56 protein-coding genes and 1 pseudogene (2 of these 57 only partly in view) are annotated in these 55211 nt (G+C 62.6%); 22 read left to right on the top strand and 35 right to left on the bottom strand.

Annotated features, from left to right (window positions below; translation table 11 throughout):
- Positions 1-175, bottom strand: partial view of an antibiotic biosynthesis monooxygenase family protein gene (locus ROSMUC_RS03365; protein ID WP_037269507.1) — the 5' portion only. It extends 146 nt beyond the left edge of the window; 175 of the gene's 321 nt are visible here — the first part of the coding sequence; the start codon lies at positions 173-175; its stop codon lies off the left edge, out of view.
- A gap of 111 nt (positions 176-286) precedes the next feature.
- On the opposite strand from ROSMUC_RS03365, the gene ROSMUC_RS03360 reads away from it, so the two are divergent.
- A complete protein-coding gene (locus ROSMUC_RS03360; RefSeq protein WP_037269504.1) occupies positions 287-946 on the top strand; it encodes a hypothetical protein in 660 nt (219 codons plus the stop codon).
- A 27-nt stretch (positions 947-973) separates the two neighbouring features.
- Here the strand turns inward: ROSMUC_RS03360 and ROSMUC_RS03355 are convergent, their stop codons facing one another.
- The 4 genes from ROSMUC_RS03355 to fabD all read right to left on the bottom strand — a co-directional run bounded on the left by ROSMUC_RS03355 (position 974) and on the right by fabD (position 5680).
- Positions 974-3262, bottom strand: coding sequence for a glycosyl hydrolase family 28-related protein (locus ROSMUC_RS03355; RefSeq protein ID WP_037269502.1), 2289 nt, complete (start codon positions 3260-3262; stop codon positions 974-976).
- 236 nt (positions 3263-3498) lie between these two features.
- A complete protein-coding gene (locus tag ROSMUC_RS03350) occupies positions 3499-3732 on the bottom strand; it encodes an acyl carrier protein (RefSeq protein ID WP_008282321.1) in 234 nt (77 codons plus the stop codon).
- Between the two features lie 230 nt (positions 3733-3962).
- Positions 3963-4700 carry a 3-oxoacyl-[acyl-carrier-protein] reductase gene (gene fabG, locus ROSMUC_RS03345; protein ID WP_037269500.1) on the bottom strand — a complete coding sequence of 246 codons (738 nt, stop codon included), beginning with the start codon at positions 4698-4700 and terminating at the stop codon, positions 3963-3965.
- A gap of 32 nt (positions 4701-4732) precedes the next feature.
- Positions 4733-5680 (bottom strand): ACP S-malonyltransferase, encoded by a 948-nt coding sequence (gene fabD, locus ROSMUC_RS03340; protein ID WP_037269498.1) that lies wholly within the window; start codon positions 5678-5680, stop codon positions 4733-4735.
- 195 nt (positions 5681-5875) lie between these two features.
- Here fabD and ROSMUC_RS03335 point away from each other — a divergent pair, with 195 nt between their 5' ends.
- A complete protein-coding gene (locus ROSMUC_RS03335) occupies positions 5876-7087 on the top strand; it encodes a cytochrome b/b6 domain-containing protein (RefSeq protein ID WP_037269903.1) in 1212 nt (403 codons plus the stop codon).
- On the opposite strand, the gene ROSMUC_RS03330 is transcribed toward ROSMUC_RS03335, so the two are convergent.
- From ROSMUC_RS03330 to ROSMUC_RS03310, 5 genes are all read right to left on the bottom strand, one after another.
- Entirely contained in the window at positions 7084-7278 is a 195-nt protein-coding gene (locus tag ROSMUC_RS03330) for a Trm112 family protein (protein WP_245875101.1), read from the bottom strand. The two genes, ROSMUC_RS03335 and ROSMUC_RS03330, sit on opposite strands and share 4 nt — an antisense overlap.
- Complete coding sequence (locus ROSMUC_RS03325) at positions 7275-7922, bottom strand: LON peptidase substrate-binding domain-containing protein (RefSeq protein WP_037269496.1); 648 nt, start codon at positions 7920-7922, stop codon at positions 7275-7277. Before ROSMUC_RS03325 ends, ROSMUC_RS03330 begins: the two co-directional genes overlap by 4 nt.
- Before the next feature lie 26 nt (positions 7923-7948).
- On the bottom strand, positions 7949-8866 hold the full coding sequence (locus tag ROSMUC_RS03320) for a thioredoxin family protein (protein ID WP_037269493.1): 918 nt from the start codon (positions 8864-8866) through the stop codon (positions 7949-7951).
- A 52-nt stretch (positions 8867-8918) separates the two neighbouring features.
- Entirely contained in the window at positions 8919-9707 is a 789-nt protein-coding gene (locus ROSMUC_RS03315) for an exodeoxyribonuclease III (protein ID WP_037269490.1), read from the bottom strand.
- 225 nt (positions 9708-9932) lie between these two features.
- Complete coding sequence (locus ROSMUC_RS03310; RefSeq protein ID WP_037269487.1) at positions 9933-10619, bottom strand: response regulator transcription factor; 687 nt, start codon at positions 10617-10619, stop codon at positions 9933-9935.
- Positions 10620-10776: 157 nt separating this feature from the next.
- Here ROSMUC_RS03310 and ribA point away from each other — a divergent pair, with 157 nt between their 5' ends.
- Positions 10777-11865 carry a GTP cyclohydrolase II gene (gene ribA, locus ROSMUC_RS03305; protein ID WP_037269485.1) on the top strand — a complete coding sequence of 363 codons (1089 nt, stop codon included), beginning with the start codon at positions 10777-10779 and terminating at the stop codon, positions 11863-11865.
- Positions 11866-11879: 14 nt separating this feature from the next.
- Here ribA and ROSMUC_RS03300 read toward each other — a convergent pair whose 3' ends face one another.
- Positions 11880-13487: a peptide chain release factor 3 gene (locus ROSMUC_RS03300; protein WP_037269482.1), complete on the bottom strand. Its 1608-nt coding sequence runs from the start codon at positions 13485-13487 to the stop codon at positions 11880-11882.
- Positions 13488-13985: 498 nt separating this feature from the next.
- On the opposite strand from ROSMUC_RS03300, the gene ROSMUC_RS03295 reads away from it, so the two are divergent.
- The 3 genes from ROSMUC_RS03295 (at position 13986) to ROSMUC_RS03285 (ending at position 17382) form a co-directional block, all read left to right on the top strand.
- Positions 13986-15785 (top strand): hypothetical protein, encoded by a 1800-nt coding sequence (locus tag ROSMUC_RS03295; protein WP_037269479.1) that lies wholly within the window; start codon positions 13986-13988, stop codon positions 15783-15785.
- Positions 15786-15872: 87 nt separating this feature from the next.
- Positions 15873-17180 carry an adenylosuccinate lyase gene (gene purB, locus ROSMUC_RS03290; RefSeq protein ID WP_037269477.1) on the top strand — a complete coding sequence of 436 codons (1308 nt, stop codon included), beginning with the start codon at positions 15873-15875 and terminating at the stop codon, positions 17178-17180.
- 34 nt (positions 17181-17214) lie between these two features.
- Positions 17215-17382, top strand: a complete 168-nt coding sequence (locus tag ROSMUC_RS03285; protein WP_146005662.1) for an adenylosuccinate lyase — start codon at positions 17215-17217, stop codon at positions 17380-17382.
- Between the two features lie 73 nt (positions 17383-17455).
- Here ROSMUC_RS03285 and ROSMUC_RS03280 read toward each other — a convergent pair whose 3' ends face one another.
- The 21 genes from ROSMUC_RS03280 to ROSMUC_RS03185 all read right to left on the bottom strand — a co-directional run bounded on the left by ROSMUC_RS03280 (position 17456) and on the right by ROSMUC_RS03185 (position 37466).
- Positions 17456-21463 (bottom strand): baseplate multidomain protein megatron, encoded by a 4008-nt coding sequence (locus ROSMUC_RS03280; protein ID WP_037269474.1) that lies wholly within the window; start codon positions 21461-21463, stop codon positions 17456-17458.
- 3 nt (positions 21464-21466) lie between these two features.
- On the bottom strand, positions 21467-21910 hold the full coding sequence (locus ROSMUC_RS03275) for an NlpC/P60 family protein (RefSeq protein WP_037269470.1): 444 nt from the start codon (positions 21908-21910) through the stop codon (positions 21467-21469).
- Positions 21907-22782, bottom strand: a complete 876-nt coding sequence (locus ROSMUC_RS03270; RefSeq protein WP_037269467.1) for a DUF2163 domain-containing protein — start codon at positions 22780-22782, stop codon at positions 21907-21909. The genes ROSMUC_RS03275 and ROSMUC_RS03270 overlap by 4 nt, the downstream gene beginning before the upstream one ends.
- Positions 22779-23411 carry a DUF2460 domain-containing protein gene (locus ROSMUC_RS03265; protein ID WP_037269900.1) on the bottom strand — a complete coding sequence of 211 codons (633 nt, stop codon included), beginning with the start codon at positions 23409-23411 and terminating at the stop codon, positions 22779-22781. The genes ROSMUC_RS03270 and ROSMUC_RS03265 overlap by 4 nt, the downstream gene beginning before the upstream one ends.
- 13 nt (positions 23412-23424) lie before the next feature.
- Positions 23425-24084 carry a phage tail tape measure protein gene (locus tag ROSMUC_RS03260; RefSeq protein ID WP_037269464.1) on the bottom strand — a complete coding sequence of 220 codons (660 nt, stop codon included), beginning with the start codon at positions 24082-24084 and terminating at the stop codon, positions 23425-23427.
- Positions 24077-24283, bottom strand: coding sequence for a rcc01693 family protein (locus ROSMUC_RS03255; RefSeq protein WP_037269461.1), 207 nt, complete (start codon positions 24281-24283; stop codon positions 24077-24079). Before ROSMUC_RS03255 ends, ROSMUC_RS03260 begins: the two co-directional genes overlap by 8 nt.
- On the bottom strand, positions 24280-24603 hold the full coding sequence (locus ROSMUC_RS03250) for a gene transfer agent family protein (RefSeq protein WP_037269458.1): 324 nt from the start codon (positions 24601-24603) through the stop codon (positions 24280-24282). The genes ROSMUC_RS03255 and ROSMUC_RS03250 overlap by 4 nt, the downstream gene beginning before the upstream one ends.
- A 5-nt stretch (positions 24604-24608) precedes the next feature.
- Positions 24609-25022, bottom strand: a complete 414-nt coding sequence (locus ROSMUC_RS03245; RefSeq protein ID WP_037269455.1) for a phage major tail protein, TP901-1 family — start codon at positions 25020-25022, stop codon at positions 24609-24611.
- Between the two features lie 24 nt (positions 25023-25046).
- Positions 25047-25460 (bottom strand): DUF3168 domain-containing protein, encoded by a 414-nt coding sequence (locus tag ROSMUC_RS03240; RefSeq protein WP_037269452.1) that lies wholly within the window; start codon positions 25458-25460, stop codon positions 25047-25049.
- Positions 25457-25795: a head-tail adaptor protein gene (locus ROSMUC_RS03235; protein ID WP_037269449.1), complete on the bottom strand. Its 339-nt coding sequence runs from the start codon at positions 25793-25795 to the stop codon at positions 25457-25459. The genes ROSMUC_RS03240 and ROSMUC_RS03235 overlap by 4 nt, the downstream gene beginning before the upstream one ends.
- Positions 25795-26394, bottom strand: coding sequence for a head-tail connector protein (locus tag ROSMUC_RS03230; RefSeq protein WP_037269446.1), 600 nt, complete (start codon positions 26392-26394; stop codon positions 25795-25797). The genes ROSMUC_RS03235 and ROSMUC_RS03230 overlap by 1 nt, the downstream gene beginning before the upstream one ends.
- 150 nt (positions 26395-26544) lie before the next feature.
- Entirely contained in the window at positions 26545-27726 is a 1182-nt protein-coding gene (locus ROSMUC_RS03225) for a phage major capsid protein (protein ID WP_037269443.1), read from the bottom strand.
- A 32-nt stretch (positions 27727-27758) separates the two neighbouring features.
- On the bottom strand, positions 27759-28316 hold the full coding sequence (locus ROSMUC_RS03220) for an HK97 family phage prohead protease (protein WP_037269440.1): 558 nt from the start codon (positions 28314-28316) through the stop codon (positions 27759-27761).
- Positions 28317-28339: 23 nt separating this feature from the next.
- Positions 28340-28585 (bottom strand): GTA head formation protein, RCAP_rcc01685 family, encoded by a 246-nt coding sequence (locus tag ROSMUC_RS03215; protein WP_037269438.1) that lies wholly within the window; start codon positions 28583-28585, stop codon positions 28340-28342.
- Positions 28578-29768, bottom strand: coding sequence for a phage portal protein (locus tag ROSMUC_RS03210; protein WP_037269898.1), 1191 nt, complete (start codon positions 29766-29768; stop codon positions 28578-28580). The genes ROSMUC_RS03215 and ROSMUC_RS03210 overlap by 8 nt, the downstream gene beginning before the upstream one ends.
- Before the next feature lie 105 nt (positions 29769-29873).
- Positions 29874-30974 carry an MHYT domain-containing protein gene (locus ROSMUC_RS03205; protein ID WP_037269435.1) on the bottom strand — a complete coding sequence of 367 codons (1101 nt, stop codon included), beginning with the start codon at positions 30972-30974 and terminating at the stop codon, positions 29874-29876.
- 114 nt (positions 30975-31088) lie between these two features.
- The gene (locus tag ROSMUC_RS03200; RefSeq protein WP_037269433.1) at positions 31089-33068 is read right to left on the bottom strand and encodes an oxidoreductase; all 1980 of its coding nucleotides are present in this window, start codon (positions 33066-33068) and stop codon (positions 31089-31091) included.
- Positions 33065-33787 carry an NAD(P)-binding domain-containing protein gene (locus ROSMUC_RS03195; protein ID WP_037269430.1) on the bottom strand — a complete coding sequence of 241 codons (723 nt, stop codon included), beginning with the start codon at positions 33785-33787 and terminating at the stop codon, positions 33065-33067. The genes ROSMUC_RS03200 and ROSMUC_RS03195 overlap by 4 nt, the downstream gene beginning before the upstream one ends.
- Before the next feature lies 1 nt (position 33788).
- Entirely contained in the window at positions 33789-35834 is a 2046-nt protein-coding gene (locus ROSMUC_RS03190) for an NADH:flavin oxidoreductase (protein ID WP_037269428.1), read from the bottom strand.
- Positions 35835-35860: 26 nt separating this feature from the next.
- The gene (locus ROSMUC_RS21540) at positions 35861-36235 is read right to left on the bottom strand and encodes a trimethylamine methyltransferase family protein (RefSeq protein ID WP_281256570.1); all 375 of its coding nucleotides are present in this window, start codon (positions 36233-36235) and stop codon (positions 35861-35863) included.
- Entirely contained in the window at positions 36225-37466 is a 1242-nt protein-coding gene (locus ROSMUC_RS03185; protein WP_281256569.1) for a trimethylamine methyltransferase family protein, read from the bottom strand. Before ROSMUC_RS03185 ends, ROSMUC_RS21540 begins: the two co-directional genes overlap by 11 nt.
- Before the next feature lie 129 nt (positions 37467-37595).
- Between ROSMUC_RS03185 and ROSMUC_RS03180 the strand changes: the two genes are divergently transcribed.
- The 6 genes from ROSMUC_RS03180 to ROSMUC_RS03155 all read left to right on the top strand — a co-directional run bounded on the left by ROSMUC_RS03180 (position 37596) and on the right by ROSMUC_RS03155 (position 43404).
- Entirely contained in the window at positions 37596-38243 is a 648-nt protein-coding gene (locus ROSMUC_RS03180) for a TetR/AcrR family transcriptional regulator (RefSeq protein WP_037269425.1), read from the top strand.
- A gap of 121 nt (positions 38244-38364) precedes the next feature.
- Complete coding sequence (locus ROSMUC_RS03175) at positions 38365-39498, top strand: ABC transporter substrate-binding protein (RefSeq protein ID WP_037269423.1); 1134 nt, start codon at positions 38365-38367, stop codon at positions 39496-39498.
- 115 nt (positions 39499-39613) lie between these two features.
- Positions 39614-40489 (top strand): uroporphyrinogen-III C-methyltransferase, encoded by an 876-nt coding sequence (gene cobA / locus ROSMUC_RS03170; RefSeq protein ID WP_037269420.1) that lies wholly within the window; start codon positions 39614-39616, stop codon positions 40487-40489.
- Entirely contained in the window at positions 40477-41742 is a 1266-nt protein-coding gene (locus ROSMUC_RS03165) for a cobyrinic acid a,c-diamide synthase CobB (protein ID WP_037269416.1), read from the top strand. Before cobA ends, ROSMUC_RS03165 begins: the two co-directional genes overlap by 13 nt.
- Before the next feature lie 43 nt (positions 41743-41785).
- Positions 41786-43003, top strand: a complete 1218-nt coding sequence (locus tag ROSMUC_RS03160) for an MFS transporter (protein ID WP_037269414.1) — start codon at positions 41786-41788, stop codon at positions 43001-43003.
- A gap of 14 nt (positions 43004-43017) precedes the next feature.
- Positions 43018-43404: a hypothetical protein gene (locus tag ROSMUC_RS03155; protein ID WP_037269411.1), complete on the top strand. Its 387-nt coding sequence runs from the start codon at positions 43018-43020 to the stop codon at positions 43402-43404.
- 12 nt (positions 43405-43416) lie between these two features.
- On the opposite strand, the pseudogene ROSMUC_RS03150 reads toward ROSMUC_RS03155, so the two are convergent.
- A pseudogene (locus ROSMUC_RS03150) lies at positions 43417-44290 on the bottom strand (NAD(P)-dependent oxidoreductase).
- A 98-nt stretch (positions 44291-44388) separates the two neighbouring features.
- Here ROSMUC_RS03150 and ROSMUC_RS21255 point away from each other — a divergent pair.
- The 8 genes from ROSMUC_RS21255 (at position 44389) to grxD (ending at position 51785) form a co-directional block, all read left to right on the top strand.
- Positions 44389-45969 carry a penicillin acylase family protein gene (locus tag ROSMUC_RS21255; protein ID WP_245875100.1) on the top strand — a complete coding sequence of 527 codons (1581 nt, stop codon included), beginning with the start codon at positions 44389-44391 and terminating at the stop codon, positions 45967-45969.
- On the top strand, positions 45960-46868 hold the full coding sequence (locus tag ROSMUC_RS20960; RefSeq protein WP_425442755.1) for a penicillin acylase family protein: 909 nt from the start codon (positions 45960-45962) through the stop codon (positions 46866-46868). Before ROSMUC_RS21255 ends, ROSMUC_RS20960 begins: the two co-directional genes overlap by 10 nt.
- Positions 46869-47028: 160 nt before the next feature.
- A complete protein-coding gene (locus ROSMUC_RS03140; protein WP_245875098.1) occupies positions 47029-47565 on the top strand; it encodes a phosphoribosylglycinamide synthetase in 537 nt (178 codons plus the stop codon).
- A gap of 178 nt (positions 47566-47743) precedes the next feature.
- Positions 47744-49909 (top strand): phosphoribosylformylglycinamidine synthase subunit PurL, encoded by a 2166-nt coding sequence (purL, locus tag ROSMUC_RS03135; RefSeq protein ID WP_037269407.1) that lies wholly within the window; start codon positions 47744-47746, stop codon positions 49907-49909.
- Between the two features lie 347 nt (positions 49910-50256).
- The gene (locus ROSMUC_RS03130; RefSeq protein WP_037269404.1) at positions 50257-50790 is read left to right on the top strand and encodes a type III secretion system chaperone family protein; all 534 of its coding nucleotides are present in this window, start codon (positions 50257-50259) and stop codon (positions 50788-50790) included.
- Positions 50791-50940: 150 nt separating this feature from the next.
- A complete protein-coding gene (locus ROSMUC_RS03125; protein WP_037269401.1) occupies positions 50941-51177 on the top strand; it encodes a BolA/IbaG family iron-sulfur metabolism protein in 237 nt (78 codons plus the stop codon).
- A 5-nt stretch (positions 51178-51182) separates the two neighbouring features.
- Positions 51183-51401, top strand: coding sequence for a hypothetical protein (locus ROSMUC_RS03120; RefSeq protein WP_037269398.1), 219 nt, complete (start codon positions 51183-51185; stop codon positions 51399-51401).
- A gap of 21 nt (positions 51402-51422) precedes the next feature.
- Positions 51423-51785, top strand: a complete 363-nt coding sequence (gene grxD / locus ROSMUC_RS03115; protein ID WP_037269394.1) for a Grx4 family monothiol glutaredoxin — start codon at positions 51423-51425, stop codon at positions 51783-51785.
- 39 nt (positions 51786-51824) lie between these two features.
- Here the strand turns inward: grxD and speB are convergent, their stop codons facing one another.
- Together speB and ROSMUC_RS03105 are read right to left on the bottom strand one after the other, a co-directional pair.
- The gene (gene speB / locus ROSMUC_RS03110; RefSeq protein ID WP_037269391.1) at positions 51825-52790 is read right to left on the bottom strand and encodes an agmatinase; all 966 of its coding nucleotides are present in this window, start codon (positions 52788-52790) and stop codon (positions 51825-51827) included.
- 12 nt (positions 52791-52802) lie between these two features.
- Positions 52803-53966 carry a M20 aminoacylase family protein gene (locus ROSMUC_RS03105; RefSeq protein WP_037269388.1) on the bottom strand — a complete coding sequence of 388 codons (1164 nt, stop codon included), beginning with the start codon at positions 53964-53966 and terminating at the stop codon, positions 52803-52805.
- Between the two features lie 62 nt (positions 53967-54028).
- Between ROSMUC_RS03105 and mazG the strand changes: the two genes are divergently transcribed.
- Positions 54029-54844, top strand: a complete 816-nt coding sequence (mazG, locus tag ROSMUC_RS03100) for a nucleoside triphosphate pyrophosphohydrolase (RefSeq protein ID WP_037269386.1) — start codon at positions 54029-54031, stop codon at positions 54842-54844.
- Between the two features lie 74 nt (positions 54845-54918).
- Positions 54919-55211, top strand: the 5' portion of a protein-coding gene (locus ROSMUC_RS03095; RefSeq protein WP_037269383.1) for a DUF2237 family protein. The gene runs 88 nt beyond the window's last position; the window shows 293 of its 381 coding nt (coding positions 1-293); the start codon lies at positions 54919-54921; the stop codon falls past the right edge of the window.

The following is a 55211-nucleotide window of genomic DNA, read 5'->3' as shown; positions in this document are numbered from 1 at the left end:
TACGGGTCTGGGCATCGTTGACATGCAGACCCGCGGCAATGAATCCCGGCTGATGCGAGATGAAGTCGCGATAGGCGGCGGTCAGCAGATCCATCAGATCCTGACAGGTGCCCGGCGTCACCTCGAAGGTGGTGAGCACGGTCTGGTGATCGGTGTCGGTGGTGATGTGGGGCATGGGAAACCTCCTTTTCAGCCAAGCCTAGCATGCGCCCCTCCTCCGGTAAATTCCCAGCCCGTCTTAACCTGCGCTTTACCCTTTTTAACGAGGGTTAACGCGGAGGTAACGATGCGGTTGATCCTGCTTCTTGCTGTCTTGATACTGCCTTTGCTGAACGGCACGGCAAAGGCAGGCGCGTGGCCGCGGGCCAAAGGGCAAACCTTTCTCGCAACAACGGGACAGGTCGATGCGCCAGACGAAACCGGCCTCAGACGGCAGAGTTTTACTCTCTACGCCGAATATGGTGCAACGGAGCGTTTGACCTTGGGCCTCGATCTGGGGGGCGATGCACTGCGGATGACCAAGACGATCGCCTTTGCCCGCTGGCCCATCGGGCGACCCGCACAGCAGATCAAGATCGCGGTTGAATTGGGCTTGGGTCAAGTGTCCGAGGTCAACGCGCTGCGCCCCGGCCTGTCGCTCGGACGGGGCCTGACGCTCTGGAGGCGGCAGGGTTGGGCTGCGTTCGACGGGCGGGTGGTTGTCTTTGGCGGAGGTCAGGTGACGCTCGAAAGCGACATCACCCTTGGTCTCGACATCACCGCGCGAGGCAAGGTGATGGCACAGGTGCAAACCGGCCGACCCGCCGCGGGGCGTGCCTATACCCGGTTTGCACCATCCTATGTGTATGCAACCAAACCTGGCGCGCATCTGGAAGTCGGGTTGATCCTGCCGCTATCGGGTGGCGGCGAGCGCGGTATCAAACTGGGTCTCTGGCGGTCTTTCTGACGCATCCCCGGAGGCCCGCTACACCGATCAGAGCGGATCGTCTATCCGAACCCGCAGCACCACCGACCCCAAAACCGGACTGGGCCAGCGCAAATTGATCCGATCCCGGTTTGGGCCTTGTTGCGCCTCGAAGTAAGGGGACGCATGGATCACCGCATTCGCCGAATTACGCAGAGGACCGACGGGCACGACCGCCTCGACCGTCTGCGCCCAAGCTCCAAACGGCAAGCGCGGTGCCGGGGTGACCACCCAAGTGACGCTTGCACTGTCCTCGGTGTGTTGCATCACCAGCGGATTTGCGACGGGAATGTCGATGTTGTGAAAGCTGTTGTTGGCAAAGGTGACATTGCGCACCCGGTCATAGTTCAAATCAGCGAAACTGGTATCGACCGTCTCGACCCGCGTAATGGTACCGATCGCGCGGAACGTATTGCCGGTGACAGTCAGGCCGTCGATGAAATGCCCCGCCCCGTGCGGCTTGAGCACGATATAGGTGAACCATGGTGCCATATTACCCGCAAGAAAGACATTGTCGGTGATGCTCAGCGCACTGAACGAAAACTCGCTTGCAAACTCGGGTTCTGCATCATGCTCGTTCACCCATTCGATAAAGCAATTGTCGATATAATTCCCGCTGATGCTACCGCGATTATTGATCCGGGTCAGCACAAAGCCCGCAACGCGCGCCCCTCCCTGAGAGCTATCCCCCTGAAACACATGATTGCCGGAAATCAACGAACTGCTTCCCGCAAGCACGGCGAAATGTCGAAAGAGCACGCTGCGATTGTCGCGAATCTTGAGGTCATTGGCATTGGCATTGAACGCGATGCTGCGCCGCTCGGTCGATAGAAGCGGCCCTTCGTCCGAAATGAACTGACAGCGGTCGATCATCATACCCTGATCCCCCTCGCCGTGGCTGGTGATGGCGCGATCCTTGGGACGGGTAAAAAAACAGTCACGGAAATGATTGGCCGAGCCCTGTGGCGGCAAGAGAACCCCGCTGCAATCGCCAGTGCATTGAAAATCGACCTCGGAAAAGACCATGCGCGAGACATCGCCAAAGCCACTGAAATCCAGCAGATATTTGAACCGCCGGAACGTAAAGACCTGAGTGCCAGCCGCATCAAATAGCGGCTGGCTTATATCAAGCCGCTGAGCCGCCTCATTTTTTGCGGTTACATAAACCTCTCGCCCCACACCATTGCCGTCGATCAGCGCACCCACGGGAATATTTGCCACGTTGACCACATTGGTCAGACGTCGGGGGTCCCCGATGTCATAGCTGGCTTGTGACGTCACAACCTCGGTCGTCCAGGCGGGGCCGCCCCGAATCGTGAATTGCCCATTCTGGATCACGTGGCGCTGGTTATATGTAGTGCGGTTGGCAACCGCTGCCGCCATGTCAACGGGCGCGCGCAGGACCACCTTGCGTCCGGCCAGATCAAGCGTCACATGATCGGGATTGTTCAAAAGCGCCTGATAGGCCTTCTTAAAGGCAAGCTCGCTGTCGCCGAAGGCATCGATATAGGCGGGCAGATCGTAATTCTTGGTCAGGGTCAAGATGGCCGCGTCCGGCATCACGAGCGTGCCCTCAAACCGGATGCGGTTTTGGAGCGTCGTGCTCTGCCCAAGGAAATAATCGCCTGCGGGAACAATAATCTCGCGGCCCTCGGCAGCGGTATCGGCGGCCTCAAAAGCGGCATGATCATCCGTCACCCCATCGCCAATCGCCCCGTAGTCGCGCACATCAACCGTGCTTATGACATCCCGCAGGAAAAAGCGGCTGACATCCTCAATGATGATGTCATCAATGCGCACAACGCCCCCGCTTGGCCCGGTCAGATCAAGCCCGAAATGGCCGAAAATAGCCCCGCGCCCCCACGGCATGTCCACACCCGTGCGGCTGCCCGTGCCAACGATGGCCGTCACCTCGGCCACCGCTCCATAGGTGGTCAGCGCGACCGCTGGTCCGGTCACGGTAACTCCGGGCAGGGCAGCGCCCCCTGCCCCGCCCGCAAATGCCGCGATACGCACGCTGGGCAAGTTGCCCGCAATCGCCTTGATCCGCGCCCGGATTTGCAGATAGCAGCCAGGCAGGATCGGCGTTTCGCCCATGTAGCGCAGACGTTGGACGCTTTCCGTCTTTTGCAACTCCAGCGCGCCACCGAAATCCTGATCAGCAGGGACGAACGCCGCGTCGGCGGCGTTGGCATATGTGTCAGACCCCGGTTGCCCGTCACCACGCGACCATTGGTCCAGACCGTTTGCGAAGGGTTGCGGCATGAAAACGATGCCGTCGGTGATTGCCTTGTTCATGGTTATCCCTTTCCTGTTGCCGCGCCGCATGCGTGCTGCTCTTGGCCATAGAGACCGTCCAGAGCGATGGGAAAGGGATGTATCAACGGACCGTTAACGGCATGTCATGGCACCGTCACGGTGCCTGTAAACGGCCACAGGCCAATCTGTCTCACGCGATTGTGAAACGTATCAAGGGGCAAACGCAAAGAGCCCTACCGATTGGCAGGGCTCTTGATTGGCGCATGAGCGCGAAATCAGGACGCTTCGGTGATGAACTTGACCGCGTCGCCAAAGGTCTGGATCGTATCCGCCGCGTCATCGGGGATCTCGATGCCGAACTCTTCTTCGAATGCCATGACCAGCTCGACCGTGTCGAGGCTGTCCGCGCCGAGATCGTCAATGAAAGAGGCTTTGTCGACGACCTTGTCCTCTTCGACGCCCAGATGCTCCACAACGATCTTCTTAACGCGGTCTGCGATATCGCTCATGTCTTGTTCCTCGTTTTGTCTTGGGCTGTTTTGCCCGTTGTCTGCCCCCGCCCAGCCCGGGAGGTGGCGATGATTTTGCCCCAGTGGGCCGTTCTCGACTACCTGAATACACAGGCCACCGGGAGAATCCGCATATCCCTCCGGCTGATCTCGGTGGCCTATAGCATATGCGCGGGCAATGGCAAATGCTTTCACTCAGGCCAGAGGAGCAGGAGGGACAAAGCCTTGGCTCAGTACATCGACATGCCACCATTCACATGCAGCGTGGCCCCGGTGACATAGCCTGCCTCGGGGCTTGCGAGATAAAGAACCGCGGCGGCAATCTCCTCGGGTGTTCCCATGCGAGCCATAGGGATCTGGACATTGAGCGCGGCCTTCTGCTCGTCATTGAGCTTTTCGGTCATCGGCGTGGCGATAAAGCCCGGCGCCACGACATTGACAGTGATACCCCGGCTGGCGACCTCTGCAGCTATCGATTTGGTCATGCCCACGAGCCCCGCCTTGGCGGCGGCGTAATTGGCCTGGCCAGGATTGCCACTTGATCCCACGATCGAACCGATATTGATGATCCGCCCCCACCGTGCCTTCATCATCGGGCGCACGGCCCCTCGGCAGAGACGCATCGCTGAGGTCAGATTGACATCGAGCACATCATGCCAGTCCTTGTCGGACATCCGCATGAAAAGCTGGTCACGGGTGATGCCTGCATTGTTCACCAGAATATCGAGCCCGCCCATAGCGGCGGCGGCGTCCTTGGTCAGCGCCTCGACCGCCTCGGCATCTCCAAGGTTGCAGGGCAGGACATGCGCCCGACCGCCCAACTCCGCAGCCAAAGACTCCAGCGGCTCGATCCGCGTCCCGCTCAACCCGACGGTTGCGCCCGCACCATGCAACGCGCGGGCTATCGCCGCGCCTATGCCACCTGACGCGCCGGTGACAAGCGCGGTTTTCCCTGTCAGATCAAACATGTTCAGTCCTTCCTTGGTAAACGTTACGCAAATCAGTTCGCGGTCAGGCTGGCCATTGCCGCTGCGACCTCGTCAGACGTGCCAATGGTCCGGCAGGTGAGGTCACGCGCGATGCGGCGCACCATGCCCGAGAGCGCCTTGCCCGCGCCGATTTCCCAAATTTCGGTGACGCCTTGTGCTTCCATATATTGCACTGACTCGCGCCATCGGACAGAGCCCGTAACCTGCTCAACCAAAAGCGCGCGGATCTCCGCCGGGTCCGTCACAGCTTGCGCGCGCACATTGGCCACGAGAGGTACTGCCGGCGCATGGATTGCGACCTCGGAGAGGGCCTGTGCCATCACATCGGCGGCAGGAGCCATCAGGGCACAGTGAAAGGGCGCGCTTACAGGCAGGAGCATCGCGCGTTTCGCTCCGCGTGCCTTGGCCAACTCCACCGCACGCTCTACCGCGCTTTTGTGCCCAGAGATCACCACCTGCGCAGGATCATTATCATTGGCCGCCTGGCACACTTCGCCCTCTGCAGCCTCTTGCGCGATAGTGCGTGCGGTTTCGAAATCGAGCCCCAACAACGCGGCCATCGCGCCGACGCCCACCGGCACGGCCTGTTGCATCGCCTGTCCCCGAATACGCAAAAGCCGCGCGGTATCGGCCACGCTGATCGCCCCTGCAGCCGCAAGAGCCGAGTATTCGCCCAACGAATGCCCCGCCACATGGCTTGCGGCCTTTGAAAGGTCCACGCCTTCGGCCTCCAGCGCGCGTAGCGCAGCAAGCGAGGTGGCCATCAGCGCCGGTTGTGCATTTTCGGTCAGAGTAAGAGTCTCTTGCGCACCGTCCCATATCAACGTGGACAGCTTTTGCCCAAGCGCTTCATCCACCTCATCGAACACCGCGCGCGCCGCCGGATAGCTAGCGGCCAAATCCGCGCCCATGCCGATCACCTGCGCGCCCTGCCCCGGAAAAACGAATGCTCGGCTCATGGCCTGCCCCTCCCTTGAAAAAGTGCCTCCCGATACATCGGCACGCAGGCTAAGGCAACGTATTTGCCCAATGTTACCAAAGGTTGCCCGGTCTTTCAGCAGGCACGCAAAGACGCAGAGGCCCTGTGCATGGGCGATGATTGCGCCCGTGCCGTATGCCGCTAGAGTAGCGCTGCAACCATGAGGACATTCGCGATGCCACGCACCAATTCCGCCACCAGCTACGGCAGTGTCGCCAAGAGCTTTCATTGGCTCACCGCGCTCTTGATCCTGTCGAATCTGCCATTGGGCTGGTATGCGACAGAGGTCGCAGAGGCGGTGGCGACATCCCCGACGGAGCCGTTAATCGCACGGGCTACTTTCCTGTTTTCGCTTCACAAAACTCTTGGAGTGGCAATTTTCTTCGTGGCGCTCGCACGTATCCTCTGGGCTCTGTCGCAGCCCAAGCCCGGATTGCTCAACGGGGATCGCGGGATTGAGGCCTGGGCCGCAGAAACCGCGCATTGGTTGCTATATGGCTCCTTGGTGCTGGTCCCGCTCTCTGGCTGGGTGCATCACGCTGCAACCTCTGGTTTTGCGCCGATCTGGTGGCCCTTGGGGCAGAGCCTGCCGCTGGTGCCCAAATCGGAAACGCTCTCTGAACTGGCGTCGACTCTGCACTTTGTCTTTGTGCTGGTATTGGTCGCAACGATTGCCGCGCATGTGGGCGGCGCTCTCAAGCATCACCTGCTGGATGGAGATGCCACGCTGCGACGGATGTTGCCGGGGCGCATCGACGCGATTCCCACCGCGCGTCAACCCAATCACGTCCTGCCCATTCTGGCCGCCGCGGTGGTCTGGCTCGCAACGCTGGGGGGCGCTGCGGCGCTTGGCTGGTTCGGCAGCGCCGAGGATGGGCCCACCACACTAGCGGCGGTCGAGAGCGATTGGCAGGTCGAAAGCGGCCAATTGCAGGTGACGGTGCAGCAATTGGGCTCTGCCGTGACCGGCAGCTTTGGCGAGTGGACCGCCGAGATCGCCTATTCGGAAACACCGGATGAGAATGGCAAACACGGCGATGTCACCGTGACGATCAGCATCGCCTCGCTCTCTCTTGGGTCTGTCACACAACAGGCGATGGGCGCGGATTTCTTCAACGCCGCGGAATTCCCAACCGCCGTGTTTGCCGCCGATCTGATGGGCACCGAAAACGGCCCGGTGGCACGCGGCACGCTGACCATCCGCGATCAATCCGTACCGGTCGAGATGCCCTTTGAATTGACCATCACGGGCGATAGCGCCACGGCGAACGGCGCGCTTGCTCTGGACCGACGCAACTTCAATATCGGTAACGGGGTAAAAGACGAGAAGTCGCTGGGTTTCGGGGTTGATGTCAACTTCGACCTGACCGCCGTGCGTGCGCCTTAATCCAAGCTGCGCGCTTCGTCGATAAGCATGACCGGGATACCGTTACGGATCGGAAAGGCCAGGCTGGCGGCGCGGCTAATCAATTCCTGCGCAGCTGCATCATACTCGAGCGTGCTGTGGGTCTGCGGGCAGATGAGCGCCTCGAGCATCCGCCGGTCAAAGGCTGGGGGCGGCGACATATCGTTCGTCATTGCATCATATCCTCATTGTCGCCGCCACGCAGCACATATTCGATCAATGTCACCAGCGTCTCGCGCCGTGTGCTGAGCGAGGGGGCCTCGAGCAGAGCCTGCTTATCCTCGGGCTCGAAACCCAAGAGCATCGAGAGCGAATTGATGAGCAGCTCATCCTCTGCCTCTTTCAGCGAATCCCAATCGGTCTGGAGGTCGCGCGCCTCAAAATAACGTGCCAGCAACTTGAGAAACGCGCGCCGGTCGAAACCGAGATCGTTGTCCACTGGCCCCAAATCGCGCTCAAACCCGCTCCAAGAGATGCGCGCCCGGCGATAGGGTGTAAACCCCTCGACCTCTTCCAGCACGCGAAAGCGCGACAGGCCGGTGAGCGTGATCATGTAGCGCCCGTCCTCGGTCTCCGAGAATTGCGTGACGCGCCCGACGCAGCCGATGGCGTGCAGCCCGGTGCCTCCTTCGCGCCCTGGAACACGGTTGGGCTGGATCATCCCGATCAGCCGTCCCGGCGTTTTGAGCGCATCTTCAAGCATCGCCAGATAACGCGGCTCGAACAGATGCAGTGGCAGGCGCGAGCGCGGCAACAAAAGCGCACCGGACAGCGGAAAGACGGGGATGATCTCTGGAAGATCGAGCGTATGTGTCATGCCGCTAACCTAGCCCGTGCAAGGGTTCAGGCAAATATCATCGAGCTCAATTTTCGCCGCCCGCTCAACAGGACCGGATCATTCGGTTTGAGGGCCTCAAAGATGGTGAAAAGCTGGGCCTTGGCCGCGCCGTCGTTCCACTCGCGATCCCGACGGAACAGTTCAAGCAATTCATCCACCGCCTCTTGCGCCTGCCCATTGGCATAGAGCGCCTGCGCCAGATCGAAACGCGCCTGCGGGTTTGCCGGATCGGCATCAACCGCAGCCCGCAACTCGTTTACTGGTCCTGCATCCTGTGCCTGACGTGCCAGTGCCAGTTGCGCATGGGCCGCGTCAATCTCGGCGGCATGGCTGATCTCGGCCGGGGCACCGTTCAGGATCGCTTCGGCCTGTTCAAGCTCGCCCAATGCGATATGCGCCCGCGCAAGGCCGGCGTAGCCACGCGCATTCACCGGATCCTCTTGCAGGATTGCGGCATAGGTTTGGGCTGCATCGGCCACAGCGCCGGTCTCTAGCATTTCATCGGCGGCATCCAATGCCTCATCCAGTCCATCATCTGCCGCACCCCCCGCCGCAGCGATCACGCGCGCGACAAAGGCCTCGACCTCGGACGGGGGCAAGGCCCCCTGAAACCCGTCAATCGGCTGACCCTGCCAAAAGGCGTAGACGGTGGGAATCGATTGCACCCGCATCTGCCCTGCAATCATCTGGTTCTCATCGACATTGACCTTGGCCATTTTGACCGCGCCCTTGGCGCGGCTCACGGCCGCCTCAAGCGCCGGTCCGAGAGTCTTGCAGGGGCCACACCATGGCGCCCAGAAATCAACGATAACCGGCACGGTTTGCGACGCGTCCACGACATCCGCCATGAAGCTGGCTTCGGACACATCCTTGATCAGGTCGCCCGCCCCTGGGGCGCTTGCGGTTTTACCCAGTTCCAGCATGTTCAGCCTCCTTCACAGATTTGCCCCCTATATGTGGGCGCGGCGGGCGGTGTCAAAGATCAAATGTTGCAAACACCGGGGCGTGATCCGACGGTTGCTCCCAACCTCGCGCGCCGCGCAGAATGCGGCTGGAATGCGCGGCCCGAGCAATGTCGTCACTGGCCCAGACGTGATCCAATCTGCGCCCCTTGTCTGCGGCGTCCCAATCGCTCGCGCGGTAGGACCACCAGCTATAAAGCGGCCCGTCGGGGATATCGGCGCGGGTCACATCCTGCCAGCCGCCCGCTGCCATAACATCGCTCAGGTGTTCTACCTCGATCGGCGTGTGACTCACGATCTTGAGCAGTTGCTTGTGATTCCAGACGTCGTCCTCACGCGGGGCAATGTTGAGATCCCCAACAAGGATCGCCTTTTCAGGGCGACTGTCGCGAAACCAGTCCCGCATCCCGGTGAGGTAATCGAGTTTCTGGCCAAACTTGTCATTCACGCTGCGGTCAGGCACGTCGCCCCCGGCGGGCACGTAAAAGTTATGGATCACGACGCCATTCTCGAGACGGGCCGCAACATGCCGGGCGTGGCCCAGATCTGCGAAATCCATGTCGCCCGCATCCTCAAGTGGAAACTTCGAGAGGATCGCGACGCCGTTATAGCCCTTTTGCCCGCGCGCCACGACATGGCCATACCCAAGCTCGGCAAAGGCCGCGAGCGGCATCTTGTCCACCGGGCTCTTGCATTCCTGAAGGCATAGAATGTCCGGCCCTTCTTCCTGCATCAACCTCGCCACCAGACCTTCGCGCAGTCGCACCGAATTGATGTTCCATGTGGCGATAGTAAAGGGCATCTGGCGTCTCCTGTGCGGTTCGCCCGGACAGTAGAGCGATGCGTCCGCGGATTCCAGCCGCTATTGTCACGGATCACACCGCCCCCCGACAAAAGAAACCCCGGCACAGGGGCCGGGGCAGTCCAACAGGGAGGTTCATGTGTGTAACCGCACACATCACGGATAATAGCAGATTAAACCTGAACCGCAGATACGACTTTGATCTTGGTCAAGGTACCGTGCCTTTTAGACCACAAGGCGATAGCCGCCCGATTCCGTGACCAGAAGCCGCGCATTACCGGGATCGGGTTCGATTTTTTGCCGCAGCCGGTAGATATGAGTCTCGAGCGTGTGGGTCGTGACCCCAGCGTTATATCCCCAAACTTCGTGCAAGAGGATGTCACGCGGCACCACGCCTTCGGTCGCACGATACAGATATTTAAGGATATTTGTTTCCTTCTCAGTCAACCTTACCTTGCGTTCATCATCGGTGATCAGCATCTTCATCGCCGGCTTGAACGTATACGGTCCTAGCTGGAACACAGCATCCTCGGATTGCTCATGTTGGCGCAGTTGCGCACGTATGCGCGCCAGCAACACCGGAAACTTAAAGGGTTTGGTAATATAGTCATTTGCCCCCGCATCGAGTCCAAGGATCGTGTCGGCATCGCCGTCATGCCCGGTCAGCATCAGAATCGGTGCCTTGATTCCCTGCTTGCGCATCAGACGACACAGTTCGCGCCCATCGGTATCGGGCAACCCCACATCCAGGATCACGAGGTCATAGATCATGTCTTTGACCTTGCTCATCGCAGAGGCACCGCTTGACGCCTCGAACACGTCGAAATCCTCGGTCATGACCAGTTGCTCGCCAAGCGCTTCGCGCAGGTCGTCATCGTCATCCACGAGCAGGATCTTTTTGACTTGTGCCATATCGGTTTCCTCTTTCTTTGTCCGAGCATGCGGCACAAGCGGCGCAGCGGCAAGATGTGCAACATTCCCCTCACGCCCTAGTGTTGCAACGCGAGCGTTTCTTTCCATTCATTACAAAAGACTATATCACTGTCAGGCTGACAGACAGGAGCCCCGCATGAGCCTTGCCCCGGATCTCACTGAAATTGCTGCGCGCGCGCGCAGCGACCTGCGCATGGGCGTGCCCGTGGTGTTGCGCGGGCCAGGAGGGGCTGCGCTGATCATGGCGGCTGAAACGCTGGAGGCACAGAGATTGGCGGATTTGCGGGCCTTGGGCGGCGCACCGGTTCTCGCGATTACCGCGCGGCGTGCCGCCACGCTCAAGGCACGGGCCTATGATGGCGATCTTGCGCGGGTGATCGTGCCGCCCGACGTGTCGCTCAGCTGGATCATCGCCGTGGCCGATCCTGCGGATGATCTCAAAACCCCGATGAAGGGCCCGCTGACGTCCGAGCGCGGTGGCCCAGTCGATCTGCATCGGCTGGCAATTGGCCTAGTGAAATCCGCGCGGCTCTTGCCTGCCGCATTGGTGATGCCGTTAACCGAGGGTGCAGAATTTGCCCGCTGTCACGGGCTCACCCTGCTCGACACCGCCGCAGCCCCGCAGCTCGAGATGACAAGCCCGCTGCATCCGGTGGTCAGCGCGCGCCTGCCGCTTGCCGTGTCCGAGGCAGGACGGCTGCATATCTTCCGCCCCGAAGATGGCGGCGAGGAACATTACGCCATCGAGATCGGTCAGCCCGACCGCAACGCGCCCGTGCTGGCGCGACTGCATTCTGCCTGTTTCACGGGCGACCTCATGGGAAGCCTGAAATGTGATTGCGGCCCGCAACTGCGCGGAGCACTCGCACAGATGGGGGCCGAAGGCGCTGGCGTGCTGCTCTACCTCAACCAAGAGGGACGCGGCATCGGGCTTGCCAACAAGATGCGCGCCTACAGCTTGCAGGATCAGGGCTTCGATACGGTCGAGGCCAATCATCGTCTTGGCTTTGAGGATGACGAGCGCGACTTTCGCATTGGCGCGCGCATCCTGTCATTGATGGGCTTTTCAGCCGTGCGCCTCTTGACCAACAACCCCGCCAAGATCGCGATGATGGAGCAGAACGGCATCAAGGTGGTTGAGCGCGTGCCGTTGAAACTTGGCGAAAACACGCATAACCACGCCTATCTCGCGACCAAGGCCGCAAAATCGGGGCATTTGCTCTAGGTCGGACGGGCCGCCTAGACCATCATTTCCTTGGTCGCAGTCAGCGTGACATCGGGATAATCGCGTGCGATGCGGTCAATGTCCCATTGCAGGCGCGTCAGATAGACGATGTCGCCATCATGGTCATGGGCGATGTGCTGCTTATTCGCAGCGGTGAACTTCTCAACCGCCAGCTTGTCGCCCGATACCCACCGTGCCGAGGTGAACTGTGATCCCTCAAAGCGCACCGGCAGGCCGTACTCCAGCTCGATCCGGCTGGCCAGCACCTCGAATTGCAGCGCGCCCACGACGCCCACGATAAAACCCGAGCCGAACGCCGGTTTAAAGACCTTGGCAGCCCCTTCTTCGGCGAATTGCATCAGCGCCTTTTCCAGATGCTTGGCCTTCATCGGATCGCCCGCCCGCGCCTGTTGTAGCAGTTCCGGCGCAAAGGACGGGATGCCGGTCACGCGCAGTGCCTCACCTTCGGTCAACGTATCCCCGATACGCAACTGGCCATGGTTGGGGATACCGATAATATCGCCAGCCCAAGCCTCTTCTGCCAGTTCCCGATCCGCCGCCAGAAAGAGCACAGGTGCCGAGACGGTAATGGGCTTTTTCGAGCGCACATGGGTTAGCTTCATGCCGCGTTTGAAGTGCCCCGAGGCGAGGCGGACAAAAGCCACGCGGTCTCGATGCTTGGGATCCATATTGGCCTGCACCTTGAAGACAAAGCCGGTCACGGCAGTTTCTTCCGGCGCAATCGCACGCGGGGTGGCCTTTTGCACCTGTGGTTCGGGGCCATAGGTGCCGATTCCATCCATCAGTTCCTTGACGCCAAAGGAGTTGATCGCAGAGCCGAACCAGATGGGCGTCATATGCCCTTCGAGCACCGATTGCGGATCAAGCGCGGGCAAGAGTTCACGCGCCATCTCAATCTCTTCACGCAGCTTGACGATCAGGTTGGCGGGCACATGCGCGGCCAGTTTCGGATCGTTCAACCCGTCGATCTTGATCGACTCCGCCACCTTGTTGCGGTCGGCGCGGTCCATCAATTCCAGCCGGTCATTGAGCATGTCGTAACAACCCACAAAATCGCGGCCCATGCCGATAGGCCAGCTTGCGGGCGTTACATCAATGGCAAGGTTCTGCTGGATCTCGTCGATGATCTCGAACGTATCGCGCGCCTCGCGGTCCATCTTGTTGCAAAAAGTCAGGATCGGCAGATCGCGCAAACGGCAGACCTCAAAGAGCTTCTGCGTCTGGCTTTCCACCCCCTTGGCCCCGTCGATCACCATAACGGCGGCATCGACGGCCGTCAGTGTCCGATAGGTGTCCTCGGAGAAATCCGAGTGGCCCGGCGTGTCCACGAGGTTGAACCGGAAACGACCAAAGTCAAAAGACATGGCCGAGGCCGAGACCGAAATGCCCCGGTCCTTTTCCATCTGCATGAAGTCAGAGCGCGTGCGCCGCGCCTCGCCCTTGGCGCGCACCTGTCCGGCCATCTGAATGGCACCCCCGTAGAGGAGGAATTTCTCGGTCAGGGTCGTCTTGCCCGCATCTGGATGCGAGATGATCGCAAAGGTACGGCGGCGGGCAATCTCTGCCGGTAGATCGGGGCGGTTTGAAAGGGTGTCCAACATAGGGCCGGATATAGAGGGGTGGCAGAGGCGGTGCAATATGGGCTGTTAGAGGCCGACACTTGAGTCGCACGGCACCGAAATTCCGGAAAACAAGGGCATTAACCAAGGTGATTCTCGCCCTCAGCCCGATCCCGTCATTGGCGTGGCGTGCAAAAATGTCTCACCTGACAACCTCGACTCGCCCTTAGCCATCAAAGAGCCAAAACAGCACAACCTAAGATAATTTATCTGATTTTACTGCATAATTTGCGCAGCCGCACTGCGCATGCCCTCGGTCTCGCCGCGTGAAGGGACAAGAAAATGCAACAATCGGACCAAACTCGGAAACATGCTTAACACCCTATCCGGAAGCATCGCCTATCCGGCCGAATAGTATCTTAAATCCCTGTTTTCTTTAGAAATTCCAAGGACTGCTAGAGTTTGCGCCGCTTCGATCCGGCACCATCCACAAAGATGCACAACGCTCTCCGGCAGCACGATTGGATACCGGGGGTTAGAATGCCATTTTCGATTTCAGCGGGTTATCTGTCCGATACGACCTTTTCACAGGCGCATTTCGGCGCCAACGCGCTTGCCCTGCGCGACCGTGTCGGGGAAGAGGGCACCTATGACAACGTCGCGCGCGCGCTCGGCGTTGAACATGTCCGCTATCCCGGCGGCAGCCTCACCGAATATTACTTCGACATCCGCAACCCGGACAGCGATATCGCCGTGAATTCTGAGACCGGCGAAGAGACGTCATTTCTGCCGATCAGCGATGCGCTCGGCTTTGCCGAAGAAGAAGGGATCGCGGTCACGATCGTGCTTCCAACCCGGCATTTCCTGAGCGACGAAGTGGATGAAAATGGCAATCGCTTGCCCGACATCGACGAAGCGGCCCTGCGCGGGTTCTTGCGCGACGTGTTCGACGGGCATTACGGCGCGCCGGATATTCAAGCCATCGAGATCGGCAACGAATACTGGGGCAGCGGTGGCATGAATACCTTTGAATATGGCCGCCTCGCCTCGGAAATGGCGGTCATGGTCAAGGATGAGATCCGTCATCACCCCGAAGCGGAACATCTGTCGGAAACCGACATTCTGGTCCAGATGGGCACGAATTATGGACAGTTCGCCCTGTCTAACTTGTTCTCAGGGACCGGCGAAGATCAACTTACCGAGTTGAATGAGACCTATGGTCTGAACCTGTCAGAAGAAGAGTATATCTATTCCTCTGGTGATGTGGCCTGGGCCAAGGTTGCCAACGCCGTTATATTGAACGAGTTCGACACCGGCGCGGAACAAAGCGCCATCGACGGCGTAGTCGCCCATGTCTATTCCAAAGGTGCCGACACACCGAACAGCCGGTATTTCGAACTGTCACAGATCGCTGATACCTGGCTCAAGGAAATGCCGGGGCTGGATATCTATGCGACCGAATGGAATCTCAAACGCTCAGTGTCCGAGGACCCGCAAGAAGAGTTCGGTCTCAAACAGGCGCATGAAATGCTCAACGTGCTCGAGGCGTTTTCTTGGGGCGGCGTCGATGCCGCACATGTCTGGCCAATTCAGATGAACAGCCGAACCGGCCTCGCCGATGGCGAAGGCGACGCAGATATCCGTGCGCCTGGGGAAATGTTTCGCATGCTGAACGAAACCTTGCCCGGCACCCGCCCCCTCGGCCTTGCCGGCAGCGAAGGGCGCGAAACGGAATTGTCGGGCGAAACGGCGGATGTGCATGTGTTCTATGCCCCTGACCGTCTGGTTACTTTCGTTGCGTCTACCAGCGACGAGGCAAGCGAAGAAGTCGTAGACTTTATGGGCATCCTGCGTGATTTGGGCGACGTCACCATCACTCGACTAGGGGTGGCTGAGGGCGAAATCCCGAGCGCCTCGACCGCTGTACCCGTAGTTACCAACGAAAACCCTCAGGACCTGATCGAGGACGGCATATTGATCGCCGACCTCGCCCCCCACGAAATCTTGATGATCGAGATGCTCAACCCAATCTTTACTGCGGAACTTGCCCGCATGGTCGCGGACACCGACGACAATCCGGAAGAGATTGAAGTAGAGGACAGCGACAACGAGGTCGCCAGCAATGTTCTAAACTTTGCTGATTACCTACAGGCCAACATCTCCGAGACAGACAGCGCCGAGAGCGTGATCCCAGTGATCCCCTCCCCCGAAGAGCCGCAGGAGGCCCCCGATTCCGCTGCGGGAATCGGCGACGACGAGGGTGGCAGCAGCGGCGGCGGCGATTTCGGCTTTGGGGCCTTGGCTCTGGCGTTCTTGCCGATCCTTCTCTTGGCGGCCTGAGCCGGGATCCCGCGGCGCGGCTTGCCGCGCCCCCCTCTTGCGACTACAAGCGCGGCAAATTCCGTTAGTCTCATCAAGGATCGCCGCATGATACCTCGTTATTCCCGCCCCGATATGGTCGCCATCTGGGAACCCGCTACCAAATTCCGCATCTGGTTCGAAATCGAGGCGCATGCCTGTGACGCCATGGCTGATCTGGGCGTTATTCCGCGTGAGAACGCGCAAGCGGTGTGGAAAGCCAAGGATGTCGAGTTCAACGTCGCGCGGATCGACGAGATCGAAGCCGAGACAAAACACGACGTTATCGCCTTTCTCACACATCTGGCCGAGCATGTAGGCAGCGACGAGGCGCGCTTTGTACATCAGGGCATGACATCTTCGGACGTCCTCGATACCTGCTTCAATATCCAGTTGACCCGCGCCGCCGATATCCTGATCGCGGATATGAAGGCGCTCCTGGCCGCGCTCAAACGCCGCGCTTACGAGCACAAGGACACGCTGCGCATCGGGCGCAGCCATGGCATTCACGCAGAGCCCACCACCATGGGCCTGACCTTTGCCCGCTTTTACGCCGAGATGCAGCGCAACCTGCGCCGCCTGCAGACCGCCCGCGAAGAGATCGCCACAGGCGCCATTTCCGGCGCCGTCGGCACCTTTGCGAATGTCGATCCACGCGTCGAGGCGCATGTCTGCGCCCAGCTTGGCCTGACGCCAGAGCCCATCAGCACCCAAGTGATCCCGCGCGACCGCCACGCCGCCTTTTTTGCCGCTCTTGGTGTCGTGGCCAGTAGCATCGAGAATGTCGCCATCGAGATCCGCCACATGCAGCGCACCGAAGTGCTCGAGGCCGCTGAGTTCTTTTCGATGGGGCAAAAGGGCTCTTCGGCCATGCCGCACAAGAAGAACCCGGTGCTGACCGAAAACCTCACCGGCCTGGCTCGCCTCGTGCGCATGGCCGTTGTGCCTGCGATGGAAAACGTGGCCCTCTGGCACGAGCGCGACATCTCGCACAGCTCTGTCGAGCGCATGATCGGTCCGGACGCCACAATCACGCTCGATTTCGCGCTCGCCCGCCTGACCAATGTCATCGACAAGCTGTTGGTCTACCCTGACAACATGATGGCCAATATGAACAAGTTTCCCGGCCTCGTGATGAGCCAACGCGTTCTTCTAGCCCTGACCCAAGCGGGCGTGAGCCGCGAGGATGCTTACCGCCTCGTGCAGCGCAACGCGCTCAAGGTCTGGGAAACCGGCTGCGACTTCAAAACCGAGTTGCTGAATGATGCAGAGGTCACAGCCGCGCTCAGCCCGGCGGAAATTGCTGAAAAATTCGACTTGGGCTATCATACCAAGCATGTGGACACGATTTTTGCCCGAGTTTTCGGGGAATCATGATAGTTTGAACCCCTGTCCAACAGGGAGACATATGATGAAGTTGAAATTCGGATTGGCCGCCCTCGCACTTGTTGTCACACCCAGCTTGGCCCTGGCCACGGGGGGCTGCAACTACAGCAAGCAGAAACAGGCGATTTCCTGTGTAGCTGGAACCGCATGGGACGCAGCGACCAATAGCTGCGTGCCGCAAACTTCGAGCTGACTGAAAACGGGGCGGGATCACCACCCGCCCCTGCATTTGCGTTCTCCAAATACTCAGGTAAGCCGCGCCCACCTCAGAGTTCACGGACCGCGAATGTGCCCGGCCCAAAACTGGCAGACATCTGCGCCACCTCTATCCTTTTGCCCGCGTCCGGCCCATCCGCAACCCGCGCCGTCGCCGAGTAAATCCATTCCGAACGCTCCAAAGTGACCTCTCGCAGGATCTGCGTCCCCCGCATCACCCGCACGAGATAGCGCTCGCTCTCTTCGCCTAGCGGCACCTCGGGCGTGTCCCACCGATCCCCGCCAATCCGCGTTCGCCTGATCCATGAGACTGCCAGATCGCCATCGACCTCAACCAGCCGCAGATGAACCGGCGCATAAGGGCGCAGACCCACCCCGTCAAAGGCCAGCACCGCATGGGCGAAGCTCGGATCATCCACCGGCCGTCCCCCCGGCCCGATCCGGTAATGCAACGCCTGTCCGCGCTGCGCCTCGGTCAATTCGATCTGCTGCGGCACGCCGTTGAGCCGCACGAAAAGTGACCCCGCAGGCCAGACGCCCCCGCCTGCCCGTTCCGTTCCCGCCTGCCCGCGCAACCGGTGGCGCAGAACATACGTCTCCGGCGCCACCAACTCCGCATCGCGGAACTGGAACAATTCCCAGCCCCCCGGCGTGCCGTCGCCAATGGCGCAGAGATTGCCGCCGTTCAAGAGCGCCGCATCGCCCACGCTCTCCAAGGTCCCGAACCGCATCCGCACGAACAACCCATCGCCCCGGTCGATCCTCCCCATGGGTGCTGGTAAGAGCGGCGTTTGCGTCACCCCTACCGTGCTGCGCGCTGCAACCAAGGTGTTGAGCCGATAATTGGCATCCTCCGAGGCAGAATAGATCGCCGCCGTCCCAGGCCAGGGATTGGCCAGCACCGCGATATGCGGCGCATGTGGCACCTCCTCGCCGGTCAAGAGTGGCAGATCAAGAAAAAGTGGCGTCACCGGCCCCGGGGCCACAAAAGGGCGCAACCGCGCCGGGCTGTCGTCGATCAGAATGGGCCGATAACTTTCAGGGTCGATCCGCACCGCATCGACGCGCTGCGCATTGCCCATCTGCTCAACCCGGTCGATCCGAAACCGCGCGCCAGCGTCGCCTTTGGGCATCTCAATCACATCCCCCGCGCCAACGGCCAGTTGCGAGGGCGGCAACGTCAGGCGCAGCGTATCGACCGACAGCCGCGCTTCCGAGAGCCACCTCTCCACCACCTGCCGCCCCTCGGCCCGCGTCAGCGCCAGCGGCATCTCCGAAGTTGCCACCGCATGCGTCTCCTCATCGGGCAGGATCGCCTCTTCAGAAATCGCCTCATAATCGGCATCCGCCTGCAGAAACCGTAATCGCACCCGGCCCGCAAGTTCCAGGTCGCTGCCGCGCAGTTCCTCTATCACCCCCCCCAATTCCGGATCGCGCACCACCCGATTGAGATCGACGGCGTGATCCACTCGCCCGTGCCGCTTGCGGAATTCAAGCACACCAGCCCGCTCGATTGCATCAAGACCATAGGCGAGCATCAAGGGTTGTAAGGTTGCACGCGCCTCGCTGACCTGATCCACTAGGTAGCCGCGCAGGAATCCCTCGGCGCGGCTTGTGTCCAGATCGCTCAGGCCCGCGCGCGCCGCCACTTCGGCAAGCACATCCGCCAATCGCCGCCCGCTTACCCGCCCATTGATCCAATGCCCGCGCGCGTAATTCGCACCATCCGACCAAAGGTCGAGATTGCTCGGAAAATAGGGATAAGGCCGCGCGTCCCACGCCCAAACATAGGCGTGATCCATATCGACCATCCGACCCTCGAATTCCTCTGACGTCGGATTCCGCGCCGGATCAGTCCAAAAGGCCGCCATAGCCCGCAAGTATTGCACCTGGATCAACTCATCGCGCTGCCCTGTCGAATGCCGCGGCAGGCGCGACTCCGACGATTTGGGGTCCAGAAACTTGTTCGGCTCGTTGGTGCCCTTGTCCACGGCCGCACAGCCATATTCAGTAAAACGGATCGGTTTCGATTGCGGCACCCATGCGGTTGGCTCAGGCACACGCAGCCCGCCCACCCGCTCGAAATGCCGGTTTTCCCACCAGCTTCGCAGATCCTTGAAGCGCCAGATCCACGGCTCGCCATGGGCCTCATCCGTGATCGACACCCGCCGCTGCGCCGCGCGCGCTTCTGCCGTTGGGTAGAACCAGTCATAGCCCTCACCCCCCGCGATATTGCCTTGCAGATAGTCCAGATCATAGATCGACGGCCAGTCTCGCGCGTCAAGGTGCGCGTCCCCGTCGCGCCAATCGCTGAGGGGCATGTAATTGTCGATGCCGATAAAGTCGATATTGCCATCCGCCCACAGGGGATCGAGGTGAAAGAACCGATCCCCATTCCCCGGTTGATAACCGAAATATTCCGACCAATCGGCCGCATAGCTGATCTTGACCTCTGGCCCCATCAACGCGCGCACCTCTGCCGCCAAGGCGATCAGCTGTGCCACCGCCGGAAAGCTGTTGTTCGCCCCCCGGATCTGCGTGAGGCCACGCATTTCCGACCCGATGCAAAAGCTTTCGACGCCCCCCACAGCAGCACAAAGTGCGGCCTGATGCAGGATGAACCGCCGGTAAGACCACTCATCGGGGCCATGATAGGCCACCGGGCTCAGCTTGACCGCGCCGCCAAAGCTCAAAAGGTCCAGCGCACCGGTGCCGGGTCTCTCCGCCACCTGCGCCGCAATGGGAGTCACCGTGAAATCTACGGCGCGCGCGGTGCCGAAGAACGCAGCGACCTCCGCCTCCGCCTCTGGCGTGCCATCCGGGCTGCCCGCCTGCCCTGGGGCCTTGGAGGTGGTAATCCGCCCGCGCCATGGCAGCACCGCCTGATCCTCGGCCCCGCTCCACGGATCGGGCAGGCCATTACCCGGCATCTGCTCCATCAGGATGAACGGATAGTAAAGCACCTCTTGCCCCGCCTGTTGCAGCGCAAGAATGGCCTCGATCACCGCCTGGTCGGTCGGCGTGCCGCCATAGACCTCGCGACCCTGCGTATCCTTGGGCACTTCCCCCGCCTCGGCACGGCTCAGGCTTGAAACCTGCCAGGGCATGTTCGTCGCTTCGAATTGCTTTTGCTCCACCCTCGGCCTGATCTGGCAAACCCCGCAGCGCAGATCGTCCCCGAACCAGCTGACGATCAGCGACACCGCCCCACATCCCGGCAGTTCTTCAACCAGGCCCTCCAGCGCCGTGGTCATATCCGCGCGCGCGGAGGGGCTGTTGATATTTGCGATCCCGCTCGATCCAAGGCCAAAATTCATCGTGACCGGCGTCGTGGCCAGCGCGTATTCCCCCGTGCCGGGCAGCAGCGCCACGCCCCGCACCGCCCGCATCGGATCAAGATCGGCCCCCGGGCTGCCCGCCTGCGACGGGCGGCACACCTCGAAACTGAACTGTGGAACACGGTTGCCGAACTGGCTGATGTCCAGATCCTCGATCACCACATAGGCGGTGCCACGATAGGCGGGAACATTGCCCTCCCCTTCCACCGCCTCGATCCGGGGATCGGGCAATTGATCGCGCGTGCCCTTGTAGACCTGCATGTTGAGACTGCTGGGCGCCACCTCGGTCCCATCCGCCCAGACCCTTGCGACACGGGTAATCTCCCCCTCGCAGAGCGCAAGCGCCAAACTCAGTGAATAGCTGATCGCGCGCGTATCGGGCGTGGCGGGGCGGGGATTGCCCTTGCCGCCGCCCCGGCTGCCTTGGGTTACGGTTACATTTTCGCGAAACTCGGTGGCCCAGATCACCTGTCCGCCCACACGCATGCGCCCGTAAACCTGCGGGATGGCATCACCCTCGCCCGCGCCGGTCAGGCGCAACCGGCTGACGCGCCCTGTCTCGACCACTTCCGATCCTTGGCCCAACAGCCGTTGGTCAATCGAACGGCCGATCACGGCCCCGGCAAAGCGCCCGATCGCCACCGACGACAGGCCAAGCGCCGTGCCGCCCACCGCGCCGCCAATCGCTGCCCCCGCGGCGGATAACAGAATGGTTGCCATGGCTCAGCCCTCCTCGGGAAATGCAAATCGCGCTACGATGCGCCGCCGCCACGGGGCGCTCAGCGCGGTCTCAACCACGCCATGCCCCGAATAGGCATGAATGAAAGACGCGCGCGCGCCGACGCCCGCGACCACGCCCAGATGCTTGGCAACCGACCCTTCGCGCATGCGAAAGAGGATCACATCACCCACCGCCTCTTGGGCCAGATCCTTGGCCAGCAAATGCCGCGCCGCGGCCCGCCACAGCGCCTCGTCCCGCGCCGGTTCGGACCAGTCCATCGAATAGGCCGGCGGTTGCTCTGGCTCGGCACCCTTGATCTCTCGCCAGAGGCCTCGCACCAGCCCCAGACAATCACAGCCCGCCCCGCGACAGGCCGCCTGATGCCGGTAGGGTGTACCGATCCAGCCCCGCGCTGCCGCGACAATCCGCGTGTCCTGCCCGCTCATCTGCGGCTCCCACCGTCCAGATGCGCACTCTTGGTCGGATCCGTGATCGTCCAGTCATCCCCGGGAATATCCGGAAACCCTTGAAAGTTCATAAGGTTGTCAAACTTGAACTGACAGGTTGCCATGCGCTTGTCACACCCCGCTTCGATGCGCAGCGCATCCCCCGGCGCGACTGTCGCCCCAAACGGATGCCAAAGATCAATCACCCGTCCCGCGCCGTCGTTCCGGTCGCGCTTGATCAGCCCGATCAGCCCCGTGGCCGCCCCGCTCAATACCCGGATCACGCCATGCCGAAACCAATCGTCTTCAAAGCCGCCCATCTCGGCAAAGCGAAACACACGGTTCTCCTCAACCTCCTCGGCGGGACGCTCCGCAGCATACCCCGGCGTATCCAGATCAAAGGTGCAGGTCCGATCCCCCAGAATGGCGCTGCACGCCTTTTGATAGACCCGCCCCAACGGCACATTGAGCGCATCGGTCAGCCCGCGCAACTCGGCCTCGAAGGCCCCACCTGCGCGGCGCAACTCGCCCATGGTGCCGCGAAATATCAAGCTGCGCGCTGTCACATCCTGCCAATTGACAAGCCACGCGCGCAACTCCGCGCCGTCATATCGCCCGGCCTCGATATCCGCCTCGCGGATGGCCGCATCGCTCAGCGCGCCGAGGGCTTCGGTGTTGTCCACCGACAGCCCTGTGGTCTGCTGGAGGGCCAGCGCACTCAGCCCGGTATCGGGGCGAAACGTCACGCCCTCGAACGTCAATGGCCGGTCGTGATCGGTGAACCCCATCACCACCCCGTCGCGGCGGGTCAGTGCCCAACACCGGCAGGTCGTGGTGACACCCGACTTGAGATGCTCCAGAAGCCCGCTCATACCCGGATCTCCACGACCGGCACATTGGGCACCTCGCCCGCCTGAAAGCTGGCAAGGCTGGTCTGAATACGGTCCGTATCGAACCGCACCGGCACATCGAATTCATACCCCGCCGTGACCGGAACGCCGCGATTTGGCGGCTCAGAGAACGTGACGATGCCCGTAAATGTATCAACCGCGTAATGCACGCCCTCCTGCATTTCGACATTATCGAGGCCCATGCGCACCGTGCCCTTGACCGGTTTGACGATGGGGCGCACCGCCACCTGATCGCCAGACCGATAGGATTTCAAAAGCGGAAAGGCGACCGTTGCATCATCCCCCACACCAATCTCCTGATCCCGGTAATCCGGCGCCGCCTTGGCCCGGCCAGATTTGAAATCGGTCCAGTCCTTCCAGCGAAACCCGAAAAGCTGCCCACGCCGCGCCTCGAAAAATGCAATCAACGCCTCGATATCATCCAGCGACCGAAGCGCCACGCCCGCGTCATACCGCCTGCGCGCCTGCGCCCAGGGCGTGTTGCGCTCCTCAAACCCGTTGGCCAGCGTGACAATATCCGTCAGCCGCTCCGGCCCGCCAAGCGAGCCGAAACTCAGGCTCGCCGGAAATCTGACCTCGTGAAATCCCATGTCCCGCTCCTTTTCAGCGATTGCGCCCACCGCGTCCGATCACGCGGCCAAGCTGCGCCGCGATCTGCCCCTGAGAGCGGCGAAACCCTTCGGCGTCAGGCGTCTGAATATTCATCACCACACTCACGCCCCCGCCGCCCTGCGCGCGCACGCCCAAACGCCCATCCGGGCCACGGCTGAGCGGCATGATCGCCTCCGGCCCCGCCTCGCCCATCAACCCCGTGCCGCCACGCATCGGAAAGCTCACAGGTCCGCTCACCACGCCGCCATTGGCAAAGGGCTGCACGCGGCCTTGCGAAAACGACGCCCCCTTGGCAAACGGAAACAGCCCGCCCACGAGGCTGCCGATCCCCTGCGAAATCAGCCCGCCAATCTGATCCGTCACCGGACGTGTCGCATCGTTGAAGGCAGTGTTGACCATGATCGTGGCCAACCTTCGCAAACTGTCCGACAGGCCATCGCCATCGACCACAGCGCCGCGTATGGCACCGCGCAATCCCCGGCTCAGGCCCCGTTCCAGCGACTGCACGTCCTGCCCGGCACTGGCAAAGCCGCCCTTCACCCGCGCAAGTTCCGCGCCAAAGGCCGCCGCCATCCCCGTAGCCTGCCCCATTGCGTCATCGAGGGCTGCAATCTGCGCCTCAAGCTCGTCGGCCCGTTCCAACTCATCCATCGCTCATCTCTCCTTGTCTGTCGGGAAAGGCGCGCAACAGCGCCTCAAGCCCCGCGCGCGCCATGGGCTGCACGCCCTGCCGCTCGCCCAGCATCAAGCGCAATTCGGCTGGCGTAAGTGCCCAGAACTCCGCCGGTCGCAGACCCAGTCCCTGCATCCCCGCGCGCATCAAGGCTGGCCAATCAAACCGCCCACTCATCCGCCCACCTCAGGCAGCGCAAAGGCCCGCGCCAAGAGTTCCGCCGCCGCCCGCGCCGCCGCCATGGGCCCGCCTTCGATGTCGGCACTCAGCAAATCCGCCGCCGATCCGCGCCAGCCGCCCCCGCGCAACCCCGCCACGATCAGCGCCAGCACATCGCGGGTGGAAAACGCACCGCCCTCGAACCGTGCCACCAGATCGACGAGCGAACCGCTCTCCAGCGCCGCCTCCAACTCGGCCAAGGCCCCTAGCGTCAGCCGCATCACCTGCCGTTCGCCGCCAATGACCAGCGCCACTTCGCCTGCCCAGGGGTTGGCCATCACGTTCACAGCACCGTAAAGGTCAACTGCCCCGCCGAGGCGAGCGCCAACTCATAGGTCGCCTCGCCATCATGGGTGCCGCCATATTCGATCGCCGTCACTTGGAATGGCCCCTCGATGGTGCCGAAATCCGGGATCACCACCTGAAAATCCGGCATCTCGCCGTCAAAGAAGATCTGCCGCGCGCGCGCATCACTCTGCGCATCGCGGAAAATGCCCGAGCCACTGATATTCGCGGATTTCACACCCGCACCGGCCAGCAACTCGCGCCAGCCGCCTGCGGATTCGAGGCTGGTCACATCCACGCTCTCGGCGTTGAAACTGACCCGCGTGGCGCGCAGTCCCGCCACCGTCTGAAAATTACCGCTGCCGTTCAGGTCGATCTTGACCAGCAGGTCCTTGCCATTCTGTACCGCCATAGTCGTCACTCCAGAGATTAAAGGTTACGCGCCCTCATCGACGCGCGCCTGAAAGATCAGGTCGATCCGTCGCGCCTGTCCGCCCGCTTCGCGCCGCGCGCGGGCGCGCAGAAAATTCAGACTGCTCAGTCGCCCGCGAGCAAGCGACAGCTCCACGCCCACCAGCGCATCGCTGACGGCACCTGCGACCGCCTTGGCCTGTTGGAAGCCGGCGCTTTCGCTCACGACCGTGATCGTGAACCGATGCCAGGCCCCGCCCGCCGTGCCATCGCCGCGCTCGCGCGCCTCTTCAGGACCAAGCGTCACATAGAGCGGCGGCACCCGGCCCGGCGGCACCGCGTCATGGATCGCACCGCCCACCAACGCGCTCAGCGCCGCATCCTGCACCAGCCGCTGATAGACCGCCGTCTGTAATCCCGCCGCCATCGCATAGCTCATGGCACCACCTCCTCTTGCGCCCAGAGGCTCAGGTATCGGCCCGCCCCATCGGCCTCTGTCACCGACAGGATCGCGAAAATCCGCGCACCATCGCGCAGCCGCTGTCCGGCCACAGGCCGCGACGCCACCCCTTGGGGCGCCGCGCGCACCGTGATCCGATAGCCTGCCCGCGCCACAGCCAACCCCGCGGCTTCGGCCTCTCGGCCCGACCGTGCGCTGACCTCGGCCCAGAGCGTCCCACGCGCCTCCCAGACTTCCGCGAACCCGCCCGCCCCATCCGCCAGACGCGAAGCGCCCTCAAGCACCAGACGACGGTTCAACCTCGGACGCGCCATCACCGCGCCCCCCCACCCAATAAACGCACCGTGCGATAGCGCTCGATCAGGCTGGCCACCCCAAAGGGCATGCAGCCGCTGCTCAGACTGGTCTCGTGCCGGTATTCGTAATAATGCGCCGCCAGCATCAGCACCGCTTGTGCCAGATCGGCGGGAATATCAGGCCAACCCGCACCATAACCCGCGCGAAACCTGATTTCCGCCACAGCGCCGCGCCCGATTGCTGGCAGGAACGTGCCCACAGGCCGCACCAAGGGCCGATGCGCGTCCTGCTCCAACCTGTAGAGTGCAGGGTCGATCACCTCGACCTCATCCGCCCGGTTGCGCAAACTAAAGCTCAACACAGCGCTCACGGGGGCGACCGGCAAGGCCTGCCCCGCCGCATCCCGCCACTGATGCAGCGCCCAGGAAAATTCGCGCTCCAGCAGCACCTTGCCCGTGCGTCCCTCGATGGCCGCAATCGCCGCGCGCAAAAAACTCTCCAGAACCGGGTCCTGGATATCGTCATCGGCAAACCCTGTGCCCAGCCGCAGATGCGCCTTGAACTCCGCCAACGGCAGCGCGGCCGGGGACACCGCAGTTTCTTCGATTAACATCATGGACCTACTCCATATATCCCGGACCCCTCCGGTGGTTCAGGCGCGCGCCATTCCGCGTTGCACGGACGGAGGGGACAGTTGGACAACGCCTCGCCCGAACGGCACGCGCCCCGGGGCAAGGGGATCACCCCCCGCCCCGTCGCCGCGTCCTCAGGAAACGGCGAATTTCAACAGCTTAATCGCCTTGAAATCAGACACATCGCCACCCACCCGCTTGGTCGCGTAGAACAACACATGCGGCTTGGCGCTGTAGGGATCGCGCAACACGCGCAGATCAGGGCGCTCGGCCACCGTGTATCCGGCATGGAAATCCCCAAAGGCAATCGCATTGGCCCCGGCGGCAATGTCCGGCATGTCCTCGGCGATCAGCACCGGATAGCCCATCAGCCGCGCAGGCTCTCCTGCCGCAAGCCCATCCGACCACAGGAACCGCCCATCGGCATCCTTCATCTTGCGAATGGTGCCTGCGGTCTTGGAGTTCATCACGAAGGTGCCGTTCGCCCGGTATTGCGCGCCCAGGGCATAGACCAGATCGACAATCGGATCGGGCCCGGCAATCGCGCCCGCAACGCCCGTGGGCACATAGCCCAGATTGCCCCAGACCCAGACATCATTGTCAAGATTCGGATGGGTCAGAAACCCGCGCGGTTTGTCCACCCCGTCGCCCGAAACAAAGGCCGCCGCCTCTGCGCGCGCGAATTTGTCGGCGATACGCCCCGCAAGCCAACCTTCGACGTCAAAGGCGCTGTCATCCAAGAGCCGCTGGCTTGCCTTGGGCAACGCGCTCAGCTCATGCAGCGGGATACTGATCCGGTCGATCACCGGCGTGTCGGTCTCGGACACCGTGCCGCTCTCCGTGGCCCAGCCATGGCCGACATCGGTGTGATCCACCAGCACGTCAAAGCTGGTGGCCTCAACCGCCACCACATTGGCAACCGCCCGGATCGACGCGGTGGAACTCAGCACCGAGCGGATCGTCTCGGCGGTCTGCGGATCGACCAGATAGCCGCCCTCACCCGCAATCGCGGTATTGAGCGCCTTGCCCTCCAATTCGAGGCCGCGCAGCCCGTCATCGTCGCCACCCCGCAGATAGGCGTCAAACGCCTTGCGGTGCGGCGCAGAGCCGTCTGTGGTCGCGGCAAGATGCGGACGTGCAAGCGCGATGGATTTGCGTTCAAACATAGTCATTTTCTCTTCTTGCTGTTGCAGTCGGTTGTGAATTTCGGCCCGAAAGCCGCTGAATTCGCTCAAGAAACCCGCCACTGCGGATTTCACCTCGGCCACCGGAGACAGATCTTCCCCGGCCCGAGCCTTCGCTTGGGTCATCATCATTCCATCCTTCAGGTTTGGGTCGTTGTCGGGCGCTACACCTGCGCCATCTCCCGGCGGGCCGCGTCAAACGCCGCCGCCATCTCGCGCAGGGTTTGGACGTCGAGGGCATCGCCCTTGACCGTCACCCGCGCACTGGGCAGCATCGGAAATGTCACCAGCGACACCTCCCACAGCTCCAGTTCCCGCAAGAGCCGCTGGCCCTTGTCATTCTTCGCCGCGCGCAGCGTGCGATAACCGATGCTCAGCCCGTCAATCGCCCCCGCCGCGATCAGTGCCGCCGCCTCGCGCGCCCGTTCCACAGGCTCCAAAAGCCGCCCCTTGACCCAGAGACCGCGCGCGTCCTCGCGCACCTCGTCCCAGATGCCGATGGGCTGCGCCGGATCATGCTGCCACAGCATCTTGACGCGCCGACCCTCCTTGGCCAACCGATCGAGCGAGGCCGCATAGGCCCCGCGCTCGACAATATCGCCTCCCTGATCGGGCGCGCCAAAGAGGCTTGCATAGCCCTCGATCTGTCCTGCCTCGCTCACGCTCAGCATCGTGCCATCCAGCCGCGCAAACTTGCGCTCCAATCCCGGTTCCATTTCCATCCGCTTCCTCCTTTCGTTCGACTTCACCCCGGCAATACAGCCAAGAGAGGTTGAAACGCCTGCGCCAGTATCGCCGCCGCCACGCCGTAAACCGCCAACCAAAGCCGTCGCTCCAGACGCTCCAAAGCCGCCTCCATTCGCTCTTGGCGTTCGGTCAGCGCCCGCGTCTGCAATTCCGACACCCGTTCATGCGCCTCCAACCGCAGCCCAGGCGCGCAATCGAACGCCTCAAACCCGTAGCGCGGCGGCGCTGTGCCCCGTTCAGCCATCAACTTCCTCCGCCGCCACGGCAGGCAGGCCCAAAAGCCGCCTCTTTTCCGCTTCCGTCAGGAAATCCGCCGCACTCACCCGCGCCCATTGCGCATCGCGTTCAGCGGCCAGGGCGGGCACCTGATCGAGATCGGGGGCAAGGTCCAGCGCCGCGCCACTCATGCGCCCCAACCACGCCGCAACCGTCGCCGTCACCCGCATCGCCAGCGGCAGAACCGTCAGCCGATAGAAGGCCCGGTTCGCCTCCTGATAATTGGCAAAGGTCGCATCGCCGGGAATGCCAAGCAGCATCGGCGGCACCCCAAAGGCCAGCGCAATCTCGCGCGCGGCACTCTCCTTGGTCTTCTGGAATTCCATGTCCGACGGGCTGAACCCCATCGGTTTCCAGTCCAGCCCGCCTTCGAGCAACATTGGACGCCCGGCATTGCGCGCGCCCTGATGATGCGCCTCCATCTCGCTCACCAAACGGTCGTACTGATCGCCCGACATCGCTCCCTGTCCCTCAGGGCCCTTGTAGACAATCGCCCCCGACGGCCGCGCGGCATTGTCCAAGAGAGCCTTGGACCATCGGCTTGCCGAATTATGCACATCCACCGCCTGCGCCGCCGCCTGAAGCGGGCTCAGCCCATAATGATCGTCCTGCGGATGAAAGCTCTTGATGTGACAGACACAAGGCACACCCTCGCGCACATCGAACCGATGCTTGCGCCCACCCACCGCATATTCATAGGCCACAGGCCAACCGTCCGCCCCCGGCACCACACTCATCCGGTCAGAGCGCAGCACATGCAATTCCGCCGGTACGCCGCCCACCCCCACCGCCTCGATATAGGCATTGCCGGTCAACAAGAGTTGCCCGTAAAGCGCCTCGAACAGCTCCGCCCGACCCTGCGCCGGATTGGGACATTTGATCAGGCTCAGCACCGGATGCACAGCAAAACGCTGCTCGCAATCCTGCAAGACAAGCGGCAGTGCCGCCGCAGCCTCGGCAATCATCTTTACACAGCGAAACCCCACCGGATTCCCGGCAAACCCGGTGCGCGTCAGGCTGACCGTATCGCGCGGGCTCCAGGCCACGCGCCCCGCGCCATGCCAGGCCATCACGCGGCCCGTGGCACTTGCCTTCTGCTCGGGCACCGCGTCCGGCGCCATGGCCCCTTGCCGAAAGAAATCCAGTATCATCGCGCTGCTCTCCTTGATCCCGCTCATGTCAGGCCTCTTGCCCGCTTGAGAGGCATCAGACCGTCAAAGGTTTAAGGAAAGTAAATCAGACCGCGCGCGCGCCACTCAGAGGCCCAGCGCCTCACGCAACTCCGCAAGACGCGAGCGGCTGACGGGCGCGGTAACGTCCTGCCCGCCAAGGTGAAAATGGCACAGGCCATTGTCCTTGCGCCGCTCGAAATGGGCCACATGGGCGGGGTTCACCAGATAGCTGCGATGCACCTTGAGAAACGGACCGGGGCTCAGCCGCCGCTCGGCTTCGGTGATCGACCAGGTGCAGAAATGCTTGTTGGCCCCGGCGTATAGCAGCGTGTAATGCCCCTCGGCGCGCAGAAACGCCACGTCGCGCGCGTCGATGAAATGCGTCTGCCCATGCTGCTCATAGGGTATCCTCTGCATGACCTGGGCAGGTTTCACCTCGGGCGCTGCGGGCGACACCTCCGCATCCTTGCTCCCCTGCGCCAAAAACGTGACCCCCGTCAGCAAGAACGCGCCACAGAGCACGAAGGAACTGACCAATACCCCCAGCGCCAGCACCTCATTTCCCATGAGCGGCCCGATTTCCTGCACCGTCGGCACCGCCACGAACCGCGTGCCGAATACCGCCGCGAAATGCACAAGGAACACGGCGAAACCAAAGGCCAGCGTGCCCAGCAGGATATTGCGCGGCCGCCTCTGACCATAGGCCACCCATATCGCCGCCACGCTCAGCCCACAGGCTGCCAGCACCGCCAAGACCACGCCCGGCAGCGTATAGACCGCCCGGCACAGTTGCAGCCCCGACATGCCCAGATAATGCATCGCCACGATACCAAGGCCAATGATACAGCCCGCCGCCGTCAGGCTCGCCCGTGTGCGCGGGTAGAAATGCAATAGCAACAGCGCCGCGCCCACCATCAGGATCGCAATCAGCGCCGAGCCGAGCGTGATCATCGCATCGTAATAGATCGGGATCGGCAGCTGCAGCCCCAGCATCGCCACGAAATGCATCGACCAGATGCCGCCGCCCAGCGCAATCGCCGCTAAGGTCACAGAAAGTTTGCGCATCGCTACGGGTTGCGCCGCAATGCCGCGGGTCAGTGAAAACCCGGTAAAGGCTGCCACGAGCGACACGCTCAATGACGCAACGACCAACCAGAGATTATGCGAATACTCCAGAAATTCCATGTCGATCCAACGGCCTGAGCATACCGCAAGAGCACCGACCGCCGTTGCCGCGCTCTTCCTCCCTTTTGTCCGGATCGTATGTCGCCACTGCGGACCTTACAAGGCTCTTGACCTTCAGAGCGTCAGCGCCGCCTTGCGCCCATCGTGAAACGCCTGCGCCGCCAGCCGCGGCGCATGGGCATCGCCAATCAGAAGCGCGGGAATGCCCTGATCGGCAAGTTCTTCGCGCAAACTCACGTCCGCCCGATTGGTCGTGGCCAACACCAGACTATCCGCCGCGATATGCGATCGCTCTCCGGTCAAGAGGTCCACCACCTCGGCCCCACCGTTCTGCCAGCCGGTGATCGCACTTTCGGTCACAAAACGCACGCCCAGCGCCGCCAGCCGCCGCCGGAGCGGCAGATCGGCAGCGGAACGCTCCAATTCGCGCCCCACCATCGCTTGCGGCGTGACGATCACCACCTCATGCCCAGCTTCCGCCAGATGCCAGGCCGTGCCGCACCCGCGCCAATTGCCGCCCTCATCGAGCACGATCACCCGCTTGCCCAGACGCGCCGCGCGCCCCATCACATCCTCGACCGGCCAGACATTGCCATCCAGCCCCGGCAATTCCGCCACATGCGGGATTGCCTTTTGAAATCCGGTGCCGGCGGGCAACGACCCTGTGGCGAGGATCACATGATCCGCCCCCATCCCCGCGATGTCATCCGCATCCAGATAGCTGTTGAACTGCACCTCTACACCCAGCCGCGTCAATTGCCGCGCGTACCACGCCAAGAGGTCGAGGATTTGCGCCCGCCTCGGCTGCAACCCTGCCAGACGGAATTGCCCGCCCAGCGCCGGCCCCGCCTCATGCAATCTCACACGGTGGCCGCGCTCGGCTGCGACCCGCGCCGCCTCCAGCCCCGCAGGTCCTGCGCCGACAACCAACACATCGCGCACCTGCGCCGCCGGGCTGAACCGATCCCCGCCCCAGTCATGCTCCCATCCCACCGACGGGTTGATCAGACAGGAAATCCAGTAATCCCGGCTCCGCCGCCCCCAGCATTGCTGATTGCAGGAAATGCAGCCGCGCACATCCTCCGGTCTGCCCGCCTCGGCCTTGACCACCAGATGCGGATCGGCGATCTGCCCGCGCACGATCGAGACCATGTCCGCCTCGCCCGCCCCCAACACGGTATTCGCATTCTCCGGAGTCCGAATATGGCTTTCGGCTGTCACCAACGCGTGTTTCACAACGTGCTTCAGCCGCACCGCCAGATCGACACCCAGCTTTTCGGGATAGAGAAACGTCGGCATCAGCGGATGAAAATCCAGATAGCTGCCCGATCCACAGGTGACGTAATCCATCAGCCGTTCGGCATCATGCAGCGCCACGATCTCGGCCATCGCGTCATGGTCCAACATCGCCTCAGCGCTCGATCCGTCACTGACAGACAGCCCGACGATGAATCCCGGCCCACAGGCCGCGCGCACCCTGCGCAGGATCTCTCGTGAAAACCGCGTGCGGTTTTCTAGGCTCCCGCCCCACTCATCCTCGCGCGTATTCGACATCGGCGTCCAGAACTGATCCAGCAGACAGTGATAGGCGGCCCAAATCTCGACCCCGTCGAACCCAGCTTTCTGACACCGCACCGCGGCGGCGACAAAGCTCTCTATGATCTCCTCGATCTCTGCCCCGCTCATCTCGTGGCTGCCATCACTGTCATGCCAGCTTGGCCCACCCGAAGGCGACCACGCCGCGTGCCAGCTATTGTCCTGATCCCCATGCGCGCCGACATGATACAGCTGTTGCACCACCACGGCCCCATGCCGCTTGACCGCCTGCGTCAGCTTGGCAAAGGCCGGGATCACCGCGTCGCTGGAATGTCGGAAATTGCCGCGCGTCAACACCGCCGTCGGATGCACCGGCATCGGCTCGACCACGATCATCGCGGCCCCGCCAATGGCCCTTTCCTCGTAATAGGCAATATGGCGCGCGCCCGGCAGACCATCCTCGGCCATATTCGTGGTATGGGCGCCAAACACCACCCGGTTGCGCAGGGTATGCCCCGCCAGCACCGCCGGGCGAAACACATGCGAAAACCCGCTCATACCCTGCCCCCAAGACGGTCCAAGCCTTCGCGCAATGCCTCACGCATCCCCGCCGTCTCCATATGCTGCCGCAATCTCTGATTATATCCACCGGCCGTGTCGAGCGCCGCCAACATGCTCTGACACTCACCGCTCAACAGGCTGCTTCCTACCAGATGCCGCAGGAACGCCTCGCCCTGCGCGGTCTCGCCGCCCAACCACTCTGCCGCAACGCCGACCATCTGCACCGCCGGCGACAATACAGCCTGCGCACAGAGATACGCCTCCAGTTCCGCCGCATCGCGCAGGCGGTAAACCGTGTTGGCAGGCGCAAAGAGCGCCTCGATCACGCCGACTTCACCCAGCGCCAGAATGGGCGATCCACCCCGCGCGATGCCCGGAAAGGGCAGCATCACCGCCTCTGCCCGCGCCGGGGCGACAAGCGGCCCGACCTCCTCCAGCGACAGCCCCGCCATGAACGAGACCACACGCTGATCCGGCCGGAACCGCAGCGCGCGCAGAACTTCTGGCGCATGCTCTGCCATCAGCCCCAGAAACACGATCTCGCTTGCCGCCACCACGTCCTGATTGGTGGCGACACTTACATTTGGGAATTCCGCCGCTAGCCGCGCCGCGCGCGCCGCACTCCTCTCCGATACCGTGATCTCATGCCCGTCCGGTGCCAGCCCCCGCACCACCGCCTCCGCAATGGTGCCGGTGCCCAGAAACCCAAGCCGCACCTCAGATGTCCTTCATCAGCCGAAGCGCATCGTATATGGCCGCATGGGTATTGCGCGCGGACACCGCATCGCCAATCCGAAAGAGTTGGAATGCCCCCTCCGGATTGCTCTCGACCTCCTGCGGACGCCCCGCAATCAGCGCGTCGTGATCCACTTCCCCCAGGTTGCGCGACAGCGGCTTCAACTCGAAGTAAAGATCATCAAGCGGCAAGGTGCCATAGTTCACCACCACCTGATCATAGGTCTTCTCAGAGGTGAACTTGCTGTAATCCGTCCCGATCTTGGCCTTCAGCCGATTGCCATCCCGCGTCACATCCAAGAGCCGTCGCGTCACGGTGAATGTCACGTCCTTGTCCTGAAGGCTGCGCATATAAGGCACCAGATTCATCGCCATGACATCCGGCGCGAATACCCGGTCCGGCGTCATCACCTCGACGCTTGCCCCGGCATTGGCCGCGACCTCCGCCGCCATCAACCCCGGATGATCGCCGCTCTCGTCATAGATCAGCACGTTCTGCCCCGGCTTCACATCGCCCGAGATCAGATCCCATGCGGTGACAACCAGCTCCTGCTCCTTGCCGCTCTCGAACAGCTCGCGGTTGGGCAGGCCCCCCGTGGCCACGATCACCACATCGGGGTTGAGCGCGGTCACATCCTCGACCTCGGCGAAGGTGTTGAAGTGAAACGCCACATCGCGCGCCGCACATTGCGCCATGCGCCAGTCGATGATGCTGATCATCTCGCGACGACGAGGATTGAGCGCGGTCAACCGGATTTGCCCGCCCGGATCGGGCTGCGCCTCGAACACCGTCACGTCATGGCCGCGCTCGGCCGCCACCCGCGCCGCCTCAAGCCCCGCAGGCCCCGCGCCGACGATCACCACCTTCTTGCGTGTCTCAGCCGGTGCGATCGTATGCGGCATGGTCAGTTCACGGCCCGTCGCAGCGTTGTGGATACACAGTGCCTCTCCGGCGGCATAGATCCGGTCCAGACAGAACGTCGCCCCTACGCAGGGCCGAATATCATCCTCGCGCCCCTCGATGATCTTCTTCACGATATGTGGGTCCGCCATATGCGCCCGCGTCATGCCGACCATATCGAGTAGCCCCGCCTGGATCGCGTGCCGCGCGGTGGCCACATCAGGGATCTTGGCGGCATGAAACGTGGGCATCCCCGTCGCGGCCTTGACCGCGCCCGCGAAATCCAGGTGCGGCGCGTTTTTCATCCCCTGCACCGGGATCACATCGGTCATCGCCGGGTCGGTATGGATACGCCCCCGGATGACGTTGAGGAAATCGACCATGCCGGTGGCCGCGAGCCGTTTGGAAATCTCCAAACCCTCCTCGGGCGTGATCCCCCCCGCCTCGGCCTCATCCGCCGTGTAGCGCAGGCCGACGATGAACTCCGACCCCACCCGCTTGCGAATGGCGGCCAGCACGTCCAAGAGCAGCTTCATTCGGCTGTCGAGACTCTGACCGCCATAAGGCCCATCAAGATCATTGGTCAGCGGCGACCAGAACTGATCGAGAAGATGGCCATAGACCTGCAATTCGATCCCGTCCATGCCCCCCTCTTTCATCCGCTCGGTGGCATCGGCGAAATCAGAGATGATGCGCGCGATATCCCAATCCTCCGCCAGCTTGGGAAAGGCGCGGTGCGCGGGTTCGCGGTGCTTGGTCGAGGACACGGATGGCAGCCAATCCCCCTTGGACCAGCCGGTGCGCCGCCCCAAATGCGTGAGCTGGATCATCACCGCGCAGCCATGCTCGTGACAGGCGTCGGTCAACTGCCGGATATAGGGCACCACCTCGTCTTTATAGGCCAGAACATTGTTGAACACGGGCGGACTGTCCTTGGACACCGCCGCCGAGCCTGCGGTCATCGCCAGCGCCACGCCCGCGCGGGCGCGCTCGGCGTGATAGGCGGTATAGCGCGCCTTGGGCATGCCGTCCTCAGGATAGGCCGGTTCATGGCTCGTGGTCATAATCCGGTTTTTCAGGGTCAGATGCTTGAGTTGATAGGGTTGCAGCAGCGGATCACGCGACATGGGGGCTTGCCTCTCGTCAATTCGTTTCAATACCAGGCGTCGGCCATCTCGGACTTGCGCCGCGCGATGAACTCGCAGAGCGCGCCATCAATCCCCGGATCAAGCGGCGGTGCCTCGTAGTTCGCCAACACGTCTTTCCACGCCCGATTGGCACGGGTCATCGCATCGACCCCGCCTGCCTCCGACCATGTCTCATAGGTGTTGTTGTCGTCCAGCCCGCTGTCCCAATAGGCGGTCTCGTAATGGCGCAGCGTATGGGCACACCCGAACATATGCTCACCCGGTCCCTTCTCGGCCAAGGCTTCAAACGCCAGCGTGTCCTCGTTCACGTCCAACCCCTTGAGCCAGGCATGCAGCGCGCCGCACATATCCATATCCAGCATCAGCTTTTCATAGGACATCGACAGCAACCCATCGAGGAACCCGGCGGAATGCAGGATGAAATTCGCCCCCCCCATTCACCGCCGACATCATCGACATCATGGATTGCGTCATCGCCTGCGCGTCGGGCAGCTTCGAGGTGCTGAAATTGCCCGCACAGCGCAGGGGCATGTTCAGCCGCCGCGCGATTTGCCCCATCACCAGCGATCCCAGCGCAGGCTCGGGCGTGCCAAAGGTGGGCGATCCGGTGCGCAGCGACATCGACGAGAGAAAACTGCCCAAAATCGCGGGCGCGCCGGGCCGCACCAATTGCGTCAGCGCACAGCCCACCATGCTCTCGGCCAGACATTGCGCAATCGCCCCCGGCATGGTCAGCGGCGATACAGCGCCGCCCAACAGAAACGGCAGATGGATGGATCCCTGACCGGCGGCGGCATAGGCGCGGATGCCCCGCGTGCTCACCCCATCCCAGACAAGGGGCGAGGTCGAATTGAAATTGCCCATGATCACGCAATGGCTGTCCACATACTCCGCCCCGAACAGGATGCGACACATCTCGATACTGTCCTCGGCCCGCTCCGGCGCGGTGATCGACCCGAGGAAAGCCCGATCCGAATAGCGCATATGCGCATAGACCATATCCAGATGCCGCTTGTTCACCGGAATATCCGTAGGCTCACAGATCGTGCCGCCCGAATGATGCAGCCAGGGCGAGGATTGCGCCAGCTTGATCAGGTTCTGGAAATCCTCGATCGTGCCATAACGCCGCCCCTTGTCCAGATCCATCACGAAGGGCGAGCCATAGGCAGGCGCAAACACCATCGACTTGCCGCCGATCCGAACCGACTTGGCCGGGTTGCGCGCGTATTGCGTGAATTCCGTCGGTGCGGTGGCCAACAGACCGCGAATGAGCCCCGGTTCAAAGGTCACATTCCACGCCTCTGGCCCAACGTCCCGCGCCTTGCCGCCCGCCTGCTGAAAGAGGCGCACTGTCTCTAGGTCTTCGCGAAACTCGATGCCGATCTCGGCCAGAATCCGATCGGCGGTGGCGATGATCGCATCAAGCCCCTCCTCCGACGCGATGCCATGGGTGGGAATGCCGCGGGTGATATAGGGCACATGCAGCGGGTTCGCCACAGCCCCCGCACCCGTGCCGCGCCGCACCTGCATGGCGGCCCGCCCACCGCGTGCCCGACGAGGGGACGGGGCGGGCATATCAACAAGACTGTCGGTGGAAATGGCGTGCGGCATCGGCCTGGTCCTGAGCTGGCCGGGCAGTACCCGGCGATAGTGGGAAAAGCAATCGACACAACTGTCGAGAAAATCCACGAACCTGTCAAGAGATTTGCCACCGCCGTCAAAACCGTCTAGGTTCGGCCCATGACCAACGCCCCAACCACGCGCCGCCCCAAACCCGCCCCCGATCCCGCAACCCGCGGATCCGAGGATCTATGGCTCAACGCCGCCTATGAGGTGCTCGTCACCAATGGGGTGGATGCGGTCAAGGTGATGCCGCTGGCCCAGATGCTCGGCCTCTCGCGCACCAGTTTCTATTGGCATTTCAAGGACCGCGAGGCGCTGCTGGCCGCCCTGCTCGACCGTTGGGAAGCGCAGAATACCGGCAATCTCGTCGCCCGCACCGAGGCCTATGCCGAATCCATCAACGAGGCGCTCTACAATCTCTTCGACTGCTGGCTCACCCGCGACCTCTTTGATTCCCGCCTTGATTTCGCGATCCGCAACTGGGCCCTCGGCGATCCAGTGGTCAAGGCCAAGCTGCAACGCACGGACGAAACCCGCATCGCCGCCATCCGCACCATGTTCGAGCGATTCGGCTACCCTCCGGATCACGCAGACACCCGCGCCCATACCGTCTATTACACCCAGATCGGCTATATCTCGATGATGGTGGCCGAACCGCGCGACATCCGCATCGCCCGCATGCCTGCCTATGTTGAGAATTTCTCGGGCCATCCCCCGACCCCCGCCGAGACCGACCGCTTCATGGCGCGCCATACCAGCCCCTGATCCATTCCGCTCGCATCTGGACCTTTTGTCAAAGCTGTGGAAAGGATTGAGCATCGCCTTCTGGGGGACCAAAGGCAAACCGGGACGGACAAAACCGCCCGACATCAGGGAGAGATGACACATGACATTCAAGACACTGGCCATCGCTGGCGCGCTCAGCCTCGCCGCCGTCACTGCGCAGGCTGACATCAAGGTCGGCATGATTACCACCCTGTCGGGCGGCGGCGCGGGCCTCGGCATCGACGTGCGCGACGGCTTCATGCTCGCACTGGAACAATCCGGGCGCACCGACATCGAGGTGATCATCGAGGACGATCAACGCAAACCCGACATCGCCGTGCAACTCTCGGATAAGATGATCCAGTCCGACAAGGTCGACGTGATGACGGGCATCATCTGGTCCAACCTCGCCATGGCCGTGATCCCCGGCGCTGTGGCCCAAGGCAAGTTCTATCTCTCGCCCAACGCGGGCCCCTCGGCGCTGGCGGGGCAAGGCTGCTTGCCCAACTATTTCAACGTCGCCTGGCAGAACGACAACCTGCACGAAGCCGCCGGGGCCTATGCCAATGACGCAGGGTATAAAAACAGCTTCATCCTGGCGCCCAACTATCCGGCAGGTCAGGACGCGCTGACCGGCTACAAGCGGTTCTACAAGGGCGATTTGGCAGGCGAAATCTACACCCAGCTCGGCCAGACCGACTATGCCGCTGAAATCGCCCAGATCCGCGCGTCAGGTGCCGACTCTGTGTTTTTCTTCCTGCCCGGCGGCATGGGCATTTCCTTCCTCAAGCAATATGCCGACAGCGGCGTCGGCCTGCCCGTGGTCGGCCCGGCCTTTAGCTTTGACCAAGGCATCCTTCAGGCCGTGGGCGACGCGGCGCTTGGCGTGGTCAACACCTCGCAATGGTCCAAGGATATCGACAACGAAACCAACGTGGCCTTTGTTGCCAGCTTTCAGGAGAAATATGGCCGCCTGCCCTCGCTCTATGCAAGCCAGGGGTTCGATACCGCCAACCTCCTGATCTCCGCTCTGGATCAGGCACAACCCTCGGATGCTGACGCCTTCCGCGCAGCCCTCAAATCCGCCGATTTCGCCAGCACGCGCGGCGATTTCGCCTTTGGCAACAACCATCACCCGATTCAGGACATCTATGTTCGCGAAGTGATCAAGGAAGGCGACGTGTACACCAACAAGATCATCGGCGTGGCGCTCGAAGATCACGTCGACGCCTACGCGGCTGAGTGCAAGATGTAACACACACCCCGGCCGGGCCTTCCCAAGGCCCGGTCACTCCCGGCATGTCGCTCTGACCCCGGTGCATGGTCGTTTGCCACCTTTCCACCGGATGAAACTCGCGGCATAGAAAGACATGACCGACTCGCACCGCTCTTCTCTTCCCTCGCTCCCCGGCAATGACTGGCCCCGGATGGAACCCGGCTGGGTCTGGCTTTGTGGTGCAGGCCCTGGCGATCCCGGCCTTTTGACCCTCCACGCGGTGAACGCGCTGCAACAGGCCGATGTGGTGATCTATGACGCGCTGGTGCAGGACTGCATCCTCGACTGGGCGCCGCAGGCCCGCCACATATACGCAGGCAAGCGCGGCGGCAAACCCTCGGCAAAACAGCGCGACATTTCCCTGCAACTTGTGGACCTCGCCCGCGAGGGCAAGCGCGTGCTGCGCCTCAAGGGCGGCGATCCTTTCGTGTTTGGCCGCGGCGGCGAAGAGGCGCAGACGCTGGTGCAGCACGGCGTGCCCATCCGCATCATTCCGGGCATCAGCGCAGGCATCGGCGGGCTGGCCTATGCCGGAATCCCCGTGACCCACCGCGACGTGAACCAATCCGTGACCTTCGTCACCGGCCACGATCAATCCGGCCTCACGCCCTCGTCCCTGAACTGGCAGGCGATTGCCCAAGGCAGTCAGGTCATCGTGATCTACATGGGCATGAAACACGCAGGCCAGATCAGCGCGGCACTTCTCGACGCAGGCCGCCCGGCGGATGAGCCTTGCGCGGTCGTGTCCTCTGCCACCACCCCGGATCAGCGCGTGCTGGAAACCACCCTCGGGCGGCTTGCCGCCGATATCGACTCCAGCGGCTTCGAGCCGCCCGCGATCCTCTGCATCGGGCGTTCGGTGCTCATGCGTCAGGTGCTCGACTGGCAAGGCATGATGGCCGGTGCCGCGCCGCGCGATCTCGACCCGCTCGGGCGCGGCCTGCCAGCCGAGACCGCATGCGGGGGCTGATCCTCGCCGCGCCCTCCTCCGGGGCGGGCAAGACCACGCTCACCCTCGCCCTGCTGCGCCTTCTCTCCCGCGAGGGTTTGCATGTACGCGGCGCGAAATCCGGCCCCGATTATATCGACCCCCGCTTTCACGAGGCCGCCTGCGGCGCGCCTTGCCCCAATCTCGACGCTTGGGCCATGACTCCTGCGCGCCTGAGCAGCCTTGCGGCAGGCGACGGCCTGTTGATCATCGAGGGGGCAATGGGCCTCTTCGACGGAGCGCCCCCAGACGGGCGCGGCGCTGTGGCCGATCTGGCGCGACATCTGGGCCTGCCGGTCGTTCTGGTGGTGGACGCAGGCCGTATGGCAGGCTCGATCGCGCCGCTCGTGGCCGGATTCGCAGGGTTTGACCCAATGGTGCGCGTGTCCGGCATCATCCTCAACAACACAGGCTCCGACCGGCACGAAGCGATGCTGCGCCGCGCACTTGCCCCCCTTGGCCTGCCCGTTCTGGCAGCACTCCGGCGCACTCCGGCACTCGCGCAACCCTCTCGCCATCTGGGGCTGGTGCAGGCCGCTGAGCGCCCCGACCTTGAACAGTTCCTCGACACCGCCGCCGACGCATTGGCCGCAACCCTCGACCGTGACGCGCTATTGTCGCTGGCTGCACCATTGCCCGGGCCCACACCCACCCCGCGCCTTACCCCACCGGCACAGGTCATCGCCGTGGCCCAGGACTGCGCCTTCGGCTTCACTTATCCGCACATGCTCGCCGACTGGCGTGCGGCCGGGGCCGAAATCAAACCCTTCTCGCCCCTCGCCGACGATCCGGTGCCAGAGGCCGGTTTCATCTTTCTGCCCGGCGGCTACCCGGAGCTGCACGCAGGCCGCCTCTCGTCCAACCATATCTTCATGCATAGCCTCAGAAATGCCGTGAAACACGCAGATATTTATGGAGAATGCGGCGGATACATGACGCTGGGAAATGGCCTGATCGACGCCTCGGGCACCCCTCATGCCATGGCCGGTCTGCTGCCGCTCGAAACCAGCTTTGCCACACGTCGGCTACATCTGGGCTATCGCACCCTGACCGCAGCCCAAGGCCCATTTCCCGGCACATGGGCGGCGCATGAATTCCACTATGCCACGACCCTGCGTGCCGATGGCCCGGCGCTTTTCACCGCCACCGATGCCGAAGGCACGGCTCTTGCCCCCATGGGTCTTACCCTTGGCCGGGTCAGCGGCTCTTTCGCGCATCTCATCGACCGCACCTGAATTACGCTTGCAGGCCTCGCGCGACGGGTCTAGCACTTGCGCCATGACCGATACAGCCCTCCTTCCTGACGACAGCCGCGCCAAGCGCAATGTGGCCGTTCTCGTCGCCGCACAGGCGATCCTTGGCGCGCAAATGCCGATGATCTTCGTTGTGGGCGGGCTTGCCGGGCAATCTCTGGCGTCAAACATCTGCTTCGCCACCCTGCCCATATCGCTCATCGTGCTGGGCTCGATGCTGTCCGCCACGCCCATTTCGCACCTGATGCAGCGCTATGGTCGCCGCACCGGCTTTGTGATCGGCGCCTGTGCCGGGGCCATCGGCGGGGCGATTGGCGCATACGGTCTTTACACCGCCTCATTCCCGATCTTCCTGTTGGGCAGCCTGATCACCGGCACCTATATGTCGGCCCAAGGTTTTTACCGCTTTGCCGCCGCAGATACCGCCAGCGACGCTTTCCGCGCCAAGGCGATTTCCTATGTCATGGCAGGTGGCCTGCTCAGCGCCGTGATCGGCCCACAACTGGTCAAGGCCACCTCGCAGGCCATGGTGATCCCGTTCCTCGGAACCTATCTTGCGGTCATTGCCCTGAATATCGCAGGCGCGTTCCTCTTTCTGATGCTCGACATCCCGAAACCACCCGTGCCCGCCGTGGATGCCCCCCATGGCCGCACACGGATGGAACTCCTGAAAACCCCGCGCATCGCCGTGGCAGTGATCTGCGCGACGGTGTCCTACGCTTTGATGAATCTGGTGATGACGTCGACACCGCTCGCCGTGGTCGGCTGCGGCTTTGACGCGGGCAACGCGGCGGATGTGGTCACGGCGCATGTGCTGGCCATGTATATCCCCTCGTTCTTCACCGGCCACCTGATTGCCCGCTTTGGCGTGGAAAAGATCGTGGCCACCGGCCTTGTCATCCTCGCCGGTGCGGGGGCTGTGGCCCTCAACGGCGTGCAACTGGAAAACTTCTTCGTCGCCCTCATCCTCTTGGGCATCGGCTGGAACTTCGGCTTTATCGGGGCCACCACCATGCTCGCCGGGGCCCATGCGCCGCACGAGCGTGGCCGCATGCAGGGCCTCAACGACCTGATCGTCTTTGGCGGCGTGACCTTTGCCTCGCTCTCGTCAGGTGGGCTGATGAACTGCTCCGGCGGCACGCCTCAGGCCGGCTGGACGTCCGTAAACCTCGCGATGGCCCCGTTCCTGATGCTGGCGGGCGGCGCGCTGATATGGCTGACGCTGCGCCCCAAGGACGCCTGATAGAAGGGGCACATATGATACTGCAAATCTGGCAGAGCTACCGCCGCCTCCCCCTCTGGGTGCAGCTTTGGGTCGCGCTCATCCTCGTGCCGGTCAATGCCGCGTCGCTCTTCTTTATCACACAGCCCGCAGGCGCGTGGCTGGCGCTCATGGCGGTGGGCGCGATGCTCTGCAATGGTGTGCTGATGCTGGTCGAGCGCGGCTTTTCCAAGGTGATGGCCCTGCCGCATGTTCTGATCTGGACGCCGATGCTGGGGCTGATCCTGTGGCTCTTGACCCAAGACATCGCCGATGGCTTTCGGACCTATCTCCTGATCCTGCTGGCGGTCGATGTCTTTTCGCTCATCCTCGACGTCATCGACACCCGCAAATGGCTGTCAGGCGACCGCAAGATCGCCTGACGCCCTGTTTGTTCAGCCCAGCTTGCGCAAGCGCGCGAACAGGCTCGACGTATCCCAACGCCCGCCGCCCATCTTCTGCACATCCTTGTAGAACTGATCGACCAGCGCCGTCACCGGCAGGCTCGCGCCGGTCTCGTCTGCGGTGCTCAGGCAAATGCCCAGGTCCTTGCGCATCCAGTCGACCGCAAAGCCGTGGTTCCACTTGTCGTCGATCATGGTCTCATAGCGGTTCGACATCTGCCAAGATCCGGCCGCCCCCTGAGAAATGACCTCGACCACCGCGCGCCCGTCGAGCCCCGCCTTCTCAGCGAAATGCAGCGCCTCGGCCAGCCCCTGCACCAGACCGGCAATCGCGATCTGGTTGCACATCTTGGTCATCTGACCGGCCCCGCTCTCGCCGATCCGGCGGCAGAGCTTGGCATAGACCTGCATCACCGGTTCCGCCGCCGCATAAGCCGCCTCATCACCGCCGCACATGATCGAAAGCTGGCCATTCTCTGCCCCCCGCCTGACCGCCCGACACCGGCGCATCGACAAAATTCAGCCCCGCCGCCTTGGCCTCGGCGTAAAGCTCGGCCGTGACCTTCGACGACACCGTGGTGTGGTCCACGAAGATCGCCCCCGGCCCCATCCCGGCAAACGCCCCATCAGCCCCCTGACAGACCGAGCGCAGATCGTCGTCATTACCCACACAGGCCATCACGAAGTCGGCCCCCGCTGCGGCCTCGCGCGGGGTCGCGGCGTGCCGCCCGCCATGCTGGGCCGCCCATGCTTCGGCTTTGGCCGCCGTGCGGTTATAGACACAGACCTCATGTCCCGCTGCCGCCAGATGCCCCGCCATCGGATAGCCCATAACCCCGAGCCCCAGAAACGCCAGTTTTGCCATTGTCCTGTCCTCTCCCATACTGTGTGCCATTGTCTTGCCGGGGTTTTCTGACTATCCCCGGCAGGTGATGCAAGCGGAAAATAGGGCGGTGCCGGGGCATGTCAGGGGTCTTGAAATGGTTGTTGAGGTTGGCAGGCGGTGCCATCCTGCTGGCGCTGCTGGCGCTGGTCGGCACCTATTTCCTGCTGTCGCGCTCGCTGCCAGACTATGACAAGACGCTGACCGTTTCGGGCATCTCCGCCCCGGTCGAGATCGTGCGCGACAATGCCAATGTGCCGCATATTCTCGGCCAAACCGATGCCGACAGTTTCTTTGGGCTGGGCTATGCCCACGCGCAGGACCGGCTCTGGCAGATGATGACCATGCGCCGCACCGTGCAGGGGCGGCTTTCAGAGGTGTTCGGCTCCCGCACCGTCAAGATCGACAGCACCCTGCGCCGGCTCGACCTCTATACGCTCGCGCGCCAGTCGGTCGCGGCGCAGGATGCCGATACCTTGGCGGCACTCAAGGCCTATGCCGATGGCGTCAACGCCCGCCTGACCGAGATCAACCGCGAGGCTCTGGGGCGCGGTGCCCCGGAACAGTTCATTTTCAACGCCCCCATCGCCCCATGGCAACCCGCCGACTCCATCGCGCTGATCAAGCTCATGGCGGTTCAGCTTTCTTCGCATCTCGAAAACGAAGTGCTTTTTGCCCGCGCCGCTCTGGCGCTGGAAGACCCGGACCGTCTGGCGGACATCATGCCTCTTGCGCCCGGCAGCGGCATCGCCGCCCTGCCTGAATATGCCGCCCTCTTTCCCGGTGCGGACTGGTCGCGCGTCGCGCAGAGCGAACCCGAAACAGACGATCCGCTCTCGCCCTTCAAACACCGCGCCTTCGCCGGGGCCTCGAATGCCTTTGCCGCTGCTCCCTCGCGCTCGGCCTCGGGCGGGACACTTCTCGCCAATGATCCGCACCTGGGCTTTTCCGCGCCGAACATCTGGTATCTCGCCCGGCTTGACCTGAAAACCGGTGGCGTGATCGGCGGCACCATTCCCGGAATTCCCGCGATCCTGACCGGGCGCAGCGCGCGGCTGGGATGGGCCGTCACCTCGTCCTATCTCGACGATCAGGACCTTTATATCGAAGAGGTGAACCCCGACAATCCCGATGAGTACCGCACGCCGGACGGCTGGAAAGAGTTCCGCACCGCGCGCTCCATCATCGAGATCAAGGATGCCGATCCCGTCACCCTCACCCTGCGCTGGACAGACAACGGCCCCGTCCTGCCCGGCAGCCATTACGATCTGGCCGAAGTGACCCCGGCGGGCCATGTGGCCTCGCTCGCCTGGACAGCGCTCAGCCCCGAGGATACCACCATATCCTCGGCCATCGGCCTGATGCGCGCGCAGACCGTGCAAGAGGCGATCGACCTCAGCCGGCTCTATATCGCGCCCTCCCAGAACCTCACCCTTGTAGACCAGAACACCATCGCCTTGCGCCTGATCGGCGCCATGCCGCGCCGCGACGCCCGCCACGAGAGCGAGGGGGCGCATGCCCGCGCGTGGCTGGCTGCCGGAAAACCGCTGGCAGGGCATGCTGCCCTTTGCCGCCAACCCCGAATTCATCGCCCCCCTCGGGTGGCATTCTCGGCAATACCAACAACAAGGTGGTGGATCGCCCCTTTCCCATGCACGTAAGCCACCTCTGGGGGGATACGCAGCGCGTCCATCGCTGGCGCAGGCTCATGCAGGGCCGCGAAGTGCATACCCGCGACAGCTTTATCGAGGCGCAGCTGGACACCGTCAGCTTTACCGCCCGTTCGCTCTTGCCACTCATCGGCGCCGATCTTTGGTTCACCGGCGAAGCCGCCCCCGAAGGCACCCCCGAACGCCTGCGCCAAAGGGCGCTGACCATGCTGGCCGACTGGAACGGCGAGATGAACGAACATCTGCCCGAGCCGCTGATCTACGCAGCCTGGATGCGCGCGCTGATGGACCGCCTCATTCGCGACGACCTCGGCCCCCTCTCGCGCGAGTTCGACCATCCCGACCCGATCTTCATCGAACGCGTGTTCCGTAATGTCGACGGGGCCGCCGCCTGGTGCGATGTCAAGCAGTCAACGGCGGTCGAGACCTGCACCGACACCGCCCGCATGGCGCTCGACGATGCGCTGATCTGGATTTCCGAGCGCTATGGCGCGTCGCTCGAAAGCCTGCGATGGGGCGACGCGCATCAGGCCACCCATGATCATCAGGTTCTGGGCGATGTGCCGCTTCTGCGCTATTTCGTGAATATCCGCCAATCCACCTCGGGGGGCGACAACACGCTCTTGCGCGGGCGCACGCGCGGCGGCAACGGCCCGGATCCGTTCCACAACGTCCATGGCGCGGGCTATCGCGGGGTCTACGACTTTGCCGATCCCGACAGCAGCGTGTTCATCATCGCCACCGGCCAATCGGGGCATTTCCTCAGCCGCTATTACGACAACCTGTCGCAACTCTGGCGGCGTGGCGAATATATCCCCATGTCTCTCGACCCCGATCTGGCCCGCGCGGCAGCGGTGGGGATAACGATCCTTCGCCCCGAGATGCAGTAGCAGCGCCCTCCCGCGCGGTCGTCAGAGCCTGCGAGGGAAAGAATCTCAACTTTTCTCATTCCGTTTGGAACCGCGCCGTGCCTCCGGCGTTGATCTTCCAAGCGCGCATTCGGCGCGTTGATGCAATCGCAGGACTGACCCTGCAGAAACGGAGGATACTATGACGTTCCGCACACTGGCTCTTGCAACGGCCCTTACAAGCGTTTCCGCCCTGACGGCCTTGGCCGCAGACGAAGGCGGCACTGAACGGCAAGCGCAAGACAACAGCGGCGTGGATGCCATCTATGAACAAGGCGCGGACACTGCCGCACCTGCGCAGTCCGACACCTGGTCAGAGGCCACAATTGCCGAGAATGGTGACATTCACGCGCCCACCGAACTGGACCTGACAGCAAAAGACGAGCGCGAAGCCGGCAAGACCCTCGTCGAGAATATTCTGGCAGAGGCCGAAACCGGTGCAACGCTCACGTCTGTGGATGACAAGATCATCGGCGAGGTCGTGGCGCATGAAGGCGACGAGAGCACCGAGCACCTGATCTATGTCGATATCAACTCGGATGCCCAGATTCAGGCCAAGCGTATCGGCTTTGAGGCAGGCACGCTCAGCGTCGGGGAAAACGGTGGCTTGGAATATGCCATGACGCTCGAACAATTGCGCACCGCCGTGGCAGAAAAAGTCGCGACGATGACGCAGTAACGCCCCGCGTTTCACGGCGCGCTCCTCCCTCCCGGCGCGCCTATGGCCCGGCCCTCAGCGGCCGGGCCGTTTTGCTGCCATGCCCCAAAATCTCCCACAGCCGATCACGCGCCCCTTCCCCCCGCCGCGCGGGTGCTTTAAAGACCCGCGCATGCACATCCCCGAAGGAGCCCGCCCGATGCAGGAACCGTCCATCACCCCCGATCTCGTCGCGGCCCATGGCCTCAAGCCAGAGGAATACGACCGTATCCTCGAGATCATCGGGCGCGAGCCGACCTTTACCGAACTGGGCATCTTTTCGGCCATGTGGAACGAACACTGTTCCTACAAGTCGTCCAAGAAATGGTTGCGCACCCTGCCCACCACCGGCCCGCAAGTGATCTGCGGCCCAGGCGAAAATGCCGGCGTGGTCGACATTGGGGACGGTCAGGCCGTGGTCTTCAAGATGGAAAGCCACAATCACCCCTCCTATATCGAGCCGTATCAAGGGGCCGCAACCGGCGTGGGCGGCATCCTGCGCGATGTATTCACCATGGGCGCGCGCCCTATCGCCTCGATGAATTCGCTCAGCTTTGGCATGCCGTCACACCCCAAGACACGCCAGCTCGTGCATGGCGTCGTGGCGGGCGTTGGCGGTTATGGCAACTGCTTTGGCGTGCCCTGCGCGGGCGGCGAAGTGCGGTTTGACCCGGCCTATAACGGCAACTGCCTTGTGAACGCCTTTGCCGCAGGTCTGGCCAAGGCAGACAAGATTTTCTACTCCGCCGCGTCGGGCGTGGGTATGCCCGTGGTCTATCTCGGGGCCAAGACGGGACGCGACGGGGTTGGCGGTGCCACCATGGCCAGCGCCGAATTCGACGACAGCATCGAGGAAAAACGCCCCACCGTGCAGGTGGGCGACCCCTTCACCGAAAAGCGTCTGATGGAGGCCTGTCTCGAATTGATGGCCACGGGCGCAGTGATTTCCATTCAGGACATGGGTGCTGCGGGCCTCACCTGCTCTGCCGTGGAAATGGGCGACAAGGGCGGTCTGGGCGTCAAGCTGCAACTCGACGCTGTGCCGCAGCGCGAGGTGAACATGACCGCCTACGAGATGATGCTCTCGGAATCTCAGGAGCGCATGCTCATGGTCCTGCGTCCCGAGCTTGAGGCCGTGGCACGCGCGGTGTTCGAGAAATGGGACCTCGATTTCGCCATCGTCGGCGAAACCATCGCCGAAGACCGCTTTCTCATCCTGCATGGCAATGACATCAAGGCCGATCTGCCCTTGGCCACCCTCTCGGGCTCTGCCCCGGAATATGACCGGCCATGGGTGGAAACAGCGCCCGCAGTTCCGCTCGATGCGGCCAGCGTGCCGGGCGTCGATCCCATCGACGGTCTCAAGGCATTGATCGGCTCGATCAATTACTGCGCGCGGCAATGGGTCTATGAGCAATATGACACCATGGTCATGGCCGACACAGCCCGCACGCCGGGGCAAGGCGCAGGCCTCATCCGCGTGCATGGCACCGACAAACTTCTGGCCTTCACCTCCGACGTGACCCCGCGCTACGTCAAAGCCAACCCTTTCGAGGGCGGTAAACAGGCGGTGGCCGAGGCCTATCGCAATCTCTCTTCCCTGGGCGCAGTCCCGCTTGCCACAACCGACAACCTCAACTTCGGCAACCCCGAAAAACCCGAGATCATGGGGCAGTTCGTCGGCGCCATCAAAGGCATCGGCGAGGCGGTTGCCGCCCTCGACATGCCCATCGTGTCAGGCAACGTCTCGCTCTATAACGAAACCGATGGCACTGCGATCCTGCCCACGCCGACCATCGGCGCTGTGGGCATCATCCGTGACCCCGCAACCGCCATCACCGGTCAGGCGCGGGATGGGCATGTGGCGCTTGTCTTGGGCGAAACCCATGGGCATCTGGGCCAATCGGCACTTCTGGCCGAGGTGTTCAACCGGGTCGAGGGCGACGCCCCCCCCGTGGATCTGGCCGCAGAAAAACGCCACGGCGATTTCATCCGCGCCAACCATGCGCTGATCAAGGCCTGCACCGACCTTAGCGATGGGGGTCTGGCCCTCGCGGCCTTCGAGATGGCAGAGGCCGCTGGCGTGGGCGTGCAGCTCGACAGCGATGATGCCGCCACGCTTTTCGGCGAGGATCAGGCGCGCTATATCATCGCCTGCAATTTCGATCAGGCCGAGGCGCTCATGATCGCCGCAGGTCAAGCGGGCGTGCCTCTCACCTCCGTGGGGCGCTTCACCGGCGACACCGTGCGCTTGGGCAAATCCGAGGCGCCGCTGGCCGAATTGTCGGCCCTCTTCCGGGGCACTTTCGGGGCGACCTTCGGCTGAGGAGGCAGGCACATCAGGATGGCGATTTTGGCCTGTTTCTGACGTTCGCCCCAATCTCCAAAGCGCGGAATCAAGGCGCGTAGCGCCGCCGCGCAGCGCCCGTCCGCCCCCTCGGGCGGGCGCTTTTGCAAGGTCTGAACACGCTGATAACGGGGACGTACTTTACAGGCATAAAGTGCCAGCCGATGAGGTTGCTGCGCCCACCCGGCGGACGGGCCCCGCGCGGCTCATCGCATAAGCGCAACGATCCCTTAAGACCGCCCTCTCTCCCCTTCACATTATCCGGAGCCCCATGGCGCAGACACGGCCACCGTGGCAGGCTCGTGCCAGCCATGAAAGGATCGTCCATGCTCCGTCGTCTGCTTCTTGCCAGCCTTGTCCTGCTCGCCACGCCCCTCACAGCACAGGACACCCCCCCAGAGCCAGAACCCGCGATGACGCTCGACCGGCTCGATACGATCATCCGCGCCCTCGATCCGCAAGCGCAGAGCAACGGCACCGTCTGGCAGCTCAGCATCAATGACGTGCAGGTTCTCATCGTCACGGATGAAACCGCCGACCGGATGCGCGCCATGACCCCCGTGGCCAAGACCGAAGACCTTGCGCCCGAGGACCTCAGCCGCGTCCTGCAGGCCAATTTCGACACCGCTCTCGATGCGCGCTACGCCATTGCCAAGGATATTCTCTGGGCCGCCTTCATCCATCCGCTCAAACCTCTGGAAAAGGACGAATTCATCTCGGGTCTTGGTCAGGTGGTGAACCTCGCCCAGAGTTACGGCACGCTCTATTCCGGCGGCGCGCTGCAATATGGTGGCGGCGACAGCGGCGCGCTGCAACGCGCGCTCATCGACGATCTGCTCAAGAAGGGCGAGGAAATCTGAACCTCGCCAGAGGGGGGCGCTGCCCCCCACGCGCCTTGCGGCGCTCCCCCCGAGGTATTTTGCGCCAGATGAAAGGCAGGTGCCACGCTCTCTTGCACTCCTCCCGGCGGCGCTCTACATCTTGGGCAAGACCTGACAAGGAGACCACCGATGGCCATGCTCGCCTCCGATCTCGAAGCCCTGATCCGCCAGGCCCTGCCCAATGCCAAGATCACCGTCGAAGGCGACGACGGCGTGCATTTCGCCGCCGAAGTGATCGACGAGAGCTTTCGCGGCATGAATCGCGTTCAGCAGCAGCGCGCCGTCTACGCCGCGCTCAAGGGCAAGATGGACGGCCCCAATGGTGCCGTTCATGCACTCGCTTTGACGACCAAGGCACCCGACTGAGCCTGATGGAACCCCGCCTTCTCGTTGCCTTGCTGATTTTACCCTTCGCTGGAATTTTTGCCTATACGATGTGGCATGAAATCCTCCGCTATCGCCGCGACGGGCGCGCCGCCTATGGCCTTAGCTATTGCGAAGAAACCGACAGCACCCATGTAACGCTTTTGGGCGACGATGAAACCGGGTATGACCCAGAAGAGACCGACACCTCGGCCAAGGCCGATTGACAGACCGATAGGACACACATCATGACTGACGCCAAGACCCGCATCGAAGACACCGTGAAATCCGCCGATGTCGTGCTCTACATGAAGGGCACCAAGGACATGCCACAATGTGGCTTTTCCAGCCGCGTTGCGGGCGTGCTGAATTACATGGGCGTCGAGTTCAAGGACGTCAACGTCCTCGCCGATGAAGAAATCCGCCAAGGCATCAAGGACTATTCCGATTGGCCGACCATCCCGCAACTCTACGTCAAGGGCGAATTTGTGGGCGGCTGCGACATCATCACCGAAATGACGCTCTCGGGAGAACTCGACGAGCTGTTCGAAAAATCCGGCGTGTCCTTTGACAAGGATGCCGCCGAAAAAATCCGCGAAGCAAACGCCTGATCTGGTGCGGGCGGCCGGAATGACCGGCCGCCTGTCTCTTTAACCCCGACGGGTCCAGCCCCAGAGACAGAGCATTTCCATCAGAACATGCGCCCCGGCAATCGCGGTGGCCCCCGTGGTATCATAGGGCGGCGATACCTCAACCATATCGCCCCCGACCAGGTTGATGCCCGCCAGATCGCGCAGGATGATCGCTGCCTGCCCCGAGGTAAGACCACCCCAGACCGGCGTGCCGGTGCCGGGTGCAAAGGCCGGATCAAGCGCGTCAATGTCAAAGGTCATGTAGACCTGAGCATCGCCCACGATCTCTTTGATTTTACGCGCGATTTCCACCGGCCCCTCCAGATGCACCTGACGCGCGTCAAGCGTGGTAAAGCCCATCGTATCGGGATTGGTGGTGCGTATCCCCACCTGCACCGACCGCGTGACATCGACAAAGCCTTGTTTCACGGCCTTGTACATCATCGTGCCATGATCGATCCGCGTGAGGTCGTCATCGACCCAGGTATCGGAATGGGCATCGAAATGCACCACCGCCAGCGGTCCGTATTTTTCGGCATGCGCCTGTAACAGCGGCAGCGTGATATAATGGTCGCCCCCGATCGCGAAACAGGCTGCTCCCGCCTCCAGAATGCCCTTGGCATGGTCATGCAAGGCCTGAGGAAAAACTGCCACTTGCGCGTAATCAAACGCCAGATCGCCATAATCCACGATGCTCAGATGCGAGAGTGGATCATAACCATCCCAGCCGTAGGGCGGATCATAGACCTGCAGCGCGCTCGCCTCGCGCACCGCGCGCGGCCCCATGCGGGTGCCGGTCCGGTTGGTCACGGACTGGTCGAACGGCACGCCTGTGATCGCCACATCCACACCGCTGAGGTCTTTGCTGTAGCGCCGCCGCGCAAAGGACAGCGCCCCACCAAAGGTATTCTCATAGCTTAGCCCGCGCGGGTCATCGCGCGTAAATGCCTGATCTACCTGCTTTTTCGCATCTTCCAGTGCCATGCTATTCCCCTCTCAGGCAATCGGTTGCGCGCGCTCGACCAGCCGCGCGAAAAACGAGGCGCCGATTGGCGCCACCGCATCGTTGAAATTGAATCCCGGATGATGCAGCCCCGGCCCCTCGCCCTGCCCAAGAAACAGATACGACCCCGGACGCTCTTGCAGCATATAGGAAAAATCTTCGGCCCCCATCTCGCGCGGACGATCCGCGATGACGGCCCCCTCGCCCACCACCTCGCGCGCAATCTCTGCGGCAAAGGCAGTCTTGTCCGCGTCATTATAAGTGGCGGGATAGCCTAATTCGATCCGCACCTCGGCCTGCACCCCATGCGCCGCCGCTGTGCCCATGGCCACCTCGCGCAAACGCCTGTGCACCATCTGCTGCACCTCGGGCGTGAAGGTCCGGATCGTGGCGTTGATATAGGCGGTCTCGGGGATCACGTTATCGACCGTGCCGGTGTGAATCTGCGTCACCGAGATTACCAGATCATCCAGCGGATTGCGGTTGCGGCTGACAATGGTCTGAATCGCCTGCACGATGGCCACCGCCGCCACCACCGGATCAAGGCACTCATGCGGCATCGCCCCATGCCCACCCCGCCCGATCACGTCGATATGCAACGTATCCACCGCCGCCATGATCGGCCCCGGCGTGGTTTCGAACGTACCAGCAGGCGCGCCGGGCAGCGTGTGCAGCGCATAGACCTGCTCTACGCCATAGCGGCTCAGCGCGCCCTCCTCGACCATGATACGCCCGCCGCCCGGCCCCTCTTCGGCCGGTTGAAAGAGCAGCGCCACGCGCCCCGCAAAATTCCGCGTCTCCGACAGGTATTTGGCGGCCCCCAGCAACATGGTCGTATGCCCATCATGGCCGCAGGCATGCATCTTGCCCGGGATCTGGCTGGCATAGTCCAGCCCGGTGATCTCGGTCATCGGCAGCGCATCCATATCGGCGCGCAGACCAATCGTGGGCCCATCCCCCCACCCCTCGATCACCGCGATGACACCACTGGTCGCCACCCCGGTTTCGATCTGGGTGATGCCGAATTCGCGCAGGCGTTCGACCACAAAGGCGGCTGTCTGATGACAATCGAACCCAAGTTCGGGATGCGCGTGCAGATGCCTGCGCCAGGCCGTCATTTCCTCGGAAAACCCGGCAATTCGATTGATCACGGCCATCTCTGGACATCCCTTCCTTCTCGCGTCAGGGTCCACTCAACCCCAAAGACGAGGCCGCCGCAATGCCTGACGACACGCTCATTCACGATCCCCTTGGCGGATTGCCCCGCCTTATCGCCATCATGGCCCGCCTGCGTGATCCCGACACGGGCTGCCCCTGGGATATCGAGCAGGATTTCGCCACCATCGCCCCCTACACGATCGAAGAGGCCTATGAGGTGGCCGACGCGATCGAACAGGAAAACTGGCAAGAGTTGCGCGGCGAATTGGGCGATCTTCTGTTGCAGGTGGTGTTTCATTCTCAGATCGCGCAGGACCGGGGCCTGTTTGACGTTCAGGACGTGGCCAACGCCATCTCGGATAAAATGGTCGCGCGCCATCCGCATGTGTTCGGCTCCGAGAGCCGCGACAAGACCGCCGAACAGCAAACCCGCGACTGGGAGACGGTCAAGGCCGCCGAACGCGCCGCCGAGGCCAAAACCGGCACGCTCGACGGAGTGGCTCTTGGCCTGCCTGCGCTCCTGCGCGCGGTCAAGCTCCAGAAACGCGCCGCGCGCGTGGGCTTTGACTGGCCCGACTCTTCTCATGTTCTCAACAAGATACGCGAAGAAGTTGAGGAACTGCATGAAGCCGTAACCGAATTGACTCAAGACGCGGTGGAAGAGGAATTCGGCGACCTTCTCTTTGTCATGGCCAATCTCGCCCGGCACATGAAGCTCTGCCCCGAAACCGCCTTGCGCCGCGCCAATGCCAAGTTCACCCGGAGATTCGAACGGATCGAGGCGCTCTTGGCCGAACGTGGTCTGCGCCCGTCAGACTCGGATCTGGCCGAAATGGACGCGCTCTGGGATCAGGCCAAGGCCGAGGAACGCAGCTAATCCCATCCTACAACCGCTTGTAATCACGCCCAAAACCCGCCACTCTGCCGACGAATAGCAAAAGGACCGACCCAATGACGATCATGGATGAGGCCCGCAATGTTCTGGGTGAAGCTCTGGAAGCCTGCTCAACCAAGCCGCTCACCGGCTTTTTCCGCGACGGCCATTGCAACACCTGCGACGCGGATCACGGCAGCCATACGGTCTGCGCGGTGATGACCGCTGAATTTCTGGCCTTTTCCAAATATGTCGGCAACGACCTCAGCACACCGCACCCGGAATTCCAGTTTCCCGGGCTGAAACCCGGCGATCAGTGGTGCCTCTGCGCCGCGCGCTTTCTTCAGGCCCATGACGAGGGCTGCGCCCC

Source organism: Roseovarius mucosus DSM 17069 (genome assembly GCF_000768555.3).
Lineage (GTDB): Bacteria > Pseudomonadota > Alphaproteobacteria > Rhodobacterales > Rhodobacteraceae > Roseovarius > Roseovarius mucosus.
This window is presented reverse-complemented; position numbering and strand designations above follow the sequence as displayed.

What these genes read in the sequence shown, in the direction of transcription:
- purL (WP_037269407.1), top strand. Translation starts at nt 47,744, where the DNA reads ATGCAGGAACCGTCCATCACCCCCGATCTCGTCGCGGCCCATGGCCTC.
- ROSMUC_RS03230 (WP_037269446.1), bottom strand. Translation starts at nt 26,394, where the DNA reads ATGATGTTAATCGAAGAAACTGCGGTGTCCCCGGCCGCGCTGCCGTTG.
- ROSMUC_RS03120 (WP_037269398.1), top strand. Translation starts at nt 51,183, where the DNA reads ATGGAACCCCGCCTTCTCGTTGCCTTGCTGATTTTACCCTTCGCTGGA.
- ROSMUC_RS03125 (WP_037269401.1), top strand. Translation starts at nt 50,941, where the DNA reads ATGGCCATGCTCGCCTCCGATCTCGAAGCCCTGATCCGCCAGGCCCTG.
- ROSMUC_RS03210 (WP_037269898.1), bottom strand. Translation starts at nt 29,768, where the DNA reads ATGATACTGGATTTCTTTCGGCAAGGGGCCATGGCGCCGGACGCGGTG.
- ROSMUC_RS03285 (WP_146005662.1), top strand. Translation starts at nt 17,215, where the DNA reads ATGAAGTTGAAATTCGGATTGGCCGCCCTCGCACTTGTTGTCACACCC.
- purB (WP_037269477.1), top strand. Translation starts at nt 15,873, where the DNA reads ATGATACCTCGTTATTCCCGCCCCGATATGGTCGCCATCTGGGAACCC.
- ROSMUC_RS03350 (WP_008282321.1), bottom strand. Translation starts at nt 3,732, where the DNA reads ATGAGCGATATCGCAGACCGCGTTAAGAAGATCGTTGTGGAGCATCTG.
- ROSMUC_RS21540 (WP_281256570.1), bottom strand. Translation starts at nt 36,235, where the DNA reads ATGTCCTATGAAAAGCTGATGCTGGATATGGATATGTGCGGCGCGCTG.
- ROSMUC_RS03295 (WP_037269479.1), top strand. Translation starts at nt 13,986, where the DNA reads ATGCCATTTTCGATTTCAGCGGGTTATCTGTCCGATACGACCTTTTCA.
- ROSMUC_RS03200 (WP_037269433.1), bottom strand. Translation starts at nt 33,068, where the DNA reads ATGAGCGGGTTTTCGCATGTGTTTCGCCCGGCGGTGCTGGCGGGGCAT.
- ROSMUC_RS03335 (WP_037269903.1), top strand. Translation starts at nt 5,876, where the DNA reads ATGCCACGCACCAATTCCGCCACCAGCTACGGCAGTGTCGCCAAGAGC.
- ROSMUC_RS03265 (WP_037269900.1), bottom strand. Translation starts at nt 23,411, where the DNA reads ATGGGATTTCACGAGGTCAGATTTCCGGCGAGCCTGAGTTTCGGCTCG.
- ROSMUC_RS03270 (WP_037269467.1), bottom strand. Translation starts at nt 22,782, where the DNA reads ATGAGCGGGCTTCTGGAGCATCTCAAGTCGGGTGTCACCACGACCTGC.
- cobA (WP_037269420.1), top strand. Translation starts at nt 39,614, where the DNA reads ATGACCGACTCGCACCGCTCTTCTCTTCCCTCGCTCCCCGGCAATGAC.
- ROSMUC_RS03175 (WP_037269423.1), top strand. Translation starts at nt 38,365, where the DNA reads ATGACATTCAAGACACTGGCCATCGCTGGCGCGCTCAGCCTCGCCGCC.
- ROSMUC_RS21255 (WP_245875100.1), top strand. Translation starts at nt 44,389, where the DNA reads ATGTCAGGGGTCTTGAAATGGTTGTTGAGGTTGGCAGGCGGTGCCATC.
- speB (WP_037269391.1), bottom strand. Translation starts at nt 52,790, where the DNA reads ATGGCACTGGAAGATGCGAAAAAGCAGGTAGATCAGGCATTTACGCGC.
- ROSMUC_RS03325 (WP_037269496.1), bottom strand. Translation starts at nt 7,922, where the DNA reads ATGACACATACGCTCGATCTTCCAGAGATCATCCCCGTCTTTCCGCTG.
- ROSMUC_RS03240 (WP_037269452.1), bottom strand. Translation starts at nt 25,460, where the DNA reads ATGAGCTATGCGATGGCGGCGGGATTACAGACGGCGGTCTATCAGCGG.
- mazG (WP_037269386.1), top strand. Translation starts at nt 54,029, where the DNA reads ATGCCTGACGACACGCTCATTCACGATCCCCTTGGCGGATTGCCCCGC.
- ROSMUC_RS03105 (WP_037269388.1), bottom strand. Translation starts at nt 53,966, where the DNA reads ATGGCCGTGATCAATCGAATTGCCGGGTTTTCCGAGGAAATGACGGCC.
- ROSMUC_RS03140 (WP_245875098.1), top strand. Translation starts at nt 47,029, where the DNA reads ATGACGTTCCGCACACTGGCTCTTGCAACGGCCCTTACAAGCGTTTCC.
- ROSMUC_RS03255 (WP_037269461.1), bottom strand. Translation starts at nt 24,283, where the DNA reads ATGAGTGGGCGGTTTGATTGGCCAGCCTTGATGCGCGCGGGGATGCAG.
- ROSMUC_RS03215 (WP_037269438.1), bottom strand. Translation starts at nt 28,585, where the DNA reads ATGGCTGAACGGGGCACAGCGCCGCCGCGCTACGGGTTTGAGGCGTTC.
- ROSMUC_RS03280 (WP_037269474.1), bottom strand. Translation starts at nt 21,463, where the DNA reads ATGGCAACCATTCTGTTATCCGCCGCGGGGGCAGCGATTGGCGGCGCG.
- ROSMUC_RS03130 (WP_037269404.1), top strand. Translation starts at nt 50,257, where the DNA reads ATGCTCCGTCGTCTGCTTCTTGCCAGCCTTGTCCTGCTCGCCACGCCC.
- ROSMUC_RS03315 (WP_037269490.1), bottom strand. Translation starts at nt 9,707, where the DNA reads ATGCCCTTTACTATCGCCACATGGAACATCAATTCGGTGCGACTGCGC.
- ROSMUC_RS03300 (WP_037269482.1), bottom strand. Translation starts at nt 13,487, where the DNA reads ATGTTGGACACCCTTTCAAACCGCCCCGATCTACCGGCAGAGATTGCC.
- ROSMUC_RS03320 (WP_037269493.1), bottom strand. Translation starts at nt 8,866, where the DNA reads ATGCTGGAACTGGGTAAAACCGCAAGCGCCCCAGGGGCGGGCGACCTG.
- ROSMUC_RS03310 (WP_037269487.1), bottom strand. Translation starts at nt 10,619, where the DNA reads ATGGCACAAGTCAAAAAGATCCTGCTCGTGGATGACGATGACGACCTG.
- ROSMUC_RS03260 (WP_037269464.1), bottom strand. Translation starts at nt 24,084, where the DNA reads ATGGATGAGTTGGAACGGGCCGACGAGCTTGAGGCGCAGATTGCAGCC.
- ROSMUC_RS03220 (WP_037269440.1), bottom strand. Translation starts at nt 28,316, where the DNA reads ATGGAAATGGAACCGGGATTGGAGCGCAAGTTTGCGCGGCTGGATGGC.
- ROSMUC_RS03355 (WP_037269502.1), bottom strand. Translation starts at nt 3,262, where the DNA reads ATGAACAAGGCAATCACCGACGGCATCGTTTTCATGCCGCAACCCTTC.
- ROSMUC_RS03190 (WP_037269428.1), bottom strand. Translation starts at nt 35,834, where the DNA reads ATGTCGCGTGATCCGCTGCTGCAACCCTATCAACTCAAGCATCTGACC.
- ROSMUC_RS03235 (WP_037269449.1), bottom strand. Translation starts at nt 25,795, where the DNA reads ATGGCGCGTCCGAGGTTGAACCGTCGTCTGGTGCTTGAGGGCGCTTCG.
- fabG (WP_037269500.1), bottom strand. Translation starts at nt 4,700, where the DNA reads ATGTTTGATCTGACAGGGAAAACCGCGCTTGTCACCGGCGCGTCAGGT.
- fabD (WP_037269498.1), bottom strand. Translation starts at nt 5,680, where the DNA reads ATGAGCCGAGCATTCGTTTTTCCGGGGCAGGGCGCGCAGGTGATCGGC.
- ROSMUC_RS03225 (WP_037269443.1), bottom strand. Translation starts at nt 27,726, where the DNA reads ATGATGATGACCCAAGCGAAGGCTCGGGCCGGGGAAGATCTGTCTCCG.
- grxD (WP_037269394.1), top strand. Translation starts at nt 51,423, where the DNA reads ATGACTGACGCCAAGACCCGCATCGAAGACACCGTGAAATCCGCCGAT.
- ROSMUC_RS03155 (WP_037269411.1), top strand. Translation starts at nt 43,018, where the DNA reads ATGATACTGCAAATCTGGCAGAGCTACCGCCGCCTCCCCCTCTGGGTG.
- ROSMUC_RS03275 (WP_037269470.1), bottom strand. Translation starts at nt 21,910, where the DNA reads ATGAGCGGGCAGGACACGCGGATTGTCGCGGCAGCGCGGGGCTGGATC.
- ROSMUC_RS03245 (WP_037269455.1), bottom strand. Translation starts at nt 25,022, where the DNA reads ATGGCGGTACAGAATGGCAAGGACCTGCTGGTCAAGATCGACCTGAAC.
- ROSMUC_RS03360 (WP_037269504.1), top strand. Translation starts at nt 287, where the DNA reads ATGCGGTTGATCCTGCTTCTTGCTGTCTTGATACTGCCTTTGCTGAAC.
- ROSMUC_RS03250 (WP_037269458.1), bottom strand. Translation starts at nt 24,603, where the DNA reads ATGGCCAACCCCTGGGCAGGCGAAGTGGCGCTGGTCATTGGCGGCGAA.
- ROSMUC_RS03330 (WP_245875101.1), bottom strand. Translation starts at nt 7,278, where the DNA reads ATGACGAACGATATGTCGCCGCCCCCAGCCTTTGACCGGCGGATGCTC.
- ROSMUC_RS03160 (WP_037269414.1), top strand. Translation starts at nt 41,786, where the DNA reads ATGACCGATACAGCCCTCCTTCCTGACGACAGCCGCGCCAAGCGCAAT.
- ROSMUC_RS03205 (WP_037269435.1), bottom strand. Translation starts at nt 30,974, where the DNA reads ATGGAATTTCTGGAGTATTCGCATAATCTCTGGTTGGTCGTTGCGTCA.
- ROSMUC_RS03185 (WP_281256569.1), bottom strand. Translation starts at nt 37,466, where the DNA reads ATGCCGCACGCCATTTCCACCGACAGTCTTGTTGATATGCCCGCCCCG.
- ROSMUC_RS03180 (WP_037269425.1), top strand. Translation starts at nt 37,596, where the DNA reads ATGACCAACGCCCCAACCACGCGCCGCCCCAAACCCGCCCCCGATCCC.
- ribA (WP_037269485.1), top strand. Translation starts at nt 10,777, where the DNA reads ATGAGCCTTGCCCCGGATCTCACTGAAATTGCTGCGCGCGCGCGCAGC.
- ROSMUC_RS03165 (WP_037269416.1), top strand. Translation starts at nt 40,477, where the DNA reads ATGCGGGGGCTGATCCTCGCCGCGCCCTCCTCCGGGGCGGGCAAGACC.
- ROSMUC_RS20960 (WP_425442755.1), top strand. Translation starts at nt 45,960, where the DNA reads ATGCACGTAAGCCACCTCTGGGGGGATACGCAGCGCGTCCATCGCTGG.